Here is a 57,671-nt window from a genome sequence, read left to right on the forward strand (position 1 = left end):
CATCATAACGGAGGGCTTTTTTGTATGCAATAGAGGATTCCTTTTCTGACAGGAATTCTCCCGTGGTCCAACGGGCGTTCGAGACTCGAAGCGGACGGTTTTTGTACGCTTTGAGGCTCGGGCGTTCGTCCACAGGAAAGCAAGAGGTATTCAAACTCCTATGTTATAGGGACCACAATATCTAGATTTATCAACTAACTGAACCTCATCAATGAGGTTCTTTTTTGTTTTAGCACTATATCGTGCTAAATTGACAAAAAACAACAGGATTTCTATAATAACGAAGGAAAGCGATAACATGATGGTTTATCATAGAATCTGTGAGACTGACCAGAGAGAAGGGGAGAGAACCATGGCAGAAAAGCGTCCGATTACAGTTGCGACAGGGGACGGGATAGGTCCTGAAATTATGGAAGCAACGATGCACATTTTAGAACAAGCTGGGGCAGAAATAGAACCAGAGTATATTGATGTAGGTGAGAAAGTTTATCTTACAGGAAACTCCACTGGAATCCCACAAGAAGCATGGGATTCATTACGCCGTACAAAAGTATTTCTAAAAGCACCGATCACAACACCTCAAGGCGGAGGCTACAAAAGCCTAAACGTTACGATTCGAACTGCTATGGGTTTGTATGCAAACGTTCGCCCATGCGTATCATATAGTCCGGTTATTGAAAATAAACATCCAGACATGGACTTAGTCATCGTACGTGAAAATGAAGAAGATCTTTACGCAGGAATCGAACATCAACAAACTCCTGATGTGGTCCAAAGCCTAAAGTTGATTTCTCGTCCAGGTTCTGAGCGTATCGTTCGTTATGCGTTTGAGTATGCTCGTCAAAACAATCGAAAAAAGGTCACTTGCTTAGTGAAAGATAACATCATGAAATTAAGTGACGGTTTATTTCATCAAGTCTTTAAAGAAATCGCCGCGGAATATCCTGATATCGAGTCTAGTCATTACATCGTAGATATTGGTATGGCACGTATTGCAGATACACCTGAAGAGTTTGATGTAATCGTAACACCAAATCTTTACGGAGATATTGCTTCCGATATCGCTGCTCAAATTGCTGGTAGTGTTGGTTTAGCGGGCTCTGCTAATATCGGTGACGAAATCGCTATGTTTGAAGCAATCCATGGAAGTGCACCGGATATTGCTGGGAAAGAAATTGCAAATCCATCTGGCCTTCTTCATGGAGCGATTATGATGCTCGTTCATATCGGACAGCCTGAAGCTGCTCAGAAGATTCATAATGCATGGCTGAAGACGATTGAAGACGGCGTATTAACAGGTGACATGGCAAGAGGAAAAGCAGCTGTAGGAACGAAAGAATTTGCTGCGGCTGTTGTTGAACGTCTTGGTCAGTCTCCGTCTACGCTTGAACCCGTTTCGTATAACAAGAAAACAATCCAGAAAGAAAAAGATTTCGACCGTCCAAAACATGAGGTTGAGCGTGAATTAGATGGTACAGATGTTTTCTTATTCAACAACACACTCACTGTAGATGAAATTGGTGAAAAGCTTGAGAGAGCGGCTGGAGAATCCTTTGAGTTCGTCATGATGACAAACCGCGGAGTAAAAGTATACCCAAATGGTTTCTCAGAAACGTTCCTATCTGACCACTGGCGTTGCCGTTTCCAAAAGGCAGAAGGAAAGCAAGTCGAGCAGTCAGAAATACGTAAACTACTATCACGCATTGAAGACGAAGAGCTTGATTGGATTAAGATTGAGAACCTCTACCGTTTTAATGGAAAAATTGCTTACTCATTAGCACAAGGTCAATAAAAGGATATAAAAGTCTGTCGAGAAAATCTCGGCAGGCTTCTTTTTGTATGTGAATATAAGGCTAACTTTTTATAACTGATTAATGAAGTGAAGAACTCGAACACTAGAAGGGATGTTTAGTTTGGAGTACAAGGCGTTCGTCCGCGGAAAGCGTGCAATCGACTAGACTAAAAATAGGGAGTACGCAATAATAATATCGTTTTTCAGGCAAGCTGAAGCGCAAAATTGTGCTTCTTTTTTTGTGTGGATGTTTGGATAATCAAATGAATCATGAGAACACTAACGTACAGATAGTATTGTAGGACTGTGGGGTGATTCGTGTGTTTCAATGGCTAAGAAAACGACAAAAACCAGATAAAATAAAGAACTTACCCCAACTCATTGCTAACTTGAAAACATCCGGGGACTTTCTCCATTTTAAAAGTGAACAGACCGGTTTGCCTTTTTTTATATACTACTTTAAAACGTTAGTAAATGAGCAAGAACTTAGCGAGAAAATCTTAGCGCCAATGATAAAGAACAAGGTTTTATCGCTTAAAGAGGTTAAAGAAACTGTTCCTATTTCAGGAATCATCGTAACGGACGATCTTTCGGACATATGTGAGAAAGTCATGATAGGGTATCTTATCGTTCGATTCAACGAAAATTCCAACGAATGTGCACTAATTCCTTCCCCTACAGATATCTCAAGAAAAGTATCACAACCTGAAGTGGAGTTTACGGTAGTAGGGTCAAAGGAAGCGTTTGTGGAATCACTTGATAAAAACCTTCATTTGATACGTAAAAGACTACCTGTCCATGAGTTAAAAGCATATGAGATAACGATTGGAAGGCTTACTCACACAAAAGTAGCCGTCCTTTATTTAGATGGAATTACAAATCAAGAAAATATACAGACTGTCAAAGATCGCCTAAAGGGTATTCAAGTCGATCAAATCGTAGATAATTCCGTTATTATGCAGTTGATTACAGACAATCAAAATTCTCCTTTTCCTCAGCTCGTTGATACTGAGCGACCAGACCGAGCAGCATCCGTGCTTTGTGAAGGGAAGATCGTCATCTTATCAGAAGGGTCCCCACAAGCACTGCTAGGACCTACTACATTTATTGAGTTTTTCTCTGCGTTCGAAGATTATTTTGTGAATTGGATTATCGCATCAACGGCACGGCTCATTCGGATATTTGCAGTGCTGTTTTCAATTCTTGTAACACCGCTTTATGTAGCGACATTGACCTATCACTATGAGCTTATTCCGAGTGACTTACTCAGTACGCTCGTAAGCTCGAGGCAGCAAATACCGCTACCACCTATTCTTGAGGCGATTTTCTTAGAACTATCCATCGAGCTCCTAAGAGAGGCAGGGGCAAGACTTCCTACTAAGGTTGGTCAGACGATCGGTATCGTAGGTGGTATCGTAATCGGAACAGCTTCAGTTGAAGCGGGTTTAACGAGTAATGTCTTATTGATTATCGTTGCACTCGCTGCGCTTGCATCTTTTACAACACCTGTTTACCGAATGGGTAATACGATTCGACTCATACGCTTTCCGTTTCTTCTGTTTGCACACCTATGGGGGTTACTAGGAGTCGTACTATGTTTCTGCTTTTTACTCGTCCATCTACTCCGATTAAAGTCACTAGGTAAGCCATTTCTTGAGCCGATTTATCCACTTCGAGTAAAAGATTTGAAAGATGCACTGATCAGGTTGCCACTTAGATTTCAAACGAAGAGGCCGATTCAATTACAAACTGAATCTACGGTGAGGTTTGAAAAAGATAAGAACGAATTCCATGAATAGCAAGTGAAAGGAGAGATTTTATATGCCAAATATGGAAGTAAAAGAACAACATAAAATTTCACCTTTCCTTGTGTTTTATTTGGTTCATACGATGCAAGTAGGCGTTGGTGTAATGGGCTTTCAGCGCATCGTTGCAAAAGAAGCTGGGAACGATGCATGGATATCGGTTTTAGTTGCAGGAATTAGTCTTCACTTGATCATCTTTCTCATGTACAAAATTCTATTAAAAGAGAATGGCGATATCATTGCAGTCCATAGGAGTCTTTTAGGAAAGTGGTTGGGAGGGTTCCTCAGCTGGATCCTTGTTATTTATTTTATCGCAATGAGCATTACGGTTTTAAGAACATACATAGAAGTGGTTCAGGTTTGGATGTTTCCAGATTTGAATAAATGGATATTTGGTGGTGTTTTCTTAATTCTTGTATACTACTGTCTTTCTGGCGGATTTAAAGTCGTTACTGGAATTTCATTTTTCGGGGTTGTGCTACCATTTTATCTTCTATTGACGATGATATTTCCTTTGTATCACGGCCATTTTAGAGACTTACTACCAATACTTAATCATTCAATCTCGGAGCTATATGCGGGTGCCAAAGGCGGGGCGCTTCCATACTTAGGCTTCTCCACGCTCCTACTGTATTTTCCTTTCATTAAAGACCCTGCTAAATCGCATCGCTGGGCTCAGGGGGGTCATTTATTAACAATTTTCATTTATGTTATCGTCATGGTCGCCACCATCGTTTTCTTTAGTGAGAATCAGCTAGAAAAAACAATATGGGCATTGCTAACGACTTGGAAAATTGCAGAGATGCCTTTTGTTGAGCGCTTTGAATACATTGGGATCGCAACTTGGGCACTCGTGATCCTCCCAAATATCTGTATTACGGTCTGGGTGGCTGGGAGAGGGATCAGAAGGTTGACGACCATAAAACAAAGGAAAGCGACCATCCCCATTTTAATCTTAATTCTGATTACGAATGGCATGCTGACTGAAAGAGGAAAGATTGATGTATTGAATAGCAGTATAAGTAATGTTGGATTCTATATGACTTTTATCTATATACCTCTTCTTTTTCTCTTACAATTCGTCGTATACAAAGTGAGGAAGCGCCAATGAAATTAAGAGTTCTGTTTTGCGTAAGCATCTTTTTACTGAGCGGCTGTGTAGAAAATTTAGTTGTGGACGACATCCAGATGGTAACCGTTATTGGATACGAAAAAGGTGATGATGGAAACATAAAAGGAATAGCAGTTGCTCCACAATTTCAGGCCGATGGAAAAATAGAGAACAGCGTATATATTGAGGAAGCAGAGATCAGTAAAGAAATAAGAAGCCAATACAATTCAGAGTCTCCTAAACCGTTTGTAAGTGGGAAGTTGCAGCTCGCAATCTATAGTAGAAAGATTGCTGAAGAGGATGGAATCATGGAACTGACCGACACTCTTCAACGGGATCCATCGATCGGTTCGCGCGCATTTTTAGCGATCTCAGATAGTGACATTCAAAAAATGTTGAGTACGAAATTCGGAAATGCAGATACTGGGCATTTCATCCATAGTATTCTAGACCATAACAGTAATTACGGGATGCTTCCGAAAACCAACTTGCATAACTTTTTCTACTATTATTTCTCAGAAGGAAATGACCCATTTCTTCCACTCATCAAGATGGAGGAAGGGAAAGTGAAGATATCGGGGCTTGCTTTGTTGAAACAAGATAAGATGGTAGCAGAATTACCAGCGGAGGATCTTTTTACATTCAAGATACTTTACGAAAATTTCAGCAGTAACGATTCGTTCACAACTGACCTTGGTGATGGGAATCATGCATCGATTTACAATATCGCTTCGAAAAGAAAGATCGACTTGAAGAAGCTTAAGAAGAACGAGATAACGTTGAATGGAAAAGTATTAGGGGTAATCAAAGAATACACTGGAAAAGAATTGAGTGCTAAAGTGATAAACGATATCGAGAAGGATATGGAGGAGGAGGTTGAAGCGAAAGGAAGAGAGATGATCAAGAAGTTTCAGGAGGAGGGCATCGATCCGCTAGGTCTCGGGAACGCCGTCCGTAGTGTTACAAGAGGGAAGTTTGATTACGACGAGTGGAAGGACCGTTATCCAGAGGTCGATATTAAATTTAATATGCAGGTCGTGATAACAGAATCAGGCGTAATCGAATAAGGAAAAACGCATCCAAGATTAGTTGGATGCGTTTTGATGTGTTTCGACTGGCTGGCTCACTTGTTTCGTGAGGGTAATCAGTTCGTTCACTACGACTAATAATCGTTCTTTCGCATGTTCGTCTGCCATGTATCCTTTCTCATCAAAGCAAGTCGGATCGGCGCAAAACTGGTCAGGCAGCACGAGTGCGTATAAGCCACGCATCACTGTTCTCATGTTGTTAAGAGCATTGATGCCACCTTTACCACCACCACCTACGGAAGCAAGCGCAGTAGGTTTATGTTTGAAATGACTCCCACCAAGAAAATCAAGCGCGTTTTTTAGGGCACCGCTCATGCCGTTATGGTACTCAGGTGAGCAAAGAAAGAAAGCATCAGCTTTCGTTGCATATTGTAAGAGGCGCTGTACCTCTGGATGCTCTAAGTCTGTTTGATCGCCTTTAAAGAGCGGTAGTTCATGAAAGTTTACATCAAAGGAGAGGACGTTGATCCCTTTTTCCTCTAGTTCGTCGATAATCGTGTTCGATAAGTTGCGTGTCATTGATTTTTCTCGTGGGCTGCCATTCATTACAAGAATATTCATGCGTATTCCCCTTTCATTATTTTTTCTATAGTTTTAGATTATCAGAATAGTGAGAAGTCGTAATCAACAGAAGGACCGATACATATCTCAGACTTTAGTCGTATGAGTCAAACCAGTTCTTTCGGGTAGCCAGTAATGCAGCTTGCGTGCGATCGTGTAATCCTAGTTTCGAGAGGATGCTGCTGACGTGCGTTTTGACTGTCTTCTCGGTAATGTATAACGTTTTCGCGATCTCTTTATTGCTTTTTCCGGTTGTGATTTCACGTAATACGTCTTTCTCTCTCGGTGTAAGCATTTCGAGTGATGGCTCACCTTCTACCTCTGAAGTCCCATTCATGTGTGAAAGAATTTGATTCGTTGCTTGAGGATGGAGGTGACGGTGTCCTTTATAAGCAGAACGGATTGTAAAGATCAATTCGTCCGGATCGATATCCTTTAGTTGATAACCTTCTGCACCTGCTCGAATAGCCGGTAAAACGTGTTCTTGATCTGAAAAACTCGTGAGTATGATGATTTTGGTTTTCGGTAATTGTTTTTTTATGTTTTTAGTGGCTTGAATGCCATCCATCTCAGGCATGATAAGGTCCATCAAAATAACATCTGGATGAAGTTTTTCGGCTAAGTCTACTGCTTCCTTTCCTGTTGACGCTTCGCCTACGATTTCAATGTCGTTCTGCGTTTGTAAGAAGAGCCTCAAACCTTTTCGCACCATTAAATGATCATCTGCAAGGAGAAGTTTTATTTTCATATCGATCCCTTTCTACTTTACTATCGGCAGAACGGCTTTAACCGTCGTACCTTGATTTGGAATACTATTGATTTTTAAGGAACCACCTAGCAGCTCCGTTCGTTCTTTCATACCCTGAATGCCTAACGTGAGTGACGTAAGTGAGGTTAGGTCAAATCCTTTTCCTGAATCTTTAATCGTAAGCGCTACTTGTTTTTCCTGTATCTCCAATCTAATTCGAACTTCTTTCACGTTTGCGTGATTGTGTACATTGTTTAACGCTTCCTGACCGACCCTCCACAGAGCCTCTTCGATAAACCTCGGTAACTCTTTGATTCCTTCCGTCTCAGAGTGAGGCTCTAAGCTAAGCCCTGTCGCGTAGGAAATTAACGAAGTCATAAGACCGGCCTCCATCCCAGAGGGTCTAAGCTGCCAGATCAGGGTTCTCATTTCACGCATCGCGTCCTGAGCCATCTGCTGAATATCTGATAGTGCATCTGTAAGAACAGGGTTTTCTTCTTCTTGTGAGCTGCGTGCCCCTCTAGCCGTCATCGACAAGGAGAAAAGCTTCTGACTAACAGAATCATGAAGATCCCTTGCTAACCTGTTCCTTTCTTCAGCGAGAAGCAGTTCTTGTTTCTTGTAATTTAGTTTCACATGTTCAATCGCTAGAGCCATATGATCTGCGATTGCTTTCGTAACATCCTTTTCACTACTTTCAAAAGCGCTGTCTTTTTCATTTGCTACTAAAAGAACGCCGATATGCTCATCTTTTACTGAAACCGGTAGTGAGAGCGTTGAAGTTGTTTCCGGATATAGTAAAAACTCACTCGTTGTCTCCACAGTTTGCTGTTCATCAAAAGCTTGATCGATCATAGGTAGTTCTTCTTTAGCGTAACATTCTTTCAAAAGTGACTTTTTCCCATCTATATGATGTTTAGATAACAAAAAATCGTTTCCCTCTTTTACGAAAAAACCAACAAACGGCCATTCATAGCATTTGCCTGTACGGTTTATTACGACGTCGATGATATGATCGATTCGTTCTTGTTTCCATAGTTCTCTTGTAATCGTTTCAAGTTTGGAGAAATTCTCCCCACGTTTTTGTTCACTTTCAAACAAAAGCGTCCGTTTAATAGCGGTACCAATTTGAAATGCAACAGATTCTAATAACGTTAATTCTTCATCTGAAAACTGCTCTTTTCCAGGAGACCCGACGTTAAGTAACCCAAATGTTTCACCTGCTGCAGCAAGAGGTACGGTAGCATGATGCGTCAGTCCCTCAGTATTACCGAGTTTTAACTTCGTGGCATCTTCTAGACGCTTGCACTCAATGATGTTTACAGCCTCTTTAAGCCTTCCATCCCAATAACGGTTCAAACACCAGCATGATCCGGAACACATCAACTGCTTGTTGTTCAGGGACAAGGCTTGAGGTAAGTGTGAGTCGGCTGCGCACGTGAAGCTCGATCGATCGTGAGTGAGAAACATCCAACCAGACGTTAGTCCAGTTACACTCAGCAATTCTTCTAACACAGACTGAAGCATCTTCTCTAAATCAGTCGAACGGTTTAACGTTTCAGCAATCGCTTTAAGCGTTAACAGTTCTTGTTCGTGTTGCTTATCTTCCACAGTCTCTCCCTCCAAAAAACGTACAATTGGTAGAGTTCATTATACTATAAGAACCTCAGTTTCTAAATTCGCTATGAGAAGATTGAAAAGAGTTTGATTACTTATACGTTATGATCATGTAACAAATATATCGTTAAGAATACGCTTTCGACCACAGCGTTATTTTATAGAGGAACCGGGTATATCATTACTACTTCAATCCATAAGGAGAGTGAATAGTATGTATTCAAGAATTCTGGTTGCCTATGATCGTTCTGAAGATAGTGAGAAAGCATTGCATCAAGCAGTAAAGCTTGCAGAGCTCAACCATGCCTCCCTCACGCTTGTACATGTGATGAAGGACTCGAATAAGTTTTCGACTCAGGCTGCAACGAGAATTCCTTATGGAACTGGTAGCATTGGAAATGAGGGCCATGCTGGCGTTCCTTCTCCGGTGAACGAAACTACTGAAGGCATGAACATCGAACGAAGTCAGGGAGAAGCCATGCTAAGAGAAGTGAAAGAAACGTTAAGGCATATGGGTATAAATGTTCACACAGAAGTAAGAGCAGGTGATCCTGCTAAGGAGATAGTAGATTTAGCGGTTATGACGGAAGCTGAGTTGATCGTGATTGGAAGCAGAGGTTTGAGTGGGGTGAAAAAATGGATGCTAGGAAGCGTTAGTCAGAAAGTAACACAGCAATCACCATGTCAGGTATTAATCGTAAAGTAGTTCATGATGAGAGAGCCTTTAACCAGGCTCTCTTTTTCATTACCAGCAAAGCTTGATCGAGAGTTCGCTGCAATCACTTTCGTCCCCGGTGTGAAGGTCGATTCGAATCGCATCAGGTGTATAGGTTGTTTTCAAAGCAGACTGAACCCCAGTACTTCTAATAAGGGAATGAACATAGGTGTGGTCGTTACTTTGAGCTGCATCTTTTAGTTCGTGCGCAAAATGATGGTCCTCATGCACTTTGTTCAATAACTTTCTGCCTTCTTCCATAAGGTGAAGACACGTACCCGCAGAAGCTTGAAAGCGCGTTACTTGAACAGGTGGCATCGGTCGAAGATAATCAGAAGGCACATATCTGTTTGGTGGTAGATACGGTGGTCTGTGATGGAAGTACATTTCACCCCTCCTTTTTTCCTCTACATAGTTATACGGTATGGATATGAATTGGAATGTGTCACTACCTGGTAAGTTGAGAAATCAGATTAAGACAGGTTACAATATTGGAGAAGACGCGTTAGAAGGAGTAGGGATACTTGAAGAAATATGTGATTTTCACAATTAGTTTATTTTGTTTTTATTTTATATGTAATTTAATCATCGGCTTCATCGTGAACAAAGCTTTCCAGCCAGAATGGCTACCGATCTGGAGCAAGGGTCAGCAGATAACAGGAAGCATAACGTTCGGTCTGTTGTATAATCCAATAGATCTTATCAGTTTAATCGTAGCACTCGTGATCAGCATCGGAATTTCATCTAAATACAAACCATCTTAACCGTGTCGTAAGCACGGTTTTTTTGCTGCCCTTTGCTGTGAATAGAAAGAATAGTATGATAAATATGGAAGAACTGTAAAAAGGAGTGAAGATCATTCTTAAGAAGAATGCACCTAAATTTTTAATTGTCTTAGCAATATTTACTGGCTTTCTCTTCTATATGAATTGGAGCAATAGTAAAGAGCCTACTTTTACGATTAGTGATGAGTTCGAGCAAGTTAATTCTGAACAAACGTTGATGGCTGAATTGACGAAGCAGTTAACTGGCTCAGAACTCGCTGCAAACTACGAATTATTTGAAGATGTAGACCATGAGAAACTATTAATGGACGTTCAGCGGACCTTAAAAGTTGAAAAAGCATGGTTACACCAAGGTGAACTGCAGGTTATTTATAGTTTCGATTTACGGTCAGAGGATAAAAAGCAATTGGACGTACCGTATTTGATGTTTGAAGATATCGGTCTAATGGCTGAAGGGAAACGCTATAATTTTGAACTCACAACACTTGAGACGAATTGGCTGTCAAAAGGTTTTGTACATAACTATCGACTGTATAGAGGCATATCAATACGAATGACAGGGTCTGAAGAAAATTTTGAAAAGCTTCAAACAATAACTGAACATGAAGAGATTAGTCAAATTGTAATCGATCGACCTAACACGATTCACGGATCGTTTGAAGAAAAAAAAGCAATGGAGCCTTTGAAGGTCGATCTCTCACTGCCTACAAATGCAAATGATGAGCTTGAGAGAATTAAACTAAATGAGAAAACAAATTTGAAAGATGGAAGAACGATCGAATGGGAAGCGCTCACTTTTCTTATTCATAATACGAAGCTCTCATTTAACATGAATACCGAGCGTCCATTACAAGGCATGACGTTACGAGTAAAGAAGCCGAATGGAGAAGTTTTTGAAGACCAACTGAATGTCGGGAGCTTAGGAGAAGGACAATATGAAGTGAACATGAGAGGGTTTACGGAATTTCCAAATGAACTAAACTTTGAAGTGACTGCGCTTGAATTCATGGATGAAGGCACACCCATGACGTTTACAATTCCGAAAGAAATAATCACTCAAGGGTTGAGAATGGATAAAGGAGAATCGCAATCTATCGAGAAAAAGATCGGATCTAAGAATGGAGTGAACATCTTTTTCGAAGGACTGTCTACAAATGATACATACGGTGGGCCACATCAAGATTTGATGGGGATATTGGTTGGGTTAGAAGGTGTTGAGGACAAACAATTTAATACTTGGTTTAATTACGTGACAGAAGGTATGCAAAATTTAAAATATAACATCGCAGGTGATTCTGAGTCTGAGGTCTATCAATATAGGCAAGGCCCTCTTATTGAAATATCCGACCAAGATGGAAACATCTTAGAGCCTATCGGTAGCTCACTAAATCCGACCCCTGAAAAAGAAGTTCAAAATATATTGATCGAAAGAATCTACTTTGAAAATGCTAGCGAAATAAACTTGAAAATCAGTCACTTCCCCTATGTTGAACAGCTTGAAGAGAACAATACGACGTTTACGTTAACAAGTAAAGGAGATTGATCATGATAATAGATAGAGAGTTGGAAGACTATCCGTTCGATCTTCTTCTCGATGCAGATCCATCAGTCGACAAGGTGAAGGAGTATCTCACGCATGGGGTTTGTTACACCGCGAGAATTAGTGAGAAGATAGTTGGAACTTATGTTTTGTTACATAAAGGATCTTTCGCAGAAATCATGAATATAGCAGTAGAAGAATCTTATCGAGGAAAAGGGATAGGTAAGAGATTATTACTGGATGCGTTAGCTAAAGCAAAGCTAATGGGAGTGGAGACTGTTGAAATTGGGACAGGAAATTCTAGTATAGGTCAGTTAGCTCTTTACCAAAAGTGTGGATTTAGGATCATAGACATTCAACAAGGCTATTTTGAACAATATGAAGAAGAAATAATTGAGAACGGAATCGTATGCAGAGATATGATAAGATTATCGATTTCTGTTCGGTAAGGGATATTGTTCCATTTTCTTTATGAGAAGATGGAACTTTTTTGCATAATAAATCGTTCAATTAATGGAGAGACGATGAAAAAGGGGGAAGAAAAAGTGAGGAACATACATAAACAATTAGCAATTATTCTATTTTTCATAGTTGCGATGTCGGTACCTCAGTTTGCCAGTGCAGCAGGTGGGATAGAGGTAGAAACAAACATAGGCATCGACGGAAAAGCACAGATTGGAAAAGGCTTTCCTGTCGAGCTCACTCTTAAAAATAAAGGGGAGAGTGTAAAGGGTGATTTGGTCATTGCTTCAAGCAAAGGCTATTCCTCTGGTCAGAACCAGGTTGTCCCAGTAGAACTAGGGGAAGGTGAGGAAAAAACTTACCAGCTTACCGTTTCAGGGTTTGGGGAGCATGTCCAGCATTCGGCAAGCCCTACGAAGAAAAAGCAGCATATTTATTTTTATGAGGGAGGCTTTGAGGACGGAAAGCAAGTGGAGCTTTCAGGAGATCTCGATTTAACGCCTTCTTTTTTACCGTTCGATCGCCTTGTAGTCGGTGTGCTTAGTGATGATCAAGATGCGTTCAATGCGATTAAGGTAACTACAATAAATGGTAGTTCTCCAGAAGTCATTCAAATGGACTCTGTTTACAATTCGGCAGAAGCACTCGAGGTATTTGATCTCATAGTCATTAATGAGTATAACGCAGCGGCGTTTTCAGATGACCAACAGGAGAAGATAGCAGAATGGGTTGAACGTGGGGGCAGCCTCGTGATCGGCAGTTCCTCTGGTGTGACGGAGCGTCTTGGGTCGTTGAGTGACATGTTACCCCTTACTCCAACAGGATCAGAGCAGTTAAACGAATTCAAGGTTCTTAATTCTGAGGAGTCACTGTCTCTATCAAACTTTGAAGTGATGACTGGTGAATTGAAAGATTCAGCAAAAGTAGAATTTAAGGAAGGTAACACACCACTCGTTGTTAGTGATTCTATTGGAATGGGACAGGTCATTCAGCTTACATACAATCCATCCTCAAAAGCACTCGTTGACTGGGAAGGAAATAGCAAATGGTGGGATAAACTGATCCAAACCACTGTAGATGTTAGCAGGGGTGGATACAACTCAACGGATGACATGCTTCAGCAGCTGACGTATGACTCAGAGATGTTCCCAGGGTCTGTCATCCCGATTTCAATGTTAGTTTTGGTGTTTGCGATCTATCTTATAGTAGTTGTACCTGTTCTCTACGTTATTTTGAAGAAAAAAGATCGACGTGAGTGGGGTTGGTGGATTATTCCTTCCCTCGCTTTGATTACTAGCATCGGTATTTATCTCGTAGGAGCAAAAGATCGACTGAAGGGAACACAAGTGAATGAAATGTTGGTTTTCGAGCTTAATGAATCCGGAATGGCTTCAGGGTATGGAAGTGCTTCACTTTTAACAAACGGAAGCGGGGATTACAGTCTTTCATTTGAGGGAGAAACCTTAACTCTTTCACCAAAAACAGATCACGTATATGAAGATATTGATTACAGCACGTTTCCTATGAAAGAAAATACGGTCGATGGAGAGAAGCTCACATTCCAGGATGTAGAGTACTGGTCCACACGATCTGCAACGATTACTGTACCATCAGTCCAACTAGGTGAACTCGAAGCTGATCTAGCAGTGGTAGATGGTCAGTTGACTGGTGAGATCACTAGTAACTTAAAATACGATTTAAACCATGTATACCTCATCAGTGGTACAAAAACTTATGAGCTTGGGAACGTTAAAGCGAGCTCTAGAACGGCGATTACGGTCGATGACGTTGAGAATACCTTGATGACTGCTCCATCATCCTATGCTGCACAAAGTGTGTTTCCAAATGCGCATAATGCTTATGGAGGACAAGGAAGCAATGAAAACTGGAAAGAGTTTTCGATTCTAGAATTCTATTTATCGAATGGCATGCTCAATTCTAGAAATACATCTCCAGTGATAGTCGGATATATGGATGACTCGATCCTTAATGGAAAGATCAATGATAAATCACCGAAGAGAAATAGTTTAAACATGATCGTAAAGCCGGTCGAAGTTGAAACTTCAGACGCTGGAGAGTTTTCCATCGATCTAGGTGAAACTGTTCCTGAGATCGATACGCTTGAAGGAGACGCTGAGTTTTACACTGAGCCATTAGCGAATGGGGAGAATTGGATCGATATCGGCCAGGGCAAATTTGAATTTCGTTATCAGCTTCCTGAATCAATCAACAATAAAGATGTGACGTTTGAAGAGCTGACGGTAAAATTTGATCAACTCAACGGGAATTCTGAAATACGTTTGATGAATAAACAAGACGGCAAGGTTCTAGAGCAACAAAGCGAGAAGATAACAAACAATGTGAAGGATTACGTGATGGATAATGCAATCGTTCTTCAAGTAGAGAGACCGAGCGGTATGAAGGGTCAATTCTTTGTTCCTCGTATAACGGTAAAGGGGGAGATTACTAGTGATTGAGATTGTTAATCTTACGAAGCGCTATGGATCATTTACAGCGCTCGACCAAATGAATTTAACTATAGAAAAAGGAACCGTATTCGGAGTGGTTGGTCCAAACGGTGCAGGGAAGTCTACCACGTTCTCAATCCTAGCTACACTTCTTGCGCCAACGAGTGGCACAGCATATATTGATGGGATCGACGTGACGCAAAACCCGTCGAAGATAAGAGAATACATCGGATATATGCCTGACTTCTTCGGTGTATATGATTCATTAAAAGCAGGTGAGTATCTCGACTTTTACGGCGCGAGCTACGGTATCGCTCCAAAAGAGCGGGAGGTTTTAATCCCTCAGCTCCTAGAACTTGTGAACTTATCTTCGAAGAAAGATACGTACGTTGATTCGCTTTCTAGAGGGATGAAGCAACGTCTCTGTCTTGCTCGTTGCCTTATCCATGATCCTGAAATATTAATTCTAGACGAGCCTGCTTCAGGTCTTGACCCACGTGCACGAGTAGAAATGCGCGATATTTTGAAAGAACTTAAAGCAATGGGAAAAACGATACTGATTTCTTCGCATATTCTCCCAGAGCTGTCTGAAATGTGTGATGCGCTTGGCGTCATTGAAAATGGACAGCTCGTCGCAACGGGTTCAGTCGCTGCGATTCAACAGCAGTTAAAAGCAAACAAAGTGTTAATCGTAACTGTTCAAAATGAGTTTGAACGTGCTAAACAGTTCTTCGAAGATCAACCGCTTGCAGTAGATGTTCGGAAAACAGCTGATACTGAACTTCAGTTTGGGTTTAATGGAACGGACGAAGATCAAATCCAATTGTTGAAAGAGGCTTTACAACATAGCCTACCGATCCTTAGCTTTACAGAGGAAAAAACGGATCTTGAGGATATCTTTATGGAAATAACGAAAGGAGTGGAATAAGGTGAAGGCGTTACTTTTAAATCCAGTCCTGAATAAAGAATTTAAATTGAGGCTCAGGTCTTTTAAGAGCTATCTAGGGATACTCATTTATTTAATCGTTCTAGGCAGCATTGGAATCGGGTTCATCTTTTTAACAACGATGAACGCGAGGATGGGGTATTTCCGTCCGGAAGAAAGTCGAATTATGTTCATGGTGCTGTCGATGGTGCAGCTAGGACTGATTTTATTTATGACACCTGGACTAACAGCCGGTGTGATCAGTGGGGAACGTGAGCGACAAACGCTAAACATGCTTCTCACGACAAAACAATCTTCAGGAAGCATCATTGTAGGAAAGCTGTTGTCTTCTTTATCTTTTCTACTACTGATCATCGTGGCATCTCTCCCGCTCTACAGCATCACGTTTCTATTTGGAGGGGTAGCCCCTGGGACCATTCTTGCTACCTTTGGACTTTACATGATTACAATTCTGACGATCGGTAGTTTGGGCGTGATGTTCTCTACTTTAATTCGAAAAACAATCGTGTCGATGATCACGACATACGGCGTCGCGCTATTTTTAACGGCATTTACGGCTTTTGTTGCGGTATTATCGATTCAGTTCATTTCGATGGGTGGTCCGACCCAAACACAAAATCCTATTCCATACCTTATGTTGATGGGGAACCCTGCTGCTGTGCTCATGACTGTATTTGAACCTAGTATGCAGAAAGAATTGATGAAACAAAGTGGCATTTCGATTCCTCTTTGGATTAGTTACTTATTCACCTGTGTCTTCTTGATCACCTTGTCATTATGGATCAGCATTTCGAAACTGAGACCGAATATGAGAGTAAACAAGAGGAAAAAAGCATGACAGAAAAAGAGTCGTTTCTCTCCTATCTAAACGTCCTTAAGCGAAAGCTACAGGTTCAGTATGTAACGATGAGAGCGATCAACGGTTTATTAATAGCATTTGGAATAGCCATACTCATTCTTGTAACTGGTCGTATCATCGCAATTCCGTATCTGCTTTATATTTCAGCAATAAGTGCTGGACTCGTTTTCCTAGCTATCTTGATTATAGCGTTGGTGAAGAAGCCTGGTTTAACGGATGCTGCAAAGTTTTTTGACCGGTTCGTTGGTGAAGATCGCGTTGAGACAGCTTTGACGTTCTTACGAGATGATTCAAATGAGATGATCCGTATTCAGCGTAACGATACTGTTCAGAGAATGCGTCGTACGATGACAGAAGTTCATGATATGAAACTTTTAACAAGCAAAAAGCGTATCGGCTCTTTGGTAGGTACTGGTCTTATGATTTCTGCCTTGGTACTTTTTCCGAATAACACGATGGAGCAAGGGTTCCTCATCGAAAAAGAAAATGAATTGGTAGAGAAAACAAAAAAAGAGTTGCAGAATCTACCAACAGATAAAGATTCTTCACTACAGGAAGAGAAAAAAGAGTTAACAAAACAACTAGAAGAAGCGAATTCAGCTGAGGAACTGTTGCAGAAACTTTTAGCAAAAGAAAAAGAGTTAAACGAATTGAAGAAAGAAGCTGAAAGAGCGAAGAAACAACTGATGACCCTTTCCGAAAAGAGTAAGGGGTTAAAAGGCATGTCAGAGGCTCTAAAAAAACTTGATCAAGATCAATTAAAGCAAGCGATGGATGCGTTAAAACAAGAAGAGCTTTCACAGGAGCAAAAAAACACGCTGAAGATGTTAGCAGAACAGATGACGGAATCACCTCAGCCAGGAGAATTGTCTGATGAAGAGATGCGTGAGTTATTAGAAAGCCTTGAAAAATCGATGAGTGAAGCTGTTGCAAGTGCCAACCAGTTGGGGGATATTCAAACATTACAAAACAGCTTGCAAAGCGGGGCGAAGTCTCTAAATTCATCGATGCAAGCTTCCGGTATGGGAGGCGTACAATCGCTTTCTTTTGCCAACTCTAGCTCACAATCTAGTAGCCAAGGAAGTTCTAGCGGCAATAGCACCGGGGCTGCCAGTGGGAATTCTAAATCAGCCGATGGAGCAGGCACTTCTGGCAGTGGAGGCAAAGGAAAAGGAAATGGAAGCGGAAATGGAAGCGGTGGAAGCGGTTCGAGCTCTGGAACAGGCGGTTCAACAGGTGGAACAGGTCAAGGTGATCGAGAGCTATTGACCGTTCCAGATCGAATTGGTGGAGAAGGAACGATCGAACAAGATAGCGGTGAACTTGGCGAAGGTAGCAGTGAGATGGAAGAAGCCAACGAAGCGCCGGTCCTTCCTGGTTCAGTCAGGTCTTACCAAGAAGTGTACGGTGATTATGAAGAAGGATACCGGCAAAGCGTATATCGGATGCAGCTCCCAACACATTTAGAATCTCTCGTAAAGCAATACTACAGTGAGATGAACCCGGAAGGAGAATAACAGTGGTCGAATTAAAAACACAGGAAAATAAACTATCGTACACCAGAGAGAGAGTAGAAGAGATTCGAGCAGAGCTTGGTAAGTTTATTGTAGGGCAAGAAAAGACGATCGAGCAGGTTCTTTGGACGGTCTTTTCTGGAGGGCATGCGTTGCTTGAAGGCTTGCCTGGTTTAGGAAAGACGATGCTCGTAAGAACGCTCTCAGATATTATGGATTTGGATTTTTCTAGGATTCAGTATACGCCTGACTTAATGCCGGGGGATATTACGGGTACGATGATGATTCAACCTGATGAAAAGGGAGGACAATCTTTCTCGTTTCATAAAGGACCCATCTTCTCAAATATCGTGTTAGCTGATGAAATTAACCGTGCCACACCGAAGACTCAGAGCTCATTACTAGAAGCGATGCAGGAAAAAACAGTAACCGTTATGGGAGAAATGAAAAAACTTCCTCGTCCATTTTTTGTCTTAGCTACACAAAACCCAATCGAACTTGAAGGGACGTATCCACTACCAGAAGCACAGATGGATCGGTTCTTAGTTAAGATTGACGTCGAGTATCCTTCACGAGATGAGTTGAAAGAGATTGCGGTGCGAACAACGGGTGGGAATCATGTAAAACTCGAAAAGGTTGTAGACGGTCAGTTTATAGTAGATGTTCAAAACCTCACGAACGACGTTCTTGTAGCTGATAGCATCATGGATTTCGCAGTCTCACTCGTTATGAATACACATCCAGATCAAGAAGGAGCACCTGAGGATGTTCAACAATATGTGCGATACGGTTCAGGACCACGTGGTCTTCAAGGAATCATCAAGGTTGCAAAAACAAGGGCGCTTTTAGCGGGGAGGGCTAATGTGTCGATCGGAGATATTAAACAAGTCGCTATACCGGTTCTAAGGCATCGAGTCTTCCTGAATTTTGAGGGGGAAGCATCAGGGATTGTGACGGATGATCTTCTTATGGAAGTGATTAAAGGATTAGAAGAAAGATGACACTATTATCTCCACAGTTCCTTCAACGATTACCTAAACATAGAATTCAAACTGCAATTGTAGCAAAAGGGTCTCATCGAGGGGAAAGAAAATCTACGAAGCTAGGAACGTCTCTCGAATTTTCCGATTATCGCCTTTATTCACCAGGGGACGACCTGCGACAAATCGATTGGAATGCTTATGCCAGAACAAAGCGTCACTATATTAAGAGGTTTATGGATGAACAGGAGCTGTTGATTTCCATTTATTTAGATTCTACCTCTTCCGTTATGTTGGACAAAGGAAAAAGGGAGTATGCTCAAGCTCTCGCGGTAGCATTCGGATATATGGGGGTATGCGGAGATGACCGAGTTTGTCTTCATCCGGTCGGTGACAAGATACCCTCTTTTCCATTTCGTAAGGGACGAGCGTATAGCACGAAACTTCTAAACTATGTTGCGTCTCTTAATCACTTAGAGGAAAGAGCAACGCAATCTTTTATGAAAGACGTTGTTCGTAAGCTTCCGAAAAAGACTGGGATTTCCATCGTGATCAGCGATCTCATGGAGCCATTAGAAGAGATTCAATTAACTCTGAAGCGACTTCAAGCACAAAAACAACAGGTGCGATTGGTGCAAGTGCTGTCAGAGGAAGAAGTAAACCCTAGTTATAAAGGAGACTTGAAACTGATCGATAGTGAAAGTTCTACAGAAACAAACGTCTCGATGAGTAAGAATGTCCTACGCTCTTATCAGAAAAGATTTGAGTCTCATCAGCATGATCTCGCTCAGTTTTGTTCGGAGCGTGGGATCAGTTTTGTGACATGTTCAACTTCTGAGGCGATCGACAACGTAGTGTTTCGTGATTTTCGTAGGAAAGGCTGGATTTTGTGAGGTGATGACATGGGGTTATTGGTACCCTCTTTTTTATGGCTGTTAAGCTTAATAGCTGTAATTATTGTATTTTACTTATTTCGAAAGCAATTTGATAAAACTCGAGTGCCATCTACTTTCCTGTGGAATCAAGTGATTGAGGAGTGGCAGGCCTCTAAATGGTGGAAAAAGCTTCAGCAAAACCTATTGTTTTATTTGCAGCTCTTGTTTATCCTACTCATCGTTCTCGCACTCGCGAGGCCTTTCGTTACGACAGATCGCCTATCAGGTGAAACAGGGGCAGTCGTACTCGATACGTCGGCTACAATGTCTGCAGGTGAAGGGGAGACGAAGTTTGATCAAGCAAAGAAAGAAGTACTCGATTTAATAGACACCCTTGGAGATGATCAGAGCTTAACGATGGTCACTTCAGGGGCAGTACCTACAATGATATTTGCAAAAGAAACGGACAAACGAAAAATGAAAAAGATCGTCGAAGAGCTCTCGTTAACTTATGAAGAAGAAAACATACAAGAAGCGATTAGCCTTGCTTCATCGTACATAGCGAATCAACAGGGAAGTGTATACGTATTCTCAGATGACGTGAAAAAGAATGAGGTTAGCGATGTTCAACACCAGGTTGTAGTTAAAAACATTGGTGGTAAAGTGAAGAATCTATCATTACGAACCTTTGGAGTGAAGAACGATCAAGCAACGGCTACAGTGAAGAATGAAATGCCGGAAGCGTCAACTGTCAGTTTATCGGTTTATTCTGAAGATGAGTCATTGATCGAAACAAAAAATGAAAAGGTGAATTCAGGAGAGTCATTCACGTTTCAGTTCGATGGATTACCGGAGGGTACCTATTTTAAAGCACAGATTAAGAACGAAGATGATTACAAGGTCGACAATACCCTCTATACCTTTTCAGAGGTAGAGGCTGCGCCTCAAGTCTATCTAGCTGGTGACGTCTCTCCTTTTATAAAACGAGCCATCATGCTGCTAGGGTATAGTCCGGTCACGTTATCCATTGAAGGCGATTCTTTTTCATATCCTGAACGTGAAGATGCTATTTACGTGTTGAACGGGGTAGCACGTGAAGATTGGCCGGAATCAGGAGGGATCTTACTCTTTTCTCCTATGATTCAGAATTCCAATGGCTATGAAGTGAAAGAGAAAATTGAACTTGAAAAGACGCTGTCGAGTAAAGACCAGGCTGTATTGGAATATGTGAGTATGGAAGATGTTTACCTGAACGCTGCATATCCGACTTCAATTCCACTCGAACCAATCGTAACTAGCGGTGATACTCCTGTGTTGCTCAGCGGGAAACTCGAGGGAAGACCGATGATGTTTGCTTCATTCGATATCGAAGATTCTGATTGGCCATTGCATCCTAGTTTTCCAATCTTTATACAAAACGCGATTCAATTTGTGAGTGAAGATCAACATTTTCTTGGTTCTTATTCCCCAGGTCAAACAATCGAATTACCGTATTCATCAACAACGAAAGGTGCGGTATTAGAAGATAGTAAAGGAAGTCATTTGGGAGATTTAAGTACGGACGAGTGGAGCCAACCTGCTCCTTATCAACCTGACTTGTATACCATCGTTGAGGAACGAACAGATGGCTTTCAAGAGAAGCGCTTCATTGTAACTCTGCCTTCGAATGAACGGTCACCAATAAGTAGCGAGTCTTTCGCATTAGGAGAAGAAACGAAAGCAGTTACAGAGTCGGGTAAGATTGAATGGTGGTATGTGCTCGCTGGTTTAGGGCTTCTCATTTTATTGATCGAATGGGAGGTGTATCGTCGTGGGCATGCATTTTGATCAACCTCTATGGCTGTTCACCTTCTTCCTCGTCGGACTATCGTTATTTCTATACTGGAAACAAATGCGATCTACTACTGAAGAGTGGGTTTTACTTTCGTTCAGATCTCTACAATTTATTTGCTTGATCTTTGCACTTGCTGGGATGCAAATCGTAACGCCTGTTACAGAGGTTTCAACCATTTTTGTCGCGGACAGATCTGATAGTCAAAAGAACCAAAGTGAAGAGATGATGGACTATATTCAGAGCTCACTTGAAAACAGTCGATCTGATGATGAGTTTGGTGTCGTAACCGTTGGATCAGATGTGAATGTTGAACGAAATTTAAATGGTTATGAGAAGCAGAAGATTGAATTTCTTGCTGAGACCGATGGCAGTGCTACAGATCTTGCTAGTGGTCTTAGTGTTGGTGGAAGTCTACTAAACACGGAACATCGATCGAGGGTCGTTCTGTTAACGGATGGAAACGAAACGGTACATGATGCAGTAGCACGTGCAGAAGAATTAGCGAGGCAAGGCATCACTGTAGACGTAAAAGCATTTGATCCTGAATCAAGAAAAGATGCTGCGATTACGTCGTTTCGTGTTCCAGATAAGGTGTATACAGGAGAGACGGCAACTCTTGAGCTTAATGTTGAAAGTAACGAAAAGATGATAGGCAACGTAAGAATCTATGGAGGAAACGAACAAATCATAGATAAAGAAGTGGAGCTCGAAGCTGGCATCAATCGGTTCACGTTTAACGATGAGATTTCAGAAGCGGGTTTCAAGGAGTACAAAGCTGAAGTGACTGCACCAGATGACACGATTCCTGAAAATAATGAAGCGTACGGAATTTCAGTCGTAAAAGGTACGCCTAAAATCTTAGTGGTCGAAGGCGAAGCAGGCGAAGGAGATAATGCGGTAGCAGCGTTAGCTTCTACTGATCTATCTGTAAAGCAAATTACCCCTGAATTTCTTCCGACTACTCTCACTGGTCTAGCGGAATACCAATCTATCATCTTTGCGAATGTGTCCGGAACACAGGTGAGTGAAGCACAAATGACAATGATCGAGTCGGCTGTAAGAGACTTTGGTACAGGCTTCATCATGACAGGTGGGAAGAATAGCTTCGGATTAGGTGGGTATTTTCAAACGCCGATTGAAAAGATTCTTCCTGTTGATATGGACGTGAAGGGTAAAAAAGAAATTCCATCGCTCGGCATGGTCATGGTACTAGATCGTTCAGGAAGTATGTCAGGGTACAAGCTCGATCTTGCAAAAGAAGCAGCTGCTCGTTCTGTGGAACTGCTAAGAGAGAGGGATACGTTTGGGTTTATCGCTTTCGACGATCGTCCGTGGGAAATCATTGAAACGAAGCCGATCGAGGATAAGAAGAGTGTGATCGAAAAAGTATCGAGTCTCACCTCAGGAGGAGGGACCGAAATTTTTACATCACTCTCACTTGCTTATGAAACATTGTCTCCTCTCGAATTAAAACGGAAGCATATCATTTTGCTTACTGATGGACAGGCAAGCAATCGACCTGATTATGAAACGATGATAAACGCCTCAGAAAATAGCGATATTTCACTTTCGACTGTTGCAATCGGAACTGATTCGGATAAAGCGCTTCTCGAAGAAATCGCTGGCTACGGAGAAGGACGTTTTTATGACGTTGAAGATCCATCAACGATTCCTAGTATATTAGCAAGAGAAACAGCGTTAACGACAAGGACGTATATTGAAGACAACCCTTTCTTCCCGGTTTTGACGGGAAATGAATTGCAGTCGTTCCTTGAAGGTGGGGTACCAAGAATGAATGCCTACATTGCTACGACACCAAAAGGGAGGGCATCTGTTCTTCTTCAGAGTGAGAAGGAAGATCCAGTCCTTGCAAGGTGGCAATACGGTCTTGGTAAGACGATTGCCTGGACGAGTGATCTTAGCGGTGAATGGTCTGGTAATTGGCCATCTTGGAAGCAGTGGTCCGCTTTCTGGAACAATATGGTGACATCCACCCTTCCACAGTATGAAGGTAGTGCGTTTGAATTGAAGACCGCTAAACAAGGGGATCAGTCAACTGTTTCTATTACATCTTATGATGACATTAAAGGAGAAGTAAGTGTAAAAATACTAGATTCAGGAGGTAACGAAGTACCATCACAATTTAACATTACTGCACCTGGAGAATATGAATTAACTTTTAAAGGAGAAACAGGTGTTTACTTTGCTCAAATTCAACAGCAAGAAAATGGCGAAGTAACCGACGCTTATCAAACAGGATTCGCCCTTCCATACAAGGAGGAGTACCGTCCAGTGAATCTCGACCAAAAGAAGCTTGAAGCGATTGCTGAGGCAGGAAATGGACGCGTGCTCTCTGATAATGATAATGTGTTTGAACGAAATACACCTGTTGGGTACGATCGAAAGCCTATTTGGAATTATCTGCTGTTACTCGCACTTCTCTTATTCATTGCAGATGTTGCCATTCGTCGTTTTGGTCTCAAAAAAGTCAACTTGAAGAATAAGCAATTGAAAAAGGATCGACCTCAAACACAAGTAAGCACGAGCAAATTAGAACGGTTAAAAACAGCGTCAAAAACTAGCTCTACGAAGAAAACTTTTTCTAAAGTTGATCCACCAGAGGAAGTCGTTACAAAGAATGAGAAGAAAAGGCAAGAGCTGCCTATTAAAAAACAAGAATCGTCAAACAGTGATCGGATGTCCAGATTGCTCGATGCGAAAAATAGACGTAAGTAACGGTAAGGCTCTTGTGCAACCACAAGAGTCTTATTGATTTTAAGAGGAAGAGAGATGGTACAATAAGAGAATGATAGGGAAAGAGGAGTGGCTAAATTGAACCCTGGTGAGCTTACGATCAAGTGCAACATCTTAGAGAAGATTATTGATAACGCTTACGAATGGATCGTTGTGGTAAATACCGATGGCTTAATCGATTATATGAATAAAACGTACTGCGAATTTTTAGAAGTAAAGAGTGAAGAAGTCATTGGAAAGCATGTAACTGATGTTATCGAGAATACCCGAATGCATATCGTAGCAAGAACAGGCGAGCTCGAACTTGCTGATCTCCAATACATCCGTGGAAACTACATGATTGCCAATAGAGTCCCGATCTATCATCATGATGAACTCATCGGAGCTGTGGGAACGGTGATCTTTCGTGATACGGAGCAATGGAAACAGATGAACACGCATGTGAAGGGACTGCTTTCAGAGCTTGAATATTATCGAAGTGGTACTGCAAAAGAAAATGGTGCAAGCTATTCTCTTTCAGATATCGCAGGCGTTTCTGACTCCATACAAAGCTTAAAGGACAAAGTTAAGCAAATTGCGAGTGGGAACGTGTCTGTGCTCATACGCGGGGAAAGTGGAACGGGTAAAGAACTCTTTGCTCACAGTATCCACCAGCTAAGCGAACGAAGCAATCGGCCTTTTGTTAAAGTGAACTGCGGTGCGATTCCAGATCAGCTTCTTGAATCAGAGCTTTTCGGATATGAAGAAGGGGCTTTTACTGGAGCGAAAAAAGGCGGGAAGCCAGGGAAATTTGAACTTGCGAATAACGGAACGATTTTTCTCGATGAGATCGGTGATATGCCCGTAAATATGCAGGTGAAATTATTAAGGGTTCTTCAAGATCGAGAAGTGGAGCGGGTCGGTAGTCTTCGCTCAAAGAAAGTAGATGTAAGAATAATCGCTGCGACGAATCGGCCGCTCGAAGCGATGGTAGAGGAACGCAGGTTTCGAGAAGATCTGTTTTATCGAATTAATGTTATCCAGCTATTTATTCCTCCTTTACGAGATCGACTTAAGGATGTAACGCCTCTTGCAGAATTGTTCGTAAAGAAGATCTCTGTAAAAACTGGGAAGCGAGTACTTGGGATAGAGGAAGAAGCGATGAGGTTTCTTCTTCAACATAACTGGCCCGGTAACGCTCGGGAACTTGAGAATGCACTTGAAGCAGCAGTTCACTTAACAAGAAATGAAACGCTCGATGTGGATGCTTTACCAGATTATTTAACAGAAGAAAAAACGATCGTGTCAGCTGGTCGAAAATTAAAGGATGTACTAGAAGAAGCAGAGAGGGAAGCAATTCGAAAGACGCTTGTTAAATGTTCCGATAATAAGATCGAAGCAGCAAAAATTCTAGGAATAGGGAAAACGAGCTTATATGACAAGATAAAAAAATACGACCTTTAAGCGATTCCGCAAAACCGGAAATAATTCCGTTTTTGCGGAATTTTTCTGTTTTGACAGATATAGATGAGGTTTGATGCATTTTTCTCAATGCGTATGCTCTGAAATTCCGAAAATGCGGAAACGTATGAATGGATCGAATGCTTTAAAGTAAGCGCTGTCAGTATTTTTCGAAAAATAAAAGTTGGCACGATACTTGCAACGGTTTATGTGAATGGGAAAGGAGTTGGAGTCATGAAGAAACAGTATGGCAGTGGTTATGAAGCAATAAAGGATATTAAAGACGGTTCAACGATTATGGTAGGAGGATTTGGTCTCGTAGGGATACCAGAACAGATGATTCTTGGTTTAGTGGAATCTGGTGTTAAAGATCTTACGGTTATCTCAAATAATTGTGGTGTAGATGAGTGGGGACTTGGTCTCTTGTTAAAGAAAAAGCAGATTAAGAAAATGATCGGTTCCTATGTAGGAGAAAACAAGGAGTTCGAACGTCAAGTTCTCTCTGGGGAGCTTGAGGTAGAGCTGATTCCACAGGGGACGCTAGCTGAACGGATTCGAGCTGGAGGTGCAGGAATCCCAGCGTTTTATACACCGGCTGGAGTAGGAACTGAAGTAGCAAGAGGGAAAGAAACAAGGATATTCGATGATAAGGAATATGTCCTTGAACATGCTCTGCATGCCGATTACAGCCTTGTACGAGCGAGTATAGCAGATGAGATGGGGAACCTTGTGTTCAACAAAACAGCAAGAAACTTTAACCCTATGATCGCAGCTGCAGGAAAGGTTACGTTTGCAGAAGTAGAACAAATCGTACCGACAGGCGAACTTGATCCAGATCAAATCCATACGCCAGGTATTTATGTTCAAGCATTGTTAGAGGCAGAGCAAGAAAAACGTATAGAGCGTCGCACTGTACGTGAAGAGCAAGGGGTGATGAAATGAGTACAACAAAGACGAATGTAAGAGAACGTATCGCTAGAAGAGCTGAACAAGAAATTGAAAGCGGTTTCTACGTCAATCTCGGTATCGGCATGCCGACGCTAGTTGCCAATCATATTTCAGATAATAAAGAGGTTGTTCTTCAATCAGAGAATGGGCTGCTCGGTATCGGCGCTTATCCTAAAGAAGGAGAAGTCGATCCTGACTTGATCAATGCTGGTAAAGAAACGGTTACAGCGATAACAGGTGCTTCGTTTTTTGACAGTGCTGAATCGTTCGGAATGATTCGCGGTGGCCACATTGATTTAGCCATTCTAGGAGGAATGGAAGTTTCAGAGACTGGTGATTTAGCGAACTGGATGATTCCAGGCAAAATGATTAAAGGTATGGGCGGCGCAATGGATCTTGTACATGGTGCAAAGAAAATCGCGGTCATTATGGAACACGTGAACAGAGATGGCGCACCGAAAATCGTTAAGTCATGTTCACTGCCTTTAACAGGTAAAGGTGTCGTCGATCGAATTATCACTGAACGAGCTGTAATCGATGTAACTGAAGAGGGTCTCGTGTTAAAGGAAATAGCAAAAGGTTATACGTTAGATGATATTAAGAATTCAACCGGAACAGATCTTGTAGTGGCGTCAGATATTGCGTATGACGCATTTTAAGAAGGAGGAACAAGAATGTTAAGTATGATTGGATTGATTGGGGGGCTTTTGCTACTCATCTACCTTACGATGAAAGGGATGAACCTGTTAGTAGTAGCGCCTCTATGTGCATTGTTTGTAGCAATCATGAGTGCTCTCCCATTGTTTCCTCAACTCGTTGAGGAGGATGCTGCGAATTTTGTTGGAAACTACATGGGAGGATTCGCAGGATTCGTAGCATCTTGGTTCCCGATGTTCCTACTAGGAGCGATCTTTGGGAAGGTGATGGAAGACAGTGGAGCAGCTGACAGTGTATCAAAGTGGGTCGTAGCAAAGCTAGGGATCAAACAGGCAGTACTCGCGATCGTGCTAGCATGTGCGATTTTAACGTACGGAGGCGTAAGCTTGTTTGTTGTAGCATTTTCCGTATATCCGATGGCAGTAAGTTTATTTAAACAAGCAGATTTGCCTCGTCGATTCATTCCTGCAGCTCTTGCTTTTGGATCGGTAACTTTCACGATGACATCTGCTGGTTCACCTGAGATTCAAAACTGGATTCCAATCGAATATTTAGATACAAGTCCATATGCAGGCTGGGAAGTCAGTTTAATCGTAGCATTGTTTATGGCAGGATTTGGGTACTGGTGGTTGAAGCGCATGATCTCGAAAGCTGTTGCTAACGGCGAAAAGTTCGTTGCAAGAGATGAAGATCCTGAGGTTGAAGACCGTCCGCTACCACATCCACTGATGGGGTTAGTTCCTCTTGTAATCGTATTGATCATCTCGTTTATCTTCCACGATAGTTTGAAACAGTCAGCTTTGATCATCGCGCTGCTTGGTGGAATCGTCGCTACATATTTGTTGAACAGAAAATATTTTGCGAACTTCGGTCGAGCTGTTTCTGATGGTACGTTAGGTGCCTTGATCGCGATCGGTAATACTGCTGCAGTTGTTGGCTTTGGAGGAGTAGCAAAGGCAGTTCCAGCTTTTGAAACGGCTGTTGGTTTTATGACTGGTATCCCAGGTAGTCCTTTGATTGGAGGAGCTATTGCGGTAAGTGTTATCGCGGGATTAACAGGATCAGCTTCTGGTGGACAAGTCATTGCATTGCCGATCCTTGCGCCGCATTATATTGACGCTGGTGTCAATCCTGAAGCACTTCACCGTACGATCGCGATTTCTTCTGGTGCACTCGATTCTCTTCCACACAATGGTTATGTGGTTACAACGATCAGAGCGATCTGTGGAGAATCACACCAGGATGCATACGGTGCAGTTGGAGCATTGACTGTAATCGTTCCGTTGATCGGCTTAGCGATTGCCATCATTTTATTTAGTCTTGGATTAGGAATATAAGGATTCAAAGGAGGAAGTCAGTTGTTTGTAAAAGACAAGGTAGTCGTGATCACTGGAGCAGCAAGTGGCATCGGTAAAGAGTTAGCAAAGGTGTTTTCTGATCACGGAGCAAACGTTGTTCTAAGTGATCTGAATGAGGAGAAGGTAAAGGAAGCTGCAGAAACAATTCGTGGAGAAGGTGCCGTAACGCTTGGAATTCGATGCGATGTAACGAAGGAAGAAGAAGTTCAGGCGATGCTCGACCAAACGATAGAACAATTTGAGCGAGTGGATGTACTGATCAATAATGCTGGGCTTCAGCACGTATCCAATTTGGAGGACTTTCCAACTGAAAAGTTTGAACTCCTTACAAAAGTAATGCTCGTTGCACCTTTCATTGCGACAAAACTCGTTTTTCCTATCATGAAGAAACAAGGTACAGGGCGCATTATCAATATGTCGTCGATCAACGGGTTAGTTGGGTTTTCAGGAAAGTCAGCATACAACAGTGCAAAGCATGGGATTATTGGCCTGACGAAAGTTGCTGCTCTAGAAGGTGCTGAGCACGGCATTACTGTAAATGCCGTGTGTCCAGGATATGTCGATACCCCATTAGTTCGTGGTCAACTAGAGGACCTTGCAGAGAGCCGGAATGTTCCTCTTGAGCGAGTATTAGAAGATGTCATTTATCCTCTCGTTCCGCAAAAACGCTTGTTATCGGTTCAAGAGATTGCGGATTATACAATGTTTCTGGCAAGTGACCAAGCGAAAGGAATCACTGGTCAAGCTGCTGTAATCGATGGAGGGTATACGGCTCAATAATATTTGTAAACGTTTTCCTTCCTTTGTAAAATAAAGATGAGGAATGGAGGAGATAGTGTGAAAGATGTGTTTATTTTAGAAGGAGCTCGAACGCCATTCGGGACATTCGGTGGTTCACTAAAAGACGTGTCGCCAACAGATCTAGGCGTAACAGCTAGTAAAGAAGCACTAAAAAAGAGTAAGGTCAGTCCTGAAGAGATCGACTTATCTGTCGTTGGAAACGTTATTCATTCAACTTCCAATGCATCTTATCTTGCTCGTCATATTGCATTAAAGTCTGGTATTCCAATCTCTAGTCCTGCTTTAACCGTGAATAGATTATGCGGGTCAGGATTGCAAGCAGTCATATCCGCCGCACAGTCAATCATGATGGGAGAAGGGGAAACAGCTCTCGCCGGTGGTTCAGATAACATGAGTCTATCACCTCACGTATTAAGAGGTAGCCGTTTTGGCACAAAACTAGGTGCCCCAAAAGTGGATGATATGCTCTCTGCTACCTTAACAGATGAATACACTGGATTCGGAATGGGTTTGACTGGAGAAAATTTAGCTGAAAAGTATGGGATAACGCGAGAAGACCAGGATGCATTCGCAGCACAAAGTCAAGAAAGAGCTTCACTTGCAAGAGCTCAAGGTAAATTCTCTGAAGAAATAGCACCAGTTGAAATTCAAGGGAAAAAGGGTACAACTGTTACTGAGGATGAGCATATTCGGGAAGGTACAACAACAGAAAAGCTAAGTACGTTAAAGCCAGCATTTAAAAAGGATGGTACCGTTACTGGTGGAAATGCAAGTGGCATTAATGACGGTGCAGCAGCTGTCGTATTAGCTAGTGAGGACTATGTATCTTCTCATTCTTTATCCCCGCTAGCACGCATCGTTTCATGGGGCATCGCTGGAGTCGATCCTTCCATAATGGGGATTGGACCAGTACCTGCTATTCAAACGGCATTAAAAAATGCTAACTTAACCATGCAAGATATGGACTTAGTCGAAGTGAATGAAGCCTTTGCTGCACAGTATCTAGCTGTGGAAAAAGAGCTAGAGCTCGACAGATCAATTGTTAATGTGAACGGAGGGGCGATTGCCCTTGGTCACCCTGTTGGAGCAAGTGGGACGAGGGTGCTCTATACCATGACGAAAGAACTCAAACGAAGAAATGGTAAGTATGGTGTGGCTTCCCTTTGTATTGGTGGCGGACAGGGAATCGCAGTTGTTGTAGAAATGGTCTAATCTTTCAGAAAACATTTACAATTAATTATAAGTAACATATAATGAGTGTACTACTAACGGAAAGGGGCTGTGTATTATGTTAAATCACAAAATGAGCATTGTAATTTCATATTGTGCACAGTCCAATCGATCGGCAGAATAATTCAGAAGATCCTTTTGATTAATAAGGCCATGGACTGTGCGCGTACATGTCCATGGTTTTTTTATCCCACACGTGTTGGGATGTGTGAAAAGCCGTGATTAACAACGGCTTTTTTTTATTACTTTTATTAATCAGGAGGATTTTAATGAAGTTAACGAATTTAGGATGGAACGATTATTTTGAAGCTATGCTTAATGAGAAACGTGTTGAAGGAAGAGAACCAGTAAGAGTGATCGAGGAGCATCGAGGCTCATATGAGGTTTCAAACGGGGAAACTGTGTTTCTTGCAGATCTATCAGGAAAATACCGTTATGAAGCAGATCAGCGAGAAGAATTACCTGCGGTTGGAGATTGGGTGATGGCGACGCTTTTACTTGAAGAGAAGAGAGCAATTATTCACGATTTGATACCAAGAAAGACAAAATTCTCAAGAAAAGCAGCAGGGAACAGGACAGACGAACAAATCGTAGCGGCAAATATCGATACTGTGTTTCTTGTAAATGCATTAAATCAAGATTTTAACTTAGCAAGAATTGAGCGCTACCTTGTCATGGCGTGGAAAAGTGGAGCTAACCCAGTCATCGTTTTAAGTAAAGCAGATTTATGTGATGATGCTGAGACAAAAGCTGATACTGTGAAGGAAGTTTCGATTGGAGTGCCTGTTCACATTGTTAGTTCATCGACTGGTGAAGGGCTTGAAGCACTAGAACAATATGTTAGTGACGGAAAAACCGTTGCATTGCTTGGATCTTCTGGAGCAGGAAAATCAACATTAATCAATAAGTTATATGGTAGTGACATTCTGCTAGTTCAAGGAATCAGAGACGAAGATGGAAAGGGGAGACATACGACGACAAGCAGGGAGTTAATCGTTCTTGAAACAGGCGGAATACTGATCGACACCCCCGGAATGAGAGAACTCCAACTTTGGGATGCGAGCAGCATGACGAACAGCTTTCAAGATATAGAAGAACTTTCTGAAAACTGTTTCTTTAGAGATTGCACACATACCGGGGAACCAAAGTGCGCAGTACTTTCTGCAATTGAAGAAGGAAGTCTCGACCAAAGGCGGTTCGACAATTACAAGAAATTTGAGCGCGAACTCGCTTATTTGGAAAGGCAAACGGATAAGAGGGCTCAAATCGAAGAACGAAAAAAATGGAAGAAACTAGCTGGAGATCGTACAAGACAACACCGCAGGTAATCTTATGCTGAGAGGAGCAAAATGATGGATGATGAACGTTCTGTTTTAGCTCAATATGCTTCTTTACCAGACTGGTTAACTCAAACGGTCAAGACGTTAAGTGATGATAGTTTTTTCACGCCGATTAAGCCGAATAAGTGGTCGGTTGCAGAAATTGTAGCCCACCTTCGTGTATGGGACACGTACCTGTTAGAAGAGCGACTCCCTTATATTCAGAAAGAAGCGAGGTTAAAGAAATCATCAGTTAGCGTTGAAGCGGTCAATTTAAAAGCCTCAAAGTATGCGATGTCAGGTAAATCAATGGAAGATTTGATTGAGGAATGTATTTTAGAACGTCGTAATATTGTAGCAAAGTTAAATGAATTTACGCTAGAAGAATGGGAACATACCTTTTATATTGATCATTATCCATTGTGTTTAACAAGCTATATAAAAGGACTTATTGAACATGATCATCATCATAAACTCCAAATCGAGGTTTTTATGAACGAACAGGGCATAGAATTCCATAGTCTTCTTTCATAAGAGACCACTCCTCCGGACATGCTATGAGTGGAGGTGAGTCGTATGGCAAAGCGAAAAGCAAATCCATCTACAACAGGCCTTCCTTCTTCTCAGCCTGAAGGACAGGGAACTGGTATCGAGTTAGGCGAGCCGCAAGATTCCAAGAGGAAGAAGAAAAAGAAATAGAAAAAAGTGTGTTGCTTTAAAAGCAACACACTTTTTTATTGTGAAAGAATGCTTAAGCTTGTACCAACTCTCGCCTAAGAATTTTGTTCATACTAGCAACCAATCTTCTGGCACCTTCAATTAATGGTTCTCGGTCTACATAGAAGAGGGGTACTTTGATTCGTACGGTGTCGTCGGCTCCAGCATGCGGAAGAATCAGCAAACGCTCTTCTAGAAATACTTTAACAATTTCTTTGTCAGGCATCTGAGTCTTTATATCGATCCATAGGGAAGTAGGATCACCTTTCTCCACAATCGTAATATTTTCTGAGAACGGCTCGATTACCGATAGGAGGTGGTGTCTTCGATCATTCAATTCTATTAACACATCATCGAGATGAGACATCATTACTTCTGAACTCAAAATATTATCGACAAGTTCCAAAAGAACAGGAGGTGGGATAAGACCGAGCTGCATTTGAACCTCTTGAAGACGAAGCTTCACATTAGATGGTCCTATGATCCATCCGATGCTAATCCCTGGTGCAATCCCAGTGAAGTGACCAATTTGTATGACAAATTTACGATCACTTGCTAGTTCATAGTAAGTAGGGATAGAACTGACTTTAGAATGGATGAGTAGTGGTGCTTCAATAATTTCCACCATCGGAATAGTCGCTCTTTCGCATAATTGTAATAGATCCGCTCGTTTCTTGCTCGTCGATGTTTTGTTACTCTCATTGTATAGTGGGCTCGTGATGACGAGTTTAAGTTTTTCTTTTCGTAACAGCTGCTCTGTCAAAGGGTTGTCAATTGAGAACCATATCACTTTTATACCTGAAGTCAATAACATATTAATGTGTGAAAATTTAGCGGGCGCTTCGACAGCAATGGTGTCGCCTGGTGTGAGTAGACATTTGAGTGAGATGAGTATGGACTGTTCGATGCTAGAAGTAAGAACCATGTTTTCCGGGTTAGCTTCATTTTCGATGAATTGACATAAAGAGCTTGTAATACTTGAAGTTACGGATCGTCCATTGCTCTCTCCGGTTGTAAAAGGAATTAATTCCTTTGTTTCTTTTGCCAAACAAAGATCAGAGGCGGCAGTGCCTGACATCAAATTAATAAATGAGGGTTCATTCATATATTGGTACACTTGTCTGAAAACCAAGCTGTCTTCGTTTAAGTGATGATTACGTAATTTGTTCCAAGTGATCGAGTGATTGGGGAGAAGATCTTCAGCTTCTTCGCTTACGCGCGTACCGCTACCTTGCTTAGAAGTGATTAAACCGCTCGCTCTTAATTCTGCGTAAGCAGTCGTGATCGTACTCCGGTTTACCTCCAGTTGTATCGCAAGTTCGCGTTCGGTAGGAAGAAGAGTACCTGGTATCAGGTAGCCATTCAAGATGGCATTCTGATAGTATTCTACAATTTGTTTGTAAAGTGGCTTCTTACTATCAAAATCTAGGATGAGTCTCGCCATTTTTTATCACCTCATACACTATTATAGAGAAATTTAAAGAAAATTGTATAAATTTTTAAAAAACTTTTTAGCTCAAAAGTCCTTGATATATAAGGAGAATAAGCCATTTGCATGAATTTATAACATAAATTTACAAATTGGTTGGTGTCAATTTGACTAAATTGGATGGTTACAGAAAGTTTTTTGAAATTTACAATAAGTTTAAACATTCAGGTAACTAGTCGGATTTCATTCTTTGAAATGGGTTTAGGCGTACATAGCAATGAGTGAGGTGACCTCCCTGTTATTGCACTCATTATCGTTCCTTTTTCCATATTGAAAAGAAAGGAATCAAGCCAATTACCTGGATGGCAAAACAAATAGGGGGTAAAACAATGAAAAAGAAGTTTTCTCTACTGCTTTCAGTCATCATGTTGTTAAGCCTTTTCCTTGCAGCTTGTTCTGGTAATTCCAGTACTTCTGGAAATACAAACAGTGAAGGAAAAGCATCAGGAGATTCAGAAAGCACTGAAGAAACAAGCAAAGAACAGGTATTGAATCTTACGGATACACAGGATATCCCAACGATGGATACTACACAGGCAACTGACACTGTAGCATTCAACGTAATGAACCAGGTATTTGAAGGTCTATATCGTTTAGATAAGGATAATAAACCTGTCCTTGGTATGGCTGCTGAAGAGCCTAAGGTTGAAGAAAAGGATGGGGAAACGGTTTATACATTTACGATTCGTGACGATGCGAATTGGTCTGATGGTACACCGGTAACAGCTGAAGATTTCGTTTACTCTTGGCAGAAGATCATTCATCCTGATACATTGGGCGGATACGCTTCAATGCTAGGAACAGCTGGTGTCAAAAATGGAAATGAAATCGTAACTGAAGGTGACCCGCTTTACGGTAAAGTTGAAGAACTTGGAGTTAAAGCAGTAGATGAGAAGACTCTTGAAGTTACTGTTACTCAGAAGGTTCCTTACTTCTTCGACCTTCTAACATTTGCTTCATTCTATCCACAGCCTTCTAAATTTGCTGAAGAGCAAGGTGAAAACTATGCTCTAGAAGCAGATACTATGCTATACAACGGACCATTTACTCTTGCTGAGTGGAACCATGGTGAAGGTTGGAAGCTTGCTAAGAACGACGGCTATTGGGATGCTGACACTGTAAAGCTTGAAGAAGCAAACTATAAAATCGTTAAAGATGAAGCTACACGCGTTAACCTTTACGAAACTGGAAAAATCGATCGTGCTAGTCTAAGTGCAGACTTTGTTGATCAGTTCCAGGGAAGAGAAGATTTCTCTACAATTCTTGATACAGCGATCTTCTTCCTTCGTATGAACCAAAAGAATGAAGCGCTAGCGAACAATGACATTCGTAAGGCACTATTCCTTGCATATGACCGTGATGGTCTAGTAAACGTATTGCTAAACAACGGTTCAATTGCTGCTCGTTACCTTGTTCCAAAAGATTTCTTATTCAAAGATGGTGAAGATTTCAGAGCACCAGCTCCAGAGGGCTACCTTGCTGACAAAACAGCAGATGACGCTGCTGAATACTGGAAGAAAGGGCTAGAAGCGATTGGACAAGATTCAGTTGATCTTGAATTCCTAACAACTGATTCAGAGCTTGCTTCTAAAATTGCTGAATACGCAAAAGAGCAGTTTGAGTCTAAGTTAGATGGACTTACAATTACAATCAACAAACAGCCTTGGAAGCAGTTCCTTGATCTTGAAGATGCAGGTGACTTCGATATCTCAACTGGTGGTTGGGGACCAGACTATCCAGATCCAATGACTTACGTTTACATGTTTGAAACTGACGGAGCATACAACCGTATGGATTACTCTAGCGAACAGTATGACAAGCTCGTTTCAGATGCTAAAGTTGAAACGGATCAGCAGAAGCGTTGGGAAATGATGCAGGAAGCTGAGCGTATCCTTATCGAAGAAGATACGGCAATTGTTCCTACTTACCAGCGTGGTGGTGCAATCTTGATGAAAGATCATGTTAAGAACTACCATATCCACAAATTTGGTGCAGATTCTACACTTAAGTGGGTAACAATCGAATAGTAAACGAAAGAAGAGTCGGGCTGCTGCCCGACTCTTTTTTTAGTTGCTAACAGGTTTGGTAATTGTTTTTGGTGCTTCACGGTGCTTTGTAAGCTGTTCAAATGTGTAAGCGAGTTTAATAAGTTGAGGTTCACTAAAAGATGGTCCTGTGAAGGTAATCCCAAACGGTTTGCCGTTTGAAGTAAACCCGCCTGGAACAGTGATGGATGGATAACCTGCTTTTGCAGGGAGGGTAGATCCATAGCTGCCGCCGAATACGATCGCATCCAAACCTTCGTTATTAAACAATGAATCTAGGCCCATTTCTTTTGCTTGTTTAATATCGTTAAGTCTACTTTTTAAATAATCCGGTTCTGTTAATGTGCCACTCGTTTCGTTTGCCTCGAGTAAGAGTGACTGACCATATTTCATTGTCTGTTCATTCTTATTATTGTAGTCTACGATTGTATTTAAGTTGAGCTTGGTTTCAGATCTTGTTTCGTTAGCAAGGTATGCATCGATTCCTGCTTTAAATTCATATAGAAGCACGTTGTAGTCATTTTCAAGTTTTTCTTGATCAGGTACGATCTCTTTAAATTCGGAGACGGAACACCCTGCTTCTTGTAATGCTGTAATAGCAAAATCAAACTGCTCTTGTTCTTCAGGGTGCATTTCGTCATAGTATCCATTCTTAATTACGCCAAGTTTGATGGTTTCAAAGGTAGGTTTGAAAAGATATGGCGTATAGTCACTTTGTGAGGGTGCACTAAGAGTAGAAGGATCTTTCTCATCTTGTCCTGCTAAAATTCCTAATAGAATTGCAGCATCGGTAACGTTTCTCGTAATGGGTCCTGCAGTATCTTGAGATGATGAGATAGGAATAATTCCTTGTCTACTCACCAATCCAACAGTTGGTTTAATCCCAACAGTTGAGTTTGAGCTTGCAGGGTTAAGGATCGATCCATTCGTTTCAGTACCGATAGAAGCAGTTGCGAAATGGCATGCAACTGCAGCCGCTGAGCCAGAGCTCGAACCGCCAACGTCTAAGGACCCTGGCCCATATGGATTTAAAACTTGACCGCCTCTAGAGCTATATCCATTCGGCATCGAGTCACTCATGAAGTTTGCCCACTCGGTCATGTTGGTCTTCCCAATGATAACCGCTCCCGCACGTCTGAGTTTCTTAACAAGAAACGCATCATCTCTTCCGAATGAATCGGAAAGGAGAGAAGAACCTGCACTTGTATGCATGTTGTCACCTGTATTGATGTTATCTTTCAGTAGGATAGGGATTCCGTGTAAGAGACTTCTTGGTCCCTGTATATGTCGTTCCCGGTCAAGACCTTCTGCAATGAATAAGGCATCAGGATTCACTTCTAACACTCCATTAAATTCGGGATTATACGTTGAGATTTGTTCTAAGTAAAAACAAACAAGCTCGTAGGATGTGGTCGTCCCTTCAAACATCGCTTGTTGTAAATCTAAAATGGTCGATTTTTCAAGCCAATCGATGGTTACCATAGTAGGAGCCTCCTTTTCTACTTTTTTTACGTATTCAACAAACGAAAGTAGTTTTCCTTCAATTGGAAAAAGGGTCAAAATAAAAACGCGTATCCAGTGTGGATACGCGCTCGAATTTATTAGGCAAGCCTCGTTTGTTTTGCAAACCAGGGTTTTAACTTAATAAAGAATGCGATGAATATGCTCGCTACAATGAAACCTTTTATAAGGTTAAACGGTGTAATTCCTTTTAGAACCAGTGCTTGACGAGCTGAGTCAGACATCGCCTCAAACCCCATGAACCACGTATAGGCCGGTAGGATCAAGAGATAGTTCAACAATCCCATCATTGCTGACATCAATAGAGTACCTAGAATAAGCCCAATCGTAAGTCCTTTCTGAGTCTGATTAAACTTCCTGAATACAATGGAAGTCGGTACGATAAAGAATACACCTGCGATAAAGTTAGCGAGTTGACCTACAGGGACACCAGTGAAACTTCCTTGTATACCGTAATGAATAAGGTTCTTTATGGCTTCAACTAGTATACCTGCGGCAGGTCCATAAAGGATCGCCACAAAGAGTGCTGGAATATCGCTGAAATCAATCTGAAGGAAAACAGGAAATCCAGGAAGCGGAAAATCTAGTAGCATCAATAGATAGGAGATACTACTGAACATTGCGACAACAATCATGCGCTGTGTCTTCGATACAGTTTTCATTTGACATTGCTCCTTTGATTTTGAACCATCGAAAAGGAGATGTGGCCCTATGCACGAAAAAAACCATGAGTATGGGGCTCATGGTAGTCGGCATGGGGAAATAAGCAAGCTTATCGTCTATTTTTTCAATAGAAAGCTTGCTACTCCACCATCTTCTCCCATCCAGACTGTACTGTCGGCTCTGGATTTTCACCAGATCCTGCCCAAAAAACAGGCTCGCGGGCTTAAGGAAATTGCTCCTTCACCGCCGGTCGGGAATTGCACCCTGCCCCGAAGATAGTTCGTATAATGTTTTACAGCTTTATTATACACCGCGAGAGGTGATAACTCAACAAAAACATCTTGAATTCAAGCTATTCTATAATAGCGCTTTCAAAATAGGTTGAATACAGCATCGTTTAGAAATAATAAAAAGCTCTCTGTTGAAGAAACAGAAAGCTTTTTATTACAATACTATTTTTTTTCGGCTAGCCATGCGGCAACCATCTCAGCTTCTTCACCTTGAATCAAACCAGCTGGCATTCCGCCACCTTTACCATTCTTGATGATGTCGAGGATTTCGTCCTTAGAATACTTGCCACCTACAGCATTAAGTGCAGGACCTGCTCCTCCACCAAGGTCTCCACCGTGACAGGAAGCACAGTTCTGAGAGTAGATTTTCTCTGCTTCTCCTCCTGCTGAATCTTTTCCAGCAGACTCTTCCGTTTTTTCACCATGACCGCCTTCAGAGCCGGCATGTTCTTCCGTTGTTGTTAGCCAGTATGTAAAGCCTACAACGATCGCTAGGAACAAAATTGTCGAAGCAATATACGCCGATGATTTTCCCATTCTGTTCACCTCCCCTATCCTATCTTAATCATACTTTTCGCACATTCAATTATCAAATATATTTTGCATCTATTTTGAAACATATACGTTTCTACTATTGCTAGTAAAAAAATCTTCTAATGTAATTGGTGATTTCATAGACATAGAGTAAGAAGACGGTGGGGGAGAGAGCGTATGAAACAAAATGCTAAACTTTTTCAGAATCCTAGTAACAGTATGCTTAGAACACTTTCATTCCTTATGATCATTAGCTTAATCAGCTTATTTATCGTTGCAGGATTTATCTCTTCGTCCGAAACAAAATATCGATTTTCTTCATCGATGATGCACGATTGGGTAACGAGCTTCTCAAATGAGGCGATCATTTATGCGATGGGAACGGAAAATCATTATTTAACGCAAGTACTGCCCGAAGGAAGTGAACCGCCAGCATTATCCCTTGTTGCGTTTCAGTTCATCACGAGCATCAAACCAGGTGACATCCGAAGTCTCCTTGGTAGTGAGCTTCCGGGTTTTGCTCTGTATGATGCGAAGATTCACGTGGCAGGAGAAGGGACGAGCTTTGCTAACTTACCTGTAGAGTCAGTCCCCCCGCTGAATGATCTGCTTATAGAAAGGGATGTCCCATCTGACAAACTTACAATCCAAGATCCGAAGAAACCTGTAACACCTCCCGTTCAAACGACGAACGGTAAGGATGTCGCATTCATTTATCATTCACATAGCTACGAGTCATATTTACCATTGCTAGGCCTCGAAGGCAATAAGAATGGAGACCTTGCAAACGACGGGAAAACAAACATAACTCTCGTAGGAAAAATGCTAGGAGAAGCGCTGGAAAACAGAGGGATCGGTACAGTAGTCGATGAGTCGAATATTGGTGCGTTATTGAATGAAAAAGGTTGGCAACATGGTAAAGCGTACGATGTGTCGAGGACCATCGTTCAATCGGCTATGAGTAGTAATTCAGACTTTGATATGTTTATTGATATCCATCGAGATGCTCTACGGAAGGATGATACAACGGTAACCATCAACAATGAAAAATATGCTAGAACAGTTTTTGTCATCGGTGAAGAGAATCCAAACTATGAAAAGAACCTTAAGCTGGCAAAAGAACTCCATAATGCTCTCAAAGAAAAGTACCCTGGGCTAAGCAGAGGCGTAATCGGAAAGAAAGGACAGCGTGTAGATGGTGTTTATAACCAGGACATTTCTCCTAACGCAATGCTGATCGAAATGGGAGGAGTAGATAACAATCTCGAAGAACTAAGTCGCACAGTTGAAGCCATCGCTGACGTTCTAAGTGAACACTACTGGAGTGTATTAAAAGTTAATAATTAAGTAAAAAACGCTGGCTCCTAATGGAGTCAGCGTATTTATGTAGCTTCTTTTTTGATTGTGAGTAAGCTTGTAGCGATTCCAACAAACAAGATCGCGATAGCAGAGTACATCGTAGAATTTAAACCAATCGTTTTTGAGCCGATAATAATAACGAGTCCATCGATAAGGAAAATAATGACTCCTACATTTAGAGATGATATTTTGGCGATAAACTGTGCTAAAAGGTCCGTCCCACCTGTGCTTGTGTCATATCTAAGCATAATTCCAATTCCTGAACCTACAAAAAAGCCTCCGATCATAGCACTTATTAAAGAAGGGTATTGAAAGGAGTGGCGCATAGGAGAAAGGATGTCGATAAAGAAAGAAGATAGTAATAATCCATGAAGGCTATTATAAAAGTAAGGACGAAAATAAAGGAAGGCATATACATAAAGTGGAATACTTAAACATATTATTGTGAGTCCCGTTTCGAACCCCCATATATATTTGAAGATTAACCCAATTCCAATCATACCCCCATCAATGAGATGGTTTGGGACAAGAAACCCATTGACTCCTACTCCGACCATTATACTTCCAACAAAAACAGCTGCTATTTTCTTTAGCATGGTGCGATCACCTGCTTGTTCAGGGTTGTTTTAATATGTATGTTTTCAGAGAGATTTTCATTACGTGTTTGTTGATTACCAGAAAAGAAAATGCTGCCTAGTTGCCAGCAGACTGTCGGGGGTCCTCATGTTTTCAATAATCGAACTATATACGATCGAATACGCATTATACATAGCAGGTTTTATGATTTCATTCTTGATCATTTATGGCGGTGTTTTTCTATTTCTGAATTACAATAAGAAGCCGATACGAAAAACTAGAAAAACCGTTGTGATCGCGTCCATTCTACTCGGGTTATCACAGTATATGATTAACCTTCTATTCAACTTATCCATTTCAATCCCGGGTTCTGTACATGTTTATTTGTATCATGCTATTTTATCGATCTTGTTGAGCTCATTGTTTTCCTATCTTATTATCAAACTGTTCATTAACAAAAAGATGACTCCAAAGTATCATTTGATTGGATCTATGATGATTACTAGTGCGATCCTAACCACATTGATACTTGGCAACCTTGTCTTCTTTGCGGAATCGCTGTCCATTCAGTCGATCCATATCATCTTATTTATTATCATTTCATTTGCTTTTTCGTTATGTATCGTACGTTTCTTATTATTGTTGAACCTAAATGGTAATCAGCGGTATTATCGCATTTGGTTATTTGCAGGGAGTTTCGCAGCAAGTATCGTATTTTCTTGTTTACCATACCTGTTGTTTTTTGGGATGGTCGATCAAAGTTTATACCTTAAAGAAGAGAATTCCTTTGGACCTTATCTGATAGCGGTTGCATTTAATTACATCTGTTTAGGAATTTTAGTATATGTTCCAGATCGATACGGAATCGCTAGACAAATAGAACAAACCGATCGGCTAGTACAAAACGAACAGCAGTTTAAAACGCTTTTTCATCACAATCCAGATGCTGTGTTTTCAATCGATAAGAATGGGAAATTTGCGAGTGTAAACTATGTAGCTGCTGAGTACACAGGGTATTCGATTCCAGAGTTAAAAACAAAGTTCTTTCATGAAGTCGTAGTCAGAGATGAGGTTCATCTTGCTAAGGGGATGTTCGGCCGTTCACTGCAAGGGGAAGTCCATCAATTCGATATTAAAATAAAGTCGAAGCGAAATAAGATTAAAGAGTTACATATCTCGACAGTACCAATTAATGTTGGAGGGGAAATAGTAGGTGTGTACGGCATCGCAAAGGACATTACTGAGAAAAAGCGTGCTGAAAAAACCATACATTTCCTTGCATACCATGATGAATTAACGGGGTTACCGAATAGGCGTTACTTCAACGAAAAGCTCACGTCTCTCCTAAATCAGAAAGTTCCCTCGGCATTTGCAATCATGTTGCTCGATTTTGATCGATTTAAGCGAATCAACGATTTGTTCGGTCACGATTTCGGGGATCTAGTTATCCAGTCCATCGGAAAACGATTGGAAGACGTATTAGATGAAAGTTTATTTGTAGCAAGATTAGGTGGAGATGAATTCACCATCATTCTTCCACGTTACAGTAAGAAGGAAGATGTAGAACGAGTCGCAGCTTCTATCTTACATGCATTTCAATCTCCTCTGATGATAGAGAATCAAGAATGCTTGTTGACTGCTAGCATCGGAATCGCTCTTTATCCGACTCACGGAAAGAAAGGGGCAGAGTTGCTCAAATACGCTGATATGGCGATGTATCATGTTAAGGAACAGGATATGAACAACTATGCGTTTTATCAAGAAGAGATGAGTGATCAAACGCTTCATAAAATCATGTTAGAGAACGATCTTCGAAAGGCTATTGAACAAGATCAGTTAATCGTCTACTATCAACCGAAAGTGAATACGGTGACAGGCAGCGTCATTGGCTTCGAAGCGCTCGTTAGATGGCTTCATCCTAAGATCGGGTTGATTGCTCCGAATGAATTCATCCAGGCAGCGGAAGAAACGGGTTTGATCGTTCCTATTGAAAAAATCGTTATAAAAAAAGCTTGTGAACAGTTAAAAGTTTGGCAAACGCAATACTGCGAAAGGTATACCATGTCAGTAAACATATCTCAGCGTCATTTCTATCAGGAGGACGTCGTCTGTACAATCATGAAAAACCTAGAAGACGCAGGCATTTCACCAGAATCGCTTGAAATTGAAATCACAGAAAGCATGGCGATGTTTAATGAGCACACCACGATTCAAAAGCTACAGAAGCTAAGGAAGCTAGGCGTTGGCGTAAGTATGGATGACTTCGGTACAGGCTATAGCTCTTTGCACTACATAACGAGATTACCTATTAACAGGGTGAAGATCGATCAATCTTTTATCAAAGGATTGATTGATAATTCTAGTAGTTTAGGTATCGTCACAACGATCATCTCTTTAGCGAGACATTTAAACTTAGAAATTATTGCAGAGGGCGTAGAAACAAAAGAACAGATTGACGTGTTGAAACGGTTAGAGTGCTTCGATGTTCAAGGATTTTATTATAGTAGACCGCTTCCAGGTAAGGATGTAGAAACCTATTTATTACAAACAAGTGAAACAGAGTTACCTAGTATATAGAGGAAATGTTCCTGAAAATTTGGGACGAGCAATAAGCTCGTCTCTTTTTTGTCCTTTAATAGTTAGAATTTTCCAGTATAGGAGAGTTGTAGATTTATTATATCACCAAGTGTTATTGAATGTTATTGGGAAATGTGGATGGAAACATCGGTAATATTCCTGTGTTTTTCTATATATTTCCCAATACAAACACAAAAATATCTGTGATATTCTACTAATGTAATAAAAATTCTAAACATTTTGAATTGGAGGAAAGCAGTATGAAAAAAGGAATGGTAGTAGCACTCGCCACTGGACTTGCTTTTGGATCAGCGCTTCCAACCGCTTCAGCAGCTTCTGATAAGGATCTTAGCCCGGATCAGAAAAATGCACTTCAAAAAATGGAGAATGTAAAACAAACGTGGGAAAAGGAAAGGAACGTACCTTCATTTCTATCTGGTAAACTATCAAAAGACAAAGTAGGGAACGAAAAAGCAGTCAAAGCGTTTTTAAAATCTAATGAAGGGTTATTCAATGTTAATCAAAAGAATTTAAAGTTGGTTAACGAATCTACAGATGAGTTGGGCATGACGCATTATGAATATGTCCAAACTGTTAAGGGAGAAGAAATTGACGGAGCGAAATTTATCGTACATACGGATAAAAACGATAATATTGTAGCGATTAACGGCGATTTACATCCTAATGCTGATAAAAACTTTAAAGGCAGTAGTAAGGCAAAGCTTTCTGATAAACAAGCGATTGCAAAGGCTTGGGATCACATCGATGTGAAGCCTAGTAATGTTGTAAGTGAAAACCCTAGTTTTGTTAGAAAATCCAAAGTTTCAGATCAAATAGAGAAGAGCGAGAAAGTTGTTGTTGAGAAGGACGATAAGTACTACCTTACTTATAAAGTGCAACTTCAGTTTATCGATCCTTATCCAGCAAACTGGCAAATCTTCGTTGATGCTCGAGATGGCTCAGTTGTAGATGCTTATAACGCTGTAACTGAAGGCGCTACAAGTGGATATGGTTATGATGTCCTTGGAAAATATAAATCTTTAAATACGTACTATGCTAACGGGACGTACTATCTATACGATGTAACAAAGCCTATGAGCGGTGTGATTGAAACGAGAACAGCGAATTATGGCACATCACTCCCGGGTAGCTATTCTGTAGATAGTAATAATGCTTTCACAGCAAACTCTCAAGGTGCAGATGTTAGTGCGCATTATAACGCTGGTGTAGTTTATGATTATTTTGAGAATACTCATAACCGAAACAGCTATGATAACAATGGCGCAACAATCCGTTCCACGGTTCATTACGGCTCGAACTACAATAACGCATTCTGGAACGGTTCTCAGATGGTATATGGTGATGGCGATGGCCAAACGTTTGATCCACTTTCAGGCGGACTCGATATCGTAGCGCACGAAATTACTCACGCTGTGACTGAAAGAACGGCTGGTCTAGTGTATCAGGATCAACCAGGTGCATTGAACGAATCGATGTCTGACGTGTTCGGTTATTTCGTTGAACCAGAAGATTTTCTGATGGGTGAGGATGTTTATACACCTGGTACACCTGGAGATGCGCTAAGAAGTATGTCTAATCCAGAGGCATATGGCCAACCATCTCACATGGATGACTACTACTATACTTCTTCTGATCACGGAGGCGTTCATACGAATAGTGGGATTCCGAACAAAGCAGCATACCTAACGATCCAGAGCATCGGGAAAACAAAAGCTGAGAAGATCTACTATCGTGCATTGAGTCTTTATATGACTCCAAACACTGATTTCAGTGACGCTCGTTCTTCATTATTACAAGCAACATCTGATCTTTACGGTACAGGATCTACCTATAACGCTGTAGCGAGTGCATGGGACCAAGTTGGGGTATACTAAAATATCATGATTAAGAAGAGCTCTCACTGAGGGCTCTTTTTTTTGTGTGAAAGTGATAAAAACGGGCATACTAACACGCAAGTGAATATCCGTGATTTTCCAATATACATACAATTTGGTTATAATAGAAACATAATAAAGAAGCGGAGGAAGGATATGGAACATTTAGACTTGCATCATATTTTTGAACTTGGCCTGATTCTCGTGATTATGGCAGCTGGAATAACAGCAGTTGCAAAAAAACTAAAACAGCCTTATCCTATCGCCCTGGTTATAATCGGAACGTTAATTGGCTTATTGAATATTCCTGTACTTGAACCGTTAAAGATGTTCATTACGGAAGGGGATATTTTTAATTTTGTTATTCTAACGATCTTTTTACCTGCATTGCTAGGTGAGGCTGCATTAAAGCTTCCGTTCTCTCATTTGAACGAAAACAAGAAGCCTATTCTTGCCCTTGCCTTTGGAGGGACATTTCTTTCCTTCCTCGTTATCGGGTTTTCAACGCACTATCTTCTGGATCTACCCATTCCTGTTGCATTTGTATTTGCGGCATTAATGAGCGCGACAGATCCGGTAAGCGTGCTTTCCATTTTTAAAAGTATGGGTGTTAACCATAAACTCTCTACAACGATTGAAGGCGAAAGTTTATTTAACGACGGACTTGCAGTTGTGTTGTTCAAAATCTCTGCATTTTCTCTTCTAGCTTATATGGATATGGGCTGGGGTGGACTGACTAGTGGTGTGATAGAGTTTGTGAAAGTTGTAGCTGGTGGTCTATTGATTGGTGGAGGCTTTGGATATGCAGTTTCAATCCTCACAAAGTACTTTGACGACTATCCCCTCGAAATTATTTTTAGCGTGATCCTATTCTATGGTGCTTATATTGCAGCAGAGAGTATTCACGTCTCAGGTGTTATTGCCGTGGTTATAGCAGCCCTCACTTTTGGAAACTTTGGTTCAAAAGTTGGAATGAGCCCAACGACAAGGTTAAATATTAATAACTTTTGGGATGTTGCAGCACTGCTTGCCAATTCAATCGTTTTTTTAATGGTCGGACTTGAAATTACGCGAATTGAATTTGCAGATAAATGGGGAACCATCGGCCTCGCGCTCTTAATCGTATTAGTCGGTAGAAGCATCGCAGTTTATGGAAGTACGATGTTTGTAAAAGGACTACCGGCATCTTGGCGACACGTTCTTAACTGGGGCGGGTTAAAAGGATCGTTATCCATCGCTCTAGTCTTAAGTTTGCCAGGTGATTTTGATGGAAGAGAAACCATCTTGATTCTTACCTTTAGTATCGTGTTGTTCTCTCTAGTCGTTCAGGGAATTACGATCAAGCCGTTAATCAATTATTTTGGTTTGCGAGCCAAGCACAGTGGCTCAAAAGAATACGAAGATATCGTTGCAAACCTACATAGGCATGAAGCGGGAATTGCTGAAATTCAAAAGATAAAATCACAGCTCTTTATTCCAGAGCCCGTCTATGGAGAAATGCTTTCGACCTATGAAAAAGAAATTGACGAGATTCACGATAACCTTGATCGTCTTTTAGAAGAACATCCTCACCTCAAGAAGAGTCAGCTTATCACGCTGAAGAAGCATTCTTTATATGCACAGCACGCACGGATTACAGAACTAGAGCAAGATGAAATTATTTCGATTCCAGTTGCCGAAAAGTACAAAGAAATCTTAAACAACGACCTGGCTAATATCGAAGAGGATGATACGTTGAAAGACTCTAAGGAATCTGATTAGGCTGCCGCACTTTTGTGGCAGCTTTTTTGTTTGTCCTGCATAAGCTATAAGAGAAAGGACAACATAAATAGAGAAAATTTCGTTTATTAAGGATTAGTAAGGGTATGGTTTACAGTAAGTAAACCTGTAAGGTATAGTGATAAAAGTCATTTTCACTTTCATTGAAAATAACTCACAAGGAGGACTTTTGAAATAAAATGCCTTACCTTCAGACCGATCGTCTGACCATTATTCCATTTTCCTTTGATCTTATTAAAGCAATGGCGAATAAGAAAGAACTAGAGAAATTATTACACGTTGAAGTTCCTCGAGAATTTGAAAACGTTCAGTTTGAAGACTTTCTACCATTTCACTTGGATGATTCTGATCTATCCAAGGTTAATTGCAAGTGGGAAGGAATCCTTATTCATACGTCTGATGAAAAAGTGATAGGAACGATGGGTTTCAAGAATACTGGCGACGCATCAGGAAATCTAGAAGTTGGATATCATTTAATACCAGACTATCGCAATAAAGGCTATGCTGTTGAAATGGCGAACGCTCTTGTAAGCTGGGTCTTTTCTGATAAATCTAAAGAAGAACATCCTGAATCTGAGAATATCGATTCAGTGATGAAACGCTTAGGCTTATCAAGACTAAAGGTTCAACAAAATATTGCGGAAGATAAAATAACCGAAGAGAAATTCATTAAGAAGAATAAATACATTTGAAGTTAAACCCCACATTCTAGTGGGGTTTTTTGTTTCTTGTCCATCCCACAGCACAGTACATTTCAGGACTGAAAATTTACAAATACAATATGAAAATTAAATAGGAATTTGGTAATTATTGTCGAATAATATGCTATAATCAAGAGTGTTTGAGATACATTAGTACTGCCTTAAATGCAGTGTTAGGAGTAGTTATGAAAGCAGCATCGTTAAGAGAAATCGTAGCAGAACAAGATAGGAAGGCTACTAAACTATTTATATATTTATTTACATTGGTAACCCTTGTTACTGGCGTGTATAAATTTGCTATCGAACCAAATCTTCCTACTAATCCAGGCACTCCTAGTGTCGATATCGATGAGTGGATTTATATTCTAACGGAAGTCGTTTTAATAATAGTAGGCTTTTATTTAATTAAGATTAGTAAAAGTTACACCGTTAAGTATGTATTTTTCATTGCTTATATAAGTGTAACGCTTATGACTGAAATTATAATTTATTCAATTTACGACATCCCATACTCTAGTGGTGGAGTAATGGAGATTTTCTTTGTGTTTTTCACTCCGATTTTTTTAAATAGAACATATTTCTGGTGGGTTACTATCGGGTTAATTTTAAAATATTTAATTGTTGGTAGCATCGTGTTGGCTTTAGAGATTATTTACCCGATTACATTACTAGGGTTAATATCAATCATTACATATATTTATTTAAACCGATCCCTTTCTTTCGTGAGTTCGATTGAAAGCGCTTATGAAAAATTAGCTCACCATGAGAAATTAGCCTTTATGGGACAGGTTGCAACTAGTATCGCGCATGAAATTAGAAATCCTTTAACATCTATTAAAGGTTTTTTGCAATTGCAGCAGTACCAAAAAGATATTGATGCAGAGCATTCTTCTATCATGATGGATGAACTGGAAAGGATCAATTTAATTGTTAACGATCTACTATTCCTTGGAAAGCCGAGTGCATTGTCATTTAAAGAAATGAAGGTCGAAAAAATTATCGATTATGTTGTAAAACTTACAATGAATCAAGCAGCAGCTAGTGGTGTAACATTCAATGTGGAAGTAACGAATGCTCTATCCACTGTACGTTGTGATGATAACAGGTTAAAGCAAGTCTTTATCAATATTATTAGAAATTCTATAGATGCGATGTCTCATGGTGGAATAATCAACATTACTGCCGATAACTATAGTGAGAGTGAAATCAAACTATCTTTCAGTGATGAAGGCAATGGAATCCCGCATGAGTATATAGAAAAACTACATGAACCGTTTTTTTCTACAAAAGAAAATGGTACAGGCTTGGGATTGATGGTAAGCTATCGAATTATCGAGGAACACAATGGAAGAATTGAGGTAGAAAGCTTACCCAACGTAGGGACAACGTTCCATATATATTTACCTTCGACAAACTGAAAAATGGGGTAGCGATTATGAGGAAATTTGTAAACTCAACATTATTATCAGAGGAAAAACGTGCGGTCATACTGTTCGTTTGGCTCTTTTATATAGTTTCACTATCATATGATTTATTTAATAGTGTTATCTTGAGTCGACTTGTTAATGTTGATACACCAGACACATTACATGAAGGTTTAGGGATATGGTATTTCATCATCGAATTATCATTTATTCCTTTCATTATCTATTATTTAAAAGGTGAACTTGCATATCGCATTAAATATATGATTTTCGTAGGTTTTACGATCATTAACTTAGTAAATGATGTCATTATTTATTATGGAAATGACTATCCATATAGGAGCGGGAATATAGCTGAACTATTAATCGTTTTGCTTAGTCCTATTTTTGTTAACAAGACGTATTTTTGGTTTGTTTCAGTTGGGACACTTATTAAGTATCTACTGATAGGACTAATACTAAATGATCAAACCATCTTCCTTCCCATTCTTATACTAGTTGTCGTCGTTTTAATTGCTTACATTCTACTAAGACGTTTTATGTCATATGTACAAGCTATACAAACGACTTTTGATGATCAACTAGAAGGAATAGTAAAGGGTGTAGTAGCTACGCTAGAGCTGAAAGATCCTTATACTCGTGGGCATAGTCAACGAGTAGCTGCTTACTCAACTATTCTAGCTAAAAAAATGGGTCGTTTTACAACAGAACAGCTCATCACCTATAACTATTCATGTTTGCTTCATGACGTAGGAAAAGTGAATATTCCAGATAGCATTCTAATGAAGCCGACGCGATTAAATAACGAGGAGTACCAAATTATAAAAAGTCATCCTACAGTTGGGGCAGAAGCACTTTCTGGTATAAAAGGACTTGAAAGTTGTCTAGACGTTGTAAGATACCATCATGAAAGATGGGATGGAAAAGGGTATCCGGAAGGTTTAAAAGGAGAAGAAACTCCGATCTTAGCACGCATAACGGCGGTTGCAGATGCCTTCGATGCGATGACTTCTTCACGATCTTACCGTCCAGCGATGTCACCTGATGAAGCTTACAATCAAATAATTGAAGGTAAGGGTACTCAATTTGATCCTGAAATGGTGGAGTTATTTAAAAGGGTATTTCCTGAATGGTCTGCTTATCAGCAGAAACATGCTACGTCATTAGAAAAACCTAGGATTAAAGGAGGTGAAAACAAATATGAAAATTCGCAAACTCAATAAGGTGAAAACGACTTGCTGGTGGTGTAACTGGTTACCGCCAGGTTGGTAAGGAAGGGTGCGTTTTTAGCACCCTCTTTTTTTGAAAGGAGTTCTGTATGGATAATGAATCGTCATTACAGTTAAACGAGTTTCAAATACATAGTAATCAAAACGAGTATATTGTCGAAAACGTAAAATCTGCAGAGTATTATGAGATGAATGAATCTGCAGTAGCAGCATTAAAATTACTCGATCAAGGTAAGACATTAGATGAAGTTGAGAGGGTCTTGTTGGAGAAGTTTCCTCAAGACGACATCAATGTTTATGAATTTGTACAGCAGTTAACTCAGTTGGACTTCATTTCAGGTAATGAGAAAAGTGAAATGAGTAGTTCAAGAAAGCAGTCTTTACTAAATCTTATTTCTCCAGAAGTTGCAAGAATTTTCTTTAATCCTATTATTCATAAGATGTATTTACTTCTTTTCCTCACGAATGTCACACTATTACTTATACACCCAGAATTATTTCCTCATTTTGATGATTTATTTGTTACTGATAGTTTAGCAGTTTCAACATTAACTTACTTGTTCGTCTCGCTCACTTTAATCGTTATTCATGAAATGGGACACGTATTGGCAGTGCGATCGAAGGGACTTTCGACAGGTCTTTCCATAAATCACAGGCTTTTCCTAGTTGTGATAGAAACAGATATGACGCATGCTTGGCGATTAAATAAACAAGAACGAAATTTGCTTTACCTCTCTGGAATCTGTTTTGATACTGTTTTGGTTTTCGTTGCGATAGTGATTCAATTGTTTTCGCAAAATCCTCTTTTACAAGCTGTTGCTTCTCTCATAATGTTGGATCTTTTTATTAAGTTTGTATACCAATGCTGTGTTTATATGAAAACGGACTTTTATTATGTACTAGAAAATTCTACTGGTTGCTACAACTTAATGGAGAGAAGCAGAAGTTTTCTTAATCAGAAAATTAATGCTGACTTGTCAAAACGGGAACAGTTTACATTTCGTTTTTATGGGCTCATATATTTTTGCGGGGTAGGGCTATCCATGTTGGTGTTGGCTTTCTATGTTATTCCACAGCTATATTACGTCGTAAAGACAAGTCTAGAACACCTGTCTCACCCAATCCAATCAATGGTTTTCTGGGATGGTTTCGTCATCCTTTTACAGCTTGTTATTGGAGTCGGATTGCTACTATTCACCTGGTCCCGATCCTTGTTGAATAGACAGTAAGGGGATAGGGCCTACTAGTTTCGACGTTTTCACCCATAATCTCCCGGGAAATATATACAAAAATACGACAAATATCAAAGAATATGAAAAAGCTCTCATATTCCCTACAGAAGTATGACTAGTCGTTACAATGTGTATATAAACAGTTCAAAGGGGAGAAAGGGTGACATAGTAATGGGATACTATGATGATCATAATCAAACAAGAAATGATAGGAAGACTAAGGGAGGCATGAGCTGGTTTTTGCCTAGCACGTTCGGTGCGGTAATAGGGGCTTCTGTAATGCTTGTGGCAGCACCACTGTTTACTAATTCTGACGTTCCAACAATGAGCCAACCTTCTGTGCAAAACACTGAAGAACAGTCCGCTACTTCCACCGTTTCGTATGATGTTTCAATGGATATTACGAAAGCGGTAGAAAAAACACAAGGTTCTGTCGTTAGTATTACAAAGTATGAGGATGGCTTTTCTCTTGATAGCGGGGATGGTCAGGAAGGACAAGCCGCTGGTTCAGGGTCAGGGGTCATTTATAAAAAAGAAGGCGGTAGTGCATTCGTTGTAACAAATAACCATGTAATCGAAGGTGCATCCTCGCTTGAAGTGACGTTAAATAATGAAGAAAAGCTTGATGCGAAACTATTGGGAGCTGACCCTCTACTAGATCTTGCCGTGCTTGAAATAGATGGCAGCAAAGTAGATACCGTTGCAGAGTTTGGTTCGTCTGAAAACTTGAAGACGGGAGAACCTGCGATCGCATTAGGTAATCCGCTCGGTTTTCTGGAAGGGTCTGTAACTCAGGGAATCATCAGTAATACAAACCGTTCGATTCCAGTTGACCTTGATAACAATGGTCAGCCAGATTATTCAGCAGACGTCATACAGACGGATGCCTCGATCAATCCAGGTAATAGTGGTGGGGCACTGATCAATATTCAAGGACAGCTTATCGGTATCAACTCATCGAAAATCGCTCAAACGCAAGTAGAAGGAATAGGGTTTGCGATTCCTATCAATGTCGCTGAACCGATTATTGAACAGCTTGAAAAGACTGGTGAAGTTAAGAGACCCGTAATGGGAGTGACGCCGGCGTCATTAGCTGAAGTTCCGAAGCAACATTGGACGGGTACACTTAACCTTCCTGAAGATGTAAAAGGCGGAGTTGTACTGATGGGCATATCTCAATCATCTCCTGCATCTGAAGCTGGTTTACAAGAGCGAGACGTCGTCGTGAAACTTGATGATCAAGACATTACAAGCTCTGCAGAACTACGAAAGTATCTGTATTCTAACAAAGAAGTTGGAGATGAAATGAAAGTCACTTTCTATCGTAACGGTGAACTCCAAACCACTACGATGACCTTAGCAAACCAAAAAGCACTATAAAAAAAGCCTCTAGATGTTTAAACATCTAGAGGCTTTTCTGAATGAAACCTTTCTTCTCTTCTTGAATCAATCTTCGTTAACGCATAAAAGATCGGAGTATCAAGAAGTGCAAGAGCCATCTTTATAGCGAATTGTGATAGTATCATGACCCAAATATTTGGTACAGTACCTACAAAAGCAATCGTTATAAAAATCGTTGTATCGATCAGCTGAGAAGCAGCTGTACTTGCGTTGTTTCGAATCCACTTGTGTCGGTTCGCAGTCCGTTTCTTAATTTCAGAGAAGATATATACATCAACGTGCTGAGATACAAGATAAGCAGCCAGACTAGCGAGTACGAACCGATAATTTTGTCCGAGTAAGATTTCATAGGCAGCTTGTGTGTCTGAAGCAAACGGTGCGACAGGCAGCAACATGCCGATGAAAATCATAATACTGGCAAAGATTTGGGCAGCGAATCCATAGCGGATGGTCCGCTTCGCTTCTTCTTGACCAAATCGTTCGTGAATAATGTCAGTGAAAAGGAAAGAGAATGCATACATTACGACTGCAGCAGGAATAACGAAACTTCCTACCATGACGACTTTCCCTGCTAGTACATTCGCAATTACGATTGATGTTGCAAATAGCACATTGAACAGGACAAGACTGCGGTCGATTTGTTGAGGCTTCATATTAAGCTTCAGCCTTCTCTCTTACTGCAGTAGTTTTCAATTCGATACCACCGCGAGCTGATTGGTAAACTGTGATCGTAACTTTTAGAGGATCGATCGCGTAAACCACGTCGTCAGCGATGCGAGCAGCTAATGTTTCACAGAAGCTTCCTTCATCTCGATACGACCAAAGATAAAATTTTAACGACTTCGATTCGATACACTTTTTATCCGGTACGTAAGAGATTTCTACTCTACCAAAGTCAGGTTGTCCAGTTTTTGGACAAACAGCTGTAAATTCGAGTGCATTGAATGTAATCTCTTGTACATTAGGCGCATCAAACGATTCGTTCTTTATTACTTCACGAGCTTGTTCTACGCTTTCTGGTCTGGGCATAGGACCAGAAGAAGGTAGCCAAGCTTTATCCATACTATTCATAAGAAATTCCTCCTTAGTTTTGTTATAGCAGGAAGGTTTCGAACTGCTCTCATACAACGCAGTCTATTATAACAGAGGATTTTAGGAAAGCGAAGTGATTTTTGTCTTCCACAATTTAGTTTAGCTTTTGAAGGAAAGGGAAAGAGAGAAATTAGAGTTAGTAGATAACAATCTATTTATACAGGAGGAAGAACCCATGCAAACGACCACTGTAAATGAAGAAAAGAATAGTAAACTAATGAAAGGTATCGTAGTAGGAGCGATCGTTGGAGGAGCGGTTGCGATGCTAGATTCCACTACACGCCAAAAGGTGAAGAGAGCAACGAGTAATGCGGTCGATTCTTCTAAAGGGTTGTACACGAACGTAAAGGAAAACCCATCTGAATTTAAGAATGATTGGATGGACCGTATCCAGTCAGCATCAGAAGTGTTGAAGGAAGCTGTTAATGACGCTCAAACGCTTTATGAGAAAGTGAACGATGAGGTTGTGGATCAAGTAAACCAAGTGAAAGAGGATTCTAGTGAAGTGATTTCATCTGCGAAAGAAGCTGGCGAGGGATTACAAGAAATAGGTTCGAAAGTAAAAGAAGCAGGTCAAGAAGTAACAGATACTGATGAACAAACAACCGTTCCCGGAAGTGAATCACGCACACCTGGAAATGTCACGGCGAACCCAAACGTAAAATAACAGTAAAAAACAAGCCAGCGTTTAGCCGGCTTGTTTTTTTAGTATAGCCAAGAAGCTCCGATGATGATTAGCAAAATAAACAGCACGACAATTAGAGCAAATCCCTGATTGTATCCATATCCACCCATATAAAACGACCCCTTCGTTGTTTTCTTTCTTTCAGTAATAACCTATGTCGTGACTGGGTGAAGCGGAAGTAGGCTATCGCACATTTTTAGTGAATTAGCCCTAATCGTTACGATGAATTGCAACGGCTGGATAATCAGTGAACATGGCTTCACAACCCATCGATTCAATTTTACTCATTCGATCAACTGAATTGATTGTATAAACTCTTACAGGAATCTGAAGCTTTGTTGTATGTTCCATTAGGTATTCATCCAAGGCATAGTATTCGATATGAATGCTTTTTGCTCCCGTCTTTTTCATATACTCCCATGGGTGAACAAGTTTATCTGAGAGGAGAATCGCTGTTTCAATGCTATCCTCCTGTTGATTTATACGCTGAATGCTATAGTGATTGAACGATGAAATTACGGTTCGCTCGGTTAACTGATGGTGTTGTAAAAGAGTGATGACTTTTTCCTCAATTCCTGGATATGGAAGATAACCAGTCTTTAATTCAATGTTTAACCGTAAAGAGGTAAGCTTAATCCAAGCTAATACGTCATCTAGACTTGGAATGGGTTCACCTTGAAAACGCTTTGAGTAAGTCCCACCAGCATCAAGCTTACATAATTCCTCGTATTGAAAATCTTTCACCCATCCTACACCATTTGTTGTTCGATCTACCTTCTCGTCGTGAATCACGACCGGAATGCCATCCTTCGTTAATTGCACGTCAAGCTCAATCCCGTGAACGCCGGCTTTCTCTGCAGCTTTAAAAGAGACGAGTGTATTCTCGGGGTGAGTACCCGCTGAGCCGCGATGCCCGTACACCATTAAGGTTGAACGCATAAGTCACCTCATCCTTTTCATATGATAGCTGTACTTAACTTCTTCTTCTACTCAAGAGGGTTGTTTCCTTTCAGACAAAACGAATAATGATAAAAAGGTGGTCGAATGATGAATAAAGGAATGCAGCTTCCTTTTGCACATACCCATCATTTTAAGACGAAAACGACTGAGAAAGAGGATCACGATCATCATGTCGTTGGCTTTAGTTTCCCTGCGAGTGGTAATGATCGTGATGAGCACGTTCATAGATTAGAAGGGGTGACGATGCAAAACCATCATCAGCATCGTTTTAGTATTAAAACTGGACCTCCTATACCGTTACCTGGTGGGGGACATTATCATGAATTTGATGGGGAAACTTTTTCCCATACTGAACACGAGCATGCATTTTTCGGAGGGACGAGTAAGCCTTTAGGGTACTATCCTCCTAATTGGTAAAGAGGCGAAGTTTGCCTCTGTTTTTTTTGTGTCTTATGAACCAACCCTATAGGGAATCCTGCGACATGACTTTACAGAAGAGATTATTCAAGATAACATAAATTACTAGAATTTATAGAAAATTATAAATGGGATGTGAGTTGTTTGAAACAGTTTGAGCAATCGGACGCATTAAAGAGATTACCAGAACAATTCTTTGCAAAACTAGCCGCTAAAGTGAATCGGTACAAAGAAGAAGGACACGATATCATTAATTTAGGACAAGGTAATCCTGACCAACCAACGCCACAGCACATTATTCAAACCTTGCAGTCGTCTGCTGAAAAACCTGAATATCATAAATACCCACCGTTCAGAGGACAACCTTTTCTAAAGCAAGCTGTTGCTGAATTTTATAAAAGGGAATTTGATGTGACGATTGATCCTGAACAGGAAGTAGCTGTTTTGTTTGGTGGGAAAGCAGGCTTAGTAGAAGTAAGTCAATGCTTATTGAATAAAGGAGACAAAGCATTGATGCCTGATCCAGGTTATCCGGATTACTGGTCAGGAGTCGCGATGGCTGAGGCAGAGATGCATCCCATGCCTCTATTAGAGGAAAATGATTTTTTGCCAGATTATGAAGCGATTTCAGAAGAAGATTTTCGTAAAGCAAAACTGATGTTTCTAAACTATCCTAATAACCCAACTGCTGCACAAGCAACAGAAGCTTTTTTTGAGGATACGATTAATCGTGCAAAAGAGCATGATATTTGTGTCGTTCATGATTTTGCTTATGGAGCAATTGGCTTCGATGGAAAGAAACCAACGAGTTTCCTTGAAGTAGACGGTGCAAAAGACGTTGGGATCGAAATCTACACGATGTCTAAAACGTACAATAT

At 40.8% G+C, this 57,671-nt stretch carries 51 protein-coding genes and 1 riboswitch (1 of these 52 running past the window's edge); of the genes, 38 read left to right on the forward strand and 13 right to left on the reverse strand.

The window, feature by feature from the left end; genetic code table 11:
- The first annotated feature begins 352 nt into the window (after nt 1–352).
- From ACXAHI_RS19225 to ACXAHI_RS19240, 4 genes are all read left to right on the forward strand, one after another.
- Entirely contained in the window at nt 353–1,792 is a 1,440-nt protein-coding gene (locus ACXAHI_RS19225; RefSeq protein ID WP_474850605.1) for an NADP-dependent isocitrate dehydrogenase, read from the forward strand.
- 320 nt (nt 1,793–2,112) lie between these two features.
- Nucleotides 2,113–3,591, forward strand: coding sequence for a spore germination protein (locus tag ACXAHI_RS19230; protein ID WP_474850607.1), 1,479 nt, complete (start codon nt 2,113–2,115; stop codon nt 3,589–3,591).
- A gap of 22 nt (nt 3,592–3,613) precedes the next feature.
- The gene (locus tag ACXAHI_RS19235; RefSeq protein WP_474850609.1) at nt 3,614–4,708 is read left to right on the forward strand and encodes a GerAB/ArcD/ProY family transporter; all 1,095 of its coding nucleotides are present in this window, start codon (nt 3,614–3,616) and stop codon (nt 4,706–4,708) included.
- A complete protein-coding gene (locus tag ACXAHI_RS19240) occupies nt 4,705–5,775 on the forward strand; it encodes a Ger(x)C family spore germination protein (RefSeq protein WP_474850611.1) in 1,071 nt (356 codons plus the stop codon). The genes ACXAHI_RS19235 and ACXAHI_RS19240 overlap by 4 nt, the downstream gene beginning before the upstream one ends.
- 18 nt (nt 5,776–5,793) lie before the next feature.
- On the opposite strand, the gene ACXAHI_RS19245 is transcribed toward ACXAHI_RS19240, so the two are convergent.
- The 3 genes from ACXAHI_RS19245 to ACXAHI_RS19255 form a co-directional block, all read right to left on the reverse strand.
- Complete coding sequence (locus ACXAHI_RS19245) at nt 5,794–6,357, reverse strand: NADPH-dependent FMN reductase (RefSeq protein WP_474850614.1); 564 nt, start codon at nt 6,355–6,357, stop codon at nt 5,794–5,796.
- A 94-nt stretch (nt 6,358–6,451) separates the two neighbouring features.
- Nucleotides 6,452–7,105 (reverse strand): response regulator, encoded by a 654-nt coding sequence (locus tag ACXAHI_RS19250; RefSeq protein ID WP_474850616.1) that lies wholly within the window; start codon nt 7,103–7,105, stop codon nt 6,452–6,454.
- Nucleotides 7,106–7,117: 12 nt separating this feature from the next.
- A complete protein-coding gene (locus ACXAHI_RS19255; protein ID WP_474850618.1) occupies nt 7,118–8,716 on the reverse strand; it encodes a GAF domain-containing sensor histidine kinase in 1,599 nt (532 codons plus the stop codon).
- A gap of 220 nt (nt 8,717–8,936) precedes the next feature.
- Here ACXAHI_RS19255 and ACXAHI_RS19260 point away from each other — a divergent pair, with 220 nt between their 5' ends.
- Nucleotides 8,937–9,428, forward strand: coding sequence for a universal stress protein (locus ACXAHI_RS19260; protein ID WP_474850620.1), 492 nt, complete (start codon nt 8,937–8,939; stop codon nt 9,426–9,428).
- A 39-nt stretch (nt 9,429–9,467) separates the two neighbouring features.
- Here ACXAHI_RS19260 and ACXAHI_RS19265 read toward each other — a convergent pair whose 3' ends face one another.
- Nucleotides 9,468–9,824: a YuzC family spore coat inner layer protein gene (locus ACXAHI_RS19265; RefSeq protein WP_474850622.1), complete on the reverse strand. Its 357-nt coding sequence runs from the start codon at nt 9,822–9,824 to the stop codon at nt 9,468–9,470.
- Between the two features lie 137 nt (nt 9,825–9,961).
- Between ACXAHI_RS19265 and ACXAHI_RS19270 the strand changes: the two genes are divergently transcribed.
- From ACXAHI_RS19270 to ACXAHI_RS19365, 20 genes are all read left to right on the forward strand, one after another.
- Nucleotides 9,962–10,201, forward strand: coding sequence for a hypothetical protein (locus ACXAHI_RS19270; RefSeq protein ID WP_474850624.1), 240 nt, complete (start codon nt 9,962–9,964; stop codon nt 10,199–10,201).
- 85 nt (nt 10,202–10,286) lie between these two features.
- On the forward strand, nt 10,287–11,765 hold the full coding sequence (locus ACXAHI_RS19275) for a hypothetical protein (protein ID WP_474850626.1): 1,479 nt from the start codon (nt 10,287–10,289) through the stop codon (nt 11,763–11,765).
- A 2-nt stretch (nt 11,766–11,767) separates the two neighbouring features.
- Entirely contained in the window at nt 11,768–12,211 is a 444-nt protein-coding gene (locus ACXAHI_RS19280; protein ID WP_474850628.1) for a GNAT family N-acetyltransferase, read from the forward strand.
- A gap of 96 nt (nt 12,212–12,307) precedes the next feature.
- Nucleotides 12,308–14,701: a DUF7408 domain-containing protein gene (locus tag ACXAHI_RS19285; RefSeq protein WP_474850630.1), complete on the forward strand. Its 2,394-nt coding sequence runs from the start codon at nt 12,308–12,310 to the stop codon at nt 14,699–14,701.
- Nucleotides 14,694–15,620 carry an ABC transporter ATP-binding protein gene (locus ACXAHI_RS19290; RefSeq protein ID WP_474850632.1) on the forward strand — a complete coding sequence of 309 codons (927 nt, stop codon included), beginning with the start codon at nt 14,694–14,696 and terminating at the stop codon, nt 15,618–15,620. Before ACXAHI_RS19285 ends, ACXAHI_RS19290 begins: the two co-directional genes overlap by 8 nt.
- 1 nt (nt 15,621) lies before the next feature.
- Nucleotides 15,622–16,476 carry an ABC transporter permease gene (locus ACXAHI_RS19295; RefSeq protein WP_474850635.1) on the forward strand — a complete coding sequence of 285 codons (855 nt, stop codon included), beginning with the start codon at nt 15,622–15,624 and terminating at the stop codon, nt 16,474–16,476.
- A complete protein-coding gene (locus ACXAHI_RS19300; protein ID WP_474850637.1) occupies nt 16,473–18,014 on the forward strand; it encodes a hypothetical protein in 1,542 nt (513 codons plus the stop codon). Before ACXAHI_RS19295 ends, ACXAHI_RS19300 begins: the two co-directional genes overlap by 4 nt.
- Nucleotides 18,015–18,016: 2 nt before the next feature.
- A complete protein-coding gene (locus tag ACXAHI_RS19305; protein ID WP_474850639.1) occupies nt 18,017–19,012 on the forward strand; it encodes an AAA family ATPase in 996 nt (331 codons plus the stop codon).
- Nucleotides 19,009–19,884: a DUF58 domain-containing protein gene (locus ACXAHI_RS19310; RefSeq protein WP_474850641.1), complete on the forward strand. Its 876-nt coding sequence runs from the start codon at nt 19,009–19,011 to the stop codon at nt 19,882–19,884. Before ACXAHI_RS19305 ends, ACXAHI_RS19310 begins: the two co-directional genes overlap by 4 nt.
- A 9-nt stretch (nt 19,885–19,893) precedes the next feature.
- A complete protein-coding gene (locus tag ACXAHI_RS19315; protein WP_474850643.1) occupies nt 19,894–21,693 on the forward strand; it encodes a vWA domain-containing protein in 1,800 nt (599 codons plus the stop codon).
- The gene (locus ACXAHI_RS19320) at nt 21,683–24,436 is read left to right on the forward strand and encodes a VWA domain-containing protein (RefSeq protein ID WP_474850707.1); all 2,754 of its coding nucleotides are present in this window, start codon (nt 21,683–21,685) and stop codon (nt 24,434–24,436) included. The genes ACXAHI_RS19315 and ACXAHI_RS19320 overlap by 11 nt, the downstream gene beginning before the upstream one ends.
- 96 nt (nt 24,437–24,532) lie before the next feature.
- The gene (locus ACXAHI_RS19325) at nt 24,533–25,897 is read left to right on the forward strand and encodes a sigma-54 interaction domain-containing protein (protein WP_474850709.1); all 1,365 of its coding nucleotides are present in this window, start codon (nt 24,533–24,535) and stop codon (nt 25,895–25,897) included.
- Between the two features lie 231 nt (nt 25,898–26,128).
- Nucleotides 26,129–26,836: a CoA transferase subunit A gene (locus ACXAHI_RS19330; RefSeq protein WP_474814073.1), complete on the forward strand. Its 708-nt coding sequence runs from the start codon at nt 26,129–26,131 to the stop codon at nt 26,834–26,836.
- Nucleotides 26,833–27,501, forward strand: a complete 669-nt coding sequence (locus tag ACXAHI_RS19335) for a CoA transferase subunit B (RefSeq protein ID WP_474850645.1) — start codon at nt 26,833–26,835, stop codon at nt 27,499–27,501. The genes ACXAHI_RS19330 and ACXAHI_RS19335 overlap by 4 nt, the downstream gene beginning before the upstream one ends.
- Before the next feature lie 15 nt (nt 27,502–27,516).
- Nucleotides 27,517–28,836 (forward strand): GntP family permease, encoded by a 1,320-nt coding sequence (locus ACXAHI_RS19340; protein WP_474850647.1) that lies wholly within the window; start codon nt 27,517–27,519, stop codon nt 28,834–28,836.
- A 21-nt stretch (nt 28,837–28,857) separates the two neighbouring features.
- Nucleotides 28,858–29,637 (forward strand): 3-hydroxybutyrate dehydrogenase, encoded by a 780-nt coding sequence (locus ACXAHI_RS19345; protein ID WP_474850649.1) that lies wholly within the window; start codon nt 28,858–28,860, stop codon nt 29,635–29,637.
- Nucleotides 29,638–29,694: 57 nt separating this feature from the next.
- Nucleotides 29,695–30,870 (forward strand): acetyl-CoA C-acetyltransferase, encoded by a 1,176-nt coding sequence (locus tag ACXAHI_RS19350; RefSeq protein WP_474850651.1) that lies wholly within the window; start codon nt 29,695–29,697, stop codon nt 30,868–30,870.
- 287 nt (nt 30,871–31,157) lie between these two features.
- Nucleotides 31,158–32,216: a ribosome small subunit-dependent GTPase A gene (rsgA, locus tag ACXAHI_RS19355; RefSeq protein ID WP_474850653.1), complete on the forward strand. Its 1,059-nt coding sequence runs from the start codon at nt 31,158–31,160 to the stop codon at nt 32,214–32,216.
- Between the two features lie 24 nt (nt 32,217–32,240).
- Nucleotides 32,241–32,741 (forward strand): DinB family protein, encoded by a 501-nt coding sequence (locus ACXAHI_RS19360; protein ID WP_474850655.1) that lies wholly within the window; start codon nt 32,241–32,243, stop codon nt 32,739–32,741.
- Between the two features lie 42 nt (nt 32,742–32,783).
- On the forward strand, nt 32,784–32,906 hold the full coding sequence (locus ACXAHI_RS19365; RefSeq protein WP_270182575.1) for a YuzL family protein: 123 nt from the start codon (nt 32,784–32,786) through the stop codon (nt 32,904–32,906).
- A gap of 52 nt (nt 32,907–32,958) precedes the next feature.
- Here ACXAHI_RS19365 and ACXAHI_RS19370 read toward each other — a convergent pair whose 3' ends face one another.
- On the reverse strand, nt 32,959–34,368 hold the full coding sequence (locus ACXAHI_RS19370) for an aminotransferase class I/II-fold pyridoxal phosphate-dependent enzyme (protein WP_474850657.1): 1,410 nt from the start codon (nt 34,366–34,368) through the stop codon (nt 32,959–32,961).
- A gap of 374 nt (nt 34,369–34,742) precedes the next feature.
- On the opposite strand from ACXAHI_RS19370, the gene ACXAHI_RS19375 reads away from it, so the two are divergent.
- The gene (locus ACXAHI_RS19375; RefSeq protein WP_474850659.1) at nt 34,743–36,440 is read left to right on the forward strand and encodes a peptide ABC transporter substrate-binding protein; all 1,698 of its coding nucleotides are present in this window, start codon (nt 34,743–34,745) and stop codon (nt 36,438–36,440) included.
- A gap of 39 nt (nt 36,441–36,479) precedes the next feature.
- Here ACXAHI_RS19375 and ACXAHI_RS19380 read toward each other — a convergent pair whose 3' ends face one another.
- The 3 genes from ACXAHI_RS19380 to ACXAHI_RS19390 all read right to left on the reverse strand — a co-directional run bounded on the left by ACXAHI_RS19380 (nt 36,480) and on the right by ACXAHI_RS19390 (nt 39,469).
- On the reverse strand, nt 36,480–37,940 hold the full coding sequence (locus ACXAHI_RS19380) for an amidase family protein (protein ID WP_474850661.1): 1,461 nt from the start codon (nt 37,938–37,940) through the stop codon (nt 36,480–36,482).
- A gap of 119 nt (nt 37,941–38,059) precedes the next feature.
- The gene (locus ACXAHI_RS19385) at nt 38,060–38,641 is read right to left on the reverse strand and encodes an ECF transporter S component (protein ID WP_270182579.1); all 582 of its coding nucleotides are present in this window, start codon (nt 38,639–38,641) and stop codon (nt 38,060–38,062) included.
- A gap of 146 nt (nt 38,642–38,787) precedes the next feature.
- A riboswitch (FMN riboswitch) is annotated at nt 38,788–38,923 on the reverse strand.
- A 171-nt stretch (nt 38,924–39,094) separates the two neighbouring features.
- On the reverse strand, nt 39,095–39,469 hold the full coding sequence (locus tag ACXAHI_RS19390; RefSeq protein ID WP_474850664.1) for a c-type cytochrome: 375 nt from the start codon (nt 39,467–39,469) through the stop codon (nt 39,095–39,097).
- A 174-nt stretch (nt 39,470–39,643) separates the two neighbouring features.
- Here ACXAHI_RS19390 and spoIIP point away from each other — a divergent pair, with 174 nt between their 5' ends.
- A complete protein-coding gene (spoIIP, locus tag ACXAHI_RS19395) occupies nt 39,644–40,813 on the forward strand; it encodes a stage II sporulation protein P (protein WP_474850666.1) in 1,170 nt (389 codons plus the stop codon).
- Between the two features lie 35 nt (nt 40,814–40,848).
- Here spoIIP and ACXAHI_RS19400 read toward each other — a convergent pair whose 3' ends face one another.
- The gene (locus tag ACXAHI_RS19400; RefSeq protein ID WP_474850668.1) at nt 40,849–41,421 is read right to left on the reverse strand and encodes a YitT family protein; all 573 of its coding nucleotides are present in this window, start codon (nt 41,419–41,421) and stop codon (nt 40,849–40,851) included.
- Nucleotides 41,422–41,548: 127 nt separating this feature from the next.
- Here ACXAHI_RS19400 and ACXAHI_RS19405 point away from each other — a divergent pair, with 127 nt between their 5' ends.
- The 8 genes from ACXAHI_RS19405 (at nt 41,549) to ACXAHI_RS19440 (ending at nt 53,618) form a co-directional block, all read left to right on the forward strand.
- A complete protein-coding gene (locus tag ACXAHI_RS19405; RefSeq protein WP_474850670.1) occupies nt 41,549–43,978 on the forward strand; it encodes a putative bifunctional diguanylate cyclase/phosphodiesterase in 2,430 nt (809 codons plus the stop codon).
- Nucleotides 43,979–44,238: 260 nt separating this feature from the next.
- Nucleotides 44,239–45,873 (forward strand): M4 family metallopeptidase, encoded by a 1,635-nt coding sequence (locus ACXAHI_RS19410; RefSeq protein WP_474850672.1) that lies wholly within the window; start codon nt 44,239–44,241, stop codon nt 45,871–45,873.
- A gap of 156 nt (nt 45,874–46,029) precedes the next feature.
- Nucleotides 46,030–47,634 (forward strand): cation:proton antiporter, encoded by a 1,605-nt coding sequence (locus ACXAHI_RS19415; RefSeq protein ID WP_474850674.1) that lies wholly within the window; start codon nt 46,030–46,032, stop codon nt 47,632–47,634.
- A 197-nt stretch (nt 47,635–47,831) separates the two neighbouring features.
- Nucleotides 47,832–48,344, forward strand: coding sequence for a GNAT family N-acetyltransferase (locus ACXAHI_RS19420; RefSeq protein WP_474850676.1), 513 nt, complete (start codon nt 47,832–47,834; stop codon nt 48,342–48,344).
- A 194-nt stretch (nt 48,345–48,538) separates the two neighbouring features.
- Nucleotides 48,539–49,771, forward strand: coding sequence for an ATP-binding protein (locus ACXAHI_RS19425; RefSeq protein WP_474850678.1), 1,233 nt, complete (start codon nt 48,539–48,541; stop codon nt 49,769–49,771).
- Between the two features lie 17 nt (nt 49,772–49,788).
- A complete protein-coding gene (locus ACXAHI_RS19430) occupies nt 49,789–51,000 on the forward strand; it encodes an HD-GYP domain-containing protein (RefSeq protein WP_474850680.1) in 1,212 nt (403 codons plus the stop codon).
- Between the two features lie 95 nt (nt 51,001–51,095).
- Nucleotides 51,096–52,235 carry a PqqD family protein gene (locus ACXAHI_RS19435; protein ID WP_474850682.1) on the forward strand — a complete coding sequence of 380 codons (1,140 nt, stop codon included), beginning with the start codon at nt 51,096–51,098 and terminating at the stop codon, nt 52,233–52,235.
- Between the two features lie 174 nt (nt 52,236–52,409).
- Nucleotides 52,410–53,618: a S1C family serine protease gene (locus ACXAHI_RS19440; RefSeq protein WP_474850684.1), complete on the forward strand. Its 1,209-nt coding sequence runs from the start codon at nt 52,410–52,412 to the stop codon at nt 53,616–53,618.
- Nucleotides 53,619–53,635: 17 nt separating this feature from the next.
- Here ACXAHI_RS19440 and ACXAHI_RS19445 read toward each other — a convergent pair whose 3' ends face one another.
- Together ACXAHI_RS19445 and queF are read right to left on the reverse strand one after the other, a co-directional pair.
- Complete coding sequence (locus tag ACXAHI_RS19445) at nt 53,636–54,292, reverse strand: queuosine precursor transporter (RefSeq protein WP_474850687.1); 657 nt, start codon at nt 54,290–54,292, stop codon at nt 53,636–53,638.
- A gap of 1 nt (nt 54,293) precedes the next feature.
- On the reverse strand, nt 54,294–54,710 hold the full coding sequence (gene queF, locus ACXAHI_RS19450; protein WP_474850689.1) for a preQ(1) synthase: 417 nt from the start codon (nt 54,708–54,710) through the stop codon (nt 54,294–54,296).
- A gap of 196 nt (nt 54,711–54,906) precedes the next feature.
- Between queF and ACXAHI_RS19455 the strand changes: the two genes are divergently transcribed.
- Nucleotides 54,907–55,398 carry a YtxH domain-containing protein gene (locus ACXAHI_RS19455; protein WP_270182593.1) on the forward strand — a complete coding sequence of 164 codons (492 nt, stop codon included), beginning with the start codon at nt 54,907–54,909 and terminating at the stop codon, nt 55,396–55,398.
- Nucleotides 55,399–55,436: 38 nt separating this feature from the next.
- Here ACXAHI_RS19455 and ACXAHI_RS19460 read toward each other — a convergent pair whose 3' ends face one another.
- Both ACXAHI_RS19460 and ACXAHI_RS19465 read right to left on the reverse strand, forming a co-directional pair.
- Nucleotides 55,437–55,526 (reverse strand): YjcZ family sporulation protein, encoded by a 90-nt coding sequence (locus ACXAHI_RS19460; RefSeq protein WP_224884444.1) that lies wholly within the window; start codon nt 55,524–55,526, stop codon nt 55,437–55,439.
- A gap of 100 nt (nt 55,527–55,626) precedes the next feature.
- A complete protein-coding gene (locus ACXAHI_RS19465) occupies nt 55,627–56,355 on the reverse strand; it encodes a glycerophosphodiester phosphodiesterase (protein ID WP_474850691.1) in 729 nt (242 codons plus the stop codon).
- A 108-nt stretch (nt 56,356–56,463) separates the two neighbouring features.
- On the opposite strand from ACXAHI_RS19465, the gene ACXAHI_RS19470 reads away from it, so the two are divergent.
- Nucleotides 56,464–56,793, forward strand: coding sequence for a YmaF family protein (locus ACXAHI_RS19470; protein ID WP_474850693.1), 330 nt, complete (start codon nt 56,464–56,466; stop codon nt 56,791–56,793).
- Nucleotides 56,794–56,937: 144 nt separating this feature from the next.
- On the forward strand, nt 56,938–57,671 hold the 5' portion of the coding sequence (locus ACXAHI_RS19475) for an aminotransferase class I/II-fold pyridoxal phosphate-dependent enzyme (RefSeq protein ID WP_474850695.1). Its footprint extends 439 nt past the window's final position; only the first 734 of its 1,173 coding nucleotides appear in the window; the start codon lies at nt 56,938–56,940; its stop codon lies off the right edge, out of view.

The organism is Anaerobacillus sp. ABD4_527 (assembly GCF_056160805.1).

What these genes read in the sequence shown, in the direction of transcription:
- ACXAHI_RS19225 (WP_474850605.1), top strand. Translation starts at nt 353, where the DNA reads ATGGCAGAAAAGCGTCCGATTACAGTTGCGACAGGGGACGGGATAGGT.
- ACXAHI_RS19235 (WP_474850609.1), top strand. Translation starts at nt 3,614, where the DNA reads ATGCCAAATATGGAAGTAAAAGAACAACATAAAATTTCACCTTTCCTT.
- ACXAHI_RS19240 (WP_474850611.1), top strand. Translation starts at nt 4,705, where the DNA reads ATGAAATTAAGAGTTCTGTTTTGCGTAAGCATCTTTTTACTGAGCGGC.
- ACXAHI_RS19245 (WP_474850614.1), bottom strand. Translation starts at nt 6,357, where the DNA reads ATGAATATTCTTGTAATGAATGGCAGCCCACGAGAAAAATCAATGACA.
- ACXAHI_RS19250 (WP_474850616.1), bottom strand. Translation starts at nt 7,105, where the DNA reads ATGAAAATAAAACTTCTCCTTGCAGATGATCATTTAATGGTGCGAAAA.
- ACXAHI_RS19260 (WP_474850620.1), top strand. Translation starts at nt 8,937, where the DNA reads ATGTATTCAAGAATTCTGGTTGCCTATGATCGTTCTGAAGATAGTGAG.
- ACXAHI_RS19265 (WP_474850622.1), bottom strand. Translation starts at nt 9,824, where the DNA reads ATGTACTTCCATCACAGACCACCGTATCTACCACCAAACAGATATGTG.
- ACXAHI_RS19280 (WP_474850628.1), top strand. Translation starts at nt 11,768, where the DNA reads ATGATAATAGATAGAGAGTTGGAAGACTATCCGTTCGATCTTCTTCTC.
- ACXAHI_RS19300 (WP_474850637.1), top strand. Translation starts at nt 16,473, where the DNA reads ATGACAGAAAAAGAGTCGTTTCTCTCCTATCTAAACGTCCTTAAGCGA.
- ACXAHI_RS19310 (WP_474850641.1), top strand. Translation starts at nt 19,009, where the DNA reads ATGACACTATTATCTCCACAGTTCCTTCAACGATTACCTAAACATAGA.
- ACXAHI_RS19315 (WP_474850643.1), top strand. Translation starts at nt 19,894, where the DNA reads ATGGGGTTATTGGTACCCTCTTTTTTATGGCTGTTAAGCTTAATAGCT.
- ACXAHI_RS19320 (WP_474850707.1), top strand. Translation starts at nt 21,683, where the DNA reads ATGCATTTTGATCAACCTCTATGGCTGTTCACCTTCTTCCTCGTCGGA.
- ACXAHI_RS19330 (WP_474814073.1), top strand. Translation starts at nt 26,129, where the DNA reads ATGAAGAAACAGTATGGCAGTGGTTATGAAGCAATAAAGGATATTAAA.
- ACXAHI_RS19335 (WP_474850645.1), top strand. Translation starts at nt 26,833, where the DNA reads ATGAGTACAACAAAGACGAATGTAAGAGAACGTATCGCTAGAAGAGCT.
- ACXAHI_RS19340 (WP_474850647.1), top strand. Translation starts at nt 27,517, where the DNA reads ATGTTAAGTATGATTGGATTGATTGGGGGGCTTTTGCTACTCATCTAC.
- rsgA (WP_474850653.1), top strand. Translation starts at nt 31,158, where the DNA reads ATGAAGTTAACGAATTTAGGATGGAACGATTATTTTGAAGCTATGCTT.
- ACXAHI_RS19360 (WP_474850655.1), top strand. Translation starts at nt 32,241, where the DNA reads ATGGATGATGAACGTTCTGTTTTAGCTCAATATGCTTCTTTACCAGAC.
- ACXAHI_RS19365 (WP_270182575.1), top strand. Translation starts at nt 32,784, where the DNA reads ATGGCAAAGCGAAAAGCAAATCCATCTACAACAGGCCTTCCTTCTTCT.
- ACXAHI_RS19370 (WP_474850657.1), bottom strand. Translation starts at nt 34,368, where the DNA reads ATGGCGAGACTCATCCTAGATTTTGATAGTAAGAAGCCACTTTACAAA.
- ACXAHI_RS19375 (WP_474850659.1), top strand. Translation starts at nt 34,743, where the DNA reads ATGAAAAAGAAGTTTTCTCTACTGCTTTCAGTCATCATGTTGTTAAGC.
- ACXAHI_RS19380 (WP_474850661.1), bottom strand. Translation starts at nt 37,940, where the DNA reads ATGGTAACCATCGATTGGCTTGAAAAATCGACCATTTTAGATTTACAA.
- ACXAHI_RS19385 (WP_270182579.1), bottom strand. Translation starts at nt 38,641, where the DNA reads ATGAAAACTGTATCGAAGACACAGCGCATGATTGTTGTCGCAATGTTC.
- ACXAHI_RS19390 (WP_474850664.1), bottom strand. Translation starts at nt 39,469, where the DNA reads ATGGGAAAATCATCGGCGTATATTGCTTCGACAATTTTGTTCCTAGCG.
- spoIIP (WP_474850666.1), top strand. Translation starts at nt 39,644, where the DNA reads ATGAAACAAAATGCTAAACTTTTTCAGAATCCTAGTAACAGTATGCTT.
- ACXAHI_RS19400 (WP_474850668.1), bottom strand. Translation starts at nt 41,421, where the DNA reads ATGCTAAAGAAAATAGCAGCTGTTTTTGTTGGAAGTATAATGGTCGGA.
- ACXAHI_RS19405 (WP_474850670.1), top strand. Translation starts at nt 41,549, where the DNA reads ATGTTTTCAATAATCGAACTATATACGATCGAATACGCATTATACATA.
- ACXAHI_RS19410 (WP_474850672.1), top strand. Translation starts at nt 44,239, where the DNA reads ATGAAAAAAGGAATGGTAGTAGCACTCGCCACTGGACTTGCTTTTGGA.
- ACXAHI_RS19415 (WP_474850674.1), top strand. Translation starts at nt 46,030, where the DNA reads ATGGAACATTTAGACTTGCATCATATTTTTGAACTTGGCCTGATTCTC.
- ACXAHI_RS19420 (WP_474850676.1), top strand. Translation starts at nt 47,832, where the DNA reads ATGCCTTACCTTCAGACCGATCGTCTGACCATTATTCCATTTTCCTTT.
- ACXAHI_RS19425 (WP_474850678.1), top strand. Translation starts at nt 48,539, where the DNA reads ATGAAAGCAGCATCGTTAAGAGAAATCGTAGCAGAACAAGATAGGAAG.
- ACXAHI_RS19430 (WP_474850680.1), top strand. Translation starts at nt 49,789, where the DNA reads ATGAGGAAATTTGTAAACTCAACATTATTATCAGAGGAAAAACGTGCG.
- ACXAHI_RS19435 (WP_474850682.1), top strand. Translation starts at nt 51,096, where the DNA reads ATGGATAATGAATCGTCATTACAGTTAAACGAGTTTCAAATACATAGT.
- ACXAHI_RS19440 (WP_474850684.1), top strand. Translation starts at nt 52,410, where the DNA reads ATGGGATACTATGATGATCATAATCAAACAAGAAATGATAGGAAGACT.
- ACXAHI_RS19445 (WP_474850687.1), bottom strand. Translation starts at nt 54,292, where the DNA reads ATGAAGCCTCAACAAATCGACCGCAGTCTTGTCCTGTTCAATGTGCTA.
- queF (WP_474850689.1), bottom strand. Translation starts at nt 54,710, where the DNA reads ATGAATAGTATGGATAAAGCTTGGCTACCTTCTTCTGGTCCTATGCCC.
- ACXAHI_RS19455 (WP_270182593.1), top strand. Translation starts at nt 54,907, where the DNA reads ATGCAAACGACCACTGTAAATGAAGAAAAGAATAGTAAACTAATGAAA.
- ACXAHI_RS19460 (WP_224884444.1), bottom strand. Translation starts at nt 55,526, where the DNA reads ATGGGTGGATATGGATACAATCAGGGATTTGCTCTAATTGTCGTGCTG.
- ACXAHI_RS19465 (WP_474850691.1), bottom strand. Translation starts at nt 56,355, where the DNA reads ATGCGTTCAACCTTAATGGTGTACGGGCATCGCGGCTCAGCGGGTACT.
- ACXAHI_RS19470 (WP_474850693.1), top strand. Translation starts at nt 56,464, where the DNA reads ATGAATAAAGGAATGCAGCTTCCTTTTGCACATACCCATCATTTTAAG.